Origin of the sequence: Mesorhizobium sp. BR1-1-3, from assembly GCF_020165455.1 — a bacterium.
Classification (GTDB): domain Bacteria; phylum Pseudomonadota; class Alphaproteobacteria; order Rhizobiales; family Rhizobiaceae; genus Mesorhizobium; species Mesorhizobium ciceri.
Genome location: NZ_JAIUIC010000007.1, coordinates 283,059 through 328,253, shown reverse-complemented (window position 1 = coordinate 328,253; position 45,195 = coordinate 283,059). Strand labels below are relative to the sequence as shown.

Here is a 45,195-nt window from a genome sequence, read left to right as displayed (position 1 = left end):
GGGGAGTAGGGGAGTAGGGGAGTAGGGGCAAGCTCGGGCGCGGCCTTAGTTTTTCCTATTCCCCTATTCCCCTATTCCCCTACGGCCAGGTCTCTGCCAGCCGATGTCGAGCAGGCCCAGCCGGCCAAGCTCCTTGTCCATTGCGCGAGCGACATCACGGCGCGCGCCGCCGATATCGCGCAGTTGGCGGTCGGAGAGATCCTCGACGTTCTGGTAGGCAGTATCGCGGCGGGGGAGGCGTATCGCGACCCGGGCGTGACGCAACCAGTCGAGGGTTTCGGCCAGCCAGTTCGGACGATGTGCGGACGAATTCAAAACGATGATGGACATGGTGTGCTCCGTTCTCCCCGAATATCAAATCCGGCTTGATGATGTTTCGATGGACAGATCATGCCAGATTGAAATCTCTGTAGGAAACGAGTAGTTTTCTCTCGATCATCAAGTTTTCTTTGAGGATAGGATGGCTCGTCTTCTGCCTGGGACTCGTGCCTTGAGGACGCTGGAGGCGGCGGCCCGGCACCTCAATTTCACCCGTGCCGCCGACGAGCTTGGGCTGACACCGGCCGCCGTCAGCCATCAGATCAAGGAAATCGAGGATCAGCTCGGGCTGGTGCTGTTCACGCGCACCAGCCGCACCATCCGGCTCACCGAGGCGGGAACGGTGCTGTTCGACGCCTCGGCGGACGCGCTCGACCTGCTTGGCCGGGCTGTTTCGCGGGCGCAAAAGCTGACGCGCGGCACCGCTCTCTTGAAGGTAACGCTCGACGCGCAGTTCGCGTCAAAATGGCTGATGCGACGCGTCGACGATTTTCGCAAGCGTCACCCCGATATCGAATTGCGATTCGACATCGCCTATGAAGTGCGGGATTTCGAACTTGACGACATCGATGTCGGCATCCGTTTTGGCGCCGGCAAATATCCGGGCCTTCGCACCCACCGGCTGTTCGACAACATCCTCATTCCGGTGTGCAGCCCGAGCCTTTTGACGTCCGGTCCGCCGCTGCGCGAGCCGCGCGATCTTTTCAACCATACGCTTGCGCATATCGAATGGTCGCGGCAAGGCGTGACGTGGCCGAACTGGCGGATGTGGATGGCGGCGGCCGGCATCAATGATTTCGACGACAGCCGGACAGTCGTGTTCGGAAATTCCACGGATGCCGTCCAGGCAGCGCTCGACGGCAATGCCGTTGCGCTCGCCGATTTCGCCATGGTGGCGAACGACCTTTCCCAGGGCAGGCTGGTGCAGCCTTTCGAACTCGGCCTGCGCGTGGCGCCCGAGTTCGCCTATTTCCTGGTCTATCCCGAAAATACCGCCGACGATCCACGCATCGTCGCCTTTCGCGAATGGATGCTAGAGGAAGTCGCCAAGACGCGGACCACGGATAAAGGGCAGTAGGGCAGTAGGGCAGTAGGGCAGTAGGGCAGTAGGGCAGTAGGGCAGTAGGGCAGTAGGGCAGTAGGGCAGTAGGGATAGGCGTCGGTGCCGTCTGCCCCCTATTCCCCTACTGCCGTACTGCCCTACTCCCTTCTTGACTCAGCTTGCCACCGCGCCGAACCAGCCGATCACGGCGCCGATGATCAGCAGCACGCCGAGCCAGTGGCCGCCGTCGATGAGGGTCAGGTCCCAGCCGAAATTCTCGTAGCGATGGTTGACCGAGAGCGTCGTGGCGACGAAACCCAGCCAGAGCACGAAGCCGAAGACAAGTCCGGCGAGCCATGTCGGCTCGCCGCCGGTTATCGCGCCGACGACCAGCGCCATTATGGCGGCCATGACCAGTTCGGCGATGAAGCTGACGACGAAGGGCAGCGGCGACTTCTTCATCGTCGCCGGATCGAGCTTGGCGGCCTTCAGCCACGCCTTGCTCAGGCTCATGTACCAGGCGGCGCCGAACAGCCACGCCACGATTGCGGCAGCGACCACCGCCAGCCAGTTCACTGCTGAAAAATCCATGAGCTCGCCCCTCTGATCTGGATGTTATGGAACGCCTGTTCGGCGATCGCGTCAAGCGAACCGCCAGACGGTCGTGCGCTTGACCAGCGCATCCTCCAGCGCCCGCGTGACGGCCACTTCATAGACCGCAAGCGGCTCCAGCCCTGTCTTCGGCAGATACGACCGGCCGGGATCGCCGACAAGGATTTCGGCGCCGCGCGCCTTCAGCGTTGCGAACCATGGCACCAGCCGGTCAGCGAAAGATTTGTCATAGAAAACATCACCGGCCAGGACCACGTCCCAACCTGCATCGGTGCCGATGCAATCCGTGCCGAGGAATTCGGTCCCGATACCGTTGATCTCGCTGTTGAGCCGGATCGCGGTGGCGCAGAACGGGTCGATGTCGGAGGCGATCACCTTGGCGGCACCGGCCTTGGCAGCGGCGATGGCGACAAGGCCGGAGCCGGAAGCGAAGTCGAGCACGTGCTTGCCACGCACCGTGCCGGAATTGTCCAGGACATAGCGGGCAAGGCCCTGGCCGCCGGCCCAGGCGAAAGCCCAGAAGGGCGGCGGCAGGCCGATTTCGACCAGCTCTTCCTCGGTCCGCTGCCACAGGTCATGCGCTTCGTCGGCAAGATGAAGCAGGATCTCCGGCACGTGCGGCGGCGCCATCAGCGCCGTATTGTCGAGAATGAACTGTTTGGCGCTGTTGGGCGTGAGCGCCGTCACGGAGCCGGCGTCAAGCCGCCCATGCGGCAGACTTCCTTCCATTCGGCCGGCGTCACCGGCTGCACGGAAAGCCGTCCGAGCCGCACCAGCGCCATGTCGGCAAGCCTGGGATTGGCCTTCACCTGTTCCAGCGTCGGCGAGTTCGGTACATCCCTTACGGCGCGGATGTCGACGCATTCCCAGCGCGGATCGTCCGACGTGGTGTCGGGATGGGCAAGCGCGCAGACTTCAGCGATGCCGACGATGTTCAGCCCCTCGTTGGAATGGTAGAAGAAGCCGAGATCGCCGATCTGCATCGCCTTCATGTTGTTGCGCGCCGCGTAGTTGCGCACGCCGTCCCATTGCGTGCCGGCCTTGCCCTTGGCCTTCAGCATCTCGAAGGAGAACTTGAATGGCTCGGATTTGAACAGCCAGTAGTTCATGTCTTTCTCCTCCTTGGAGTCGCGCTGGCGACCGGGATTTAACTAGCCGCCGGCTTGTTGAACGTCCAGTTCCACGGGCGGATTTCGACGCTTTCGAACAGCCCGGCCTTGGCGTAGGGGTCGGCGGCCGACAGAGCCTGGGCGCCAGCCAGGTCGGGCGCCTCGACGACCACGAGGCTGCCATTGGACTTGCCTTCAGTGTCAAGGAACGGACCGGCGAATGCCAGCTTCTTGTCGCCGTTCAACCCCTCGAGAAAGGCAACATGCTCGGGCCGCGTGTCGAGGCGCACCTGCAGGCTTCCGGGCTTGTCCTTGCAAATCACAGCAAACAGCATTTTTTCTCCTGATCGTTCAAAGTCGTGGGGATCAATCGTTGGTTTCGGTCTTCAGCGGCCGGGTCATCAACGCCGTCACGGCCTGCCGGACGGTGATGGTGCCATCCAGTATGGCGGCGACGGCGGCAATGATCGGCGCGTCGATGTTGCGCTCGGTGGCAATGCGGGCGGCGATCGCCGCCGTCGGCACGCCTTCTGCCAGCGGCAATCCGGCAAGTGGCTTGCCTTGCCCGAGCGCCAACCCATAGGCGAAATTGCGCGACTGGGTGGACGAGCAGGTCAGCAGCAGGTCGCCAAGGCCGGAAAGCCCCATCAGCGTTTCGGGCCTGGCGCCGAAGGCAGCGCCGATGCGGCGCAATTCGACAAAGCCGCGCGTCACCATGGCGGCCTGGGCGCTGGCGCCGAGACCCGCCCCAGTGACGGCACCTGCGGCAATGGCAAAGACGTTCTTCAAGGCGCCGCCGATCTCGACGCCGATCAGGTCGTCGTTCGAATAGCAGCGCAGATTTTCGGCGGAAAAGCGGGCGGCGAGATCGGCGGCCAATGCCTCGTCGCGGGCGGCGACCACAACGGCCGTCGGCAGGCCGCGGGCGACGTCGGTGGCGAAGCTCGGGCCCGACAAAACGGCAACCGGATTGAGCGGCAGGATTTCTTCGACAATCGCCGATAGCAACGCGCCAGTCTCGCTTTCGATGCCCTTGGCACACAGAACCAGCGGGATACCGGCCGGCATATGGTCCTTCGCGGCCGCCAACGTCGCCCGCAGCGCCTGCGCCGGCGTCACCGCCAGTACGCAATCGGCACCGTCGAGCGTGGCCTGGATGTTGCTCGTCGCCACGATGCCGGGCTGGAGCGTAATGCCCGGCAGGTAGCGTGGATTTTCGCCGCGGTCGATCGCGGCTACGGTCTCCGGATCGCGCGCGTAAAGGCGGACGAAATGGCCGGCGCGCAGCATGGCCAAGGCCAAGGCAGTGCCCCAGGCGCCGCCGCCGAGCACGGCAACGCGCCAGCCGCTTGGCGCGGTGTCTTTGCCGCTCATTGCCACCTCGTTCATGCCTTGGCTCCGCGCCGGCCGGAGCCGACCATCGGCGCCGAGATGCTGTCCAGCGGCCAGCGCGAGCGCGGCACGAAATCGAAGCCGTTCTCTTGCGCCATGCCCTCGCGCAGCCGCTCGATGCCGGCCCAGGCGATCATCGCCGCATTGTCGGTGCAAAGTTTCAGTGGCGGCGCAATGAAGGTGAAGCCGGTCTCGGCGCAGAGCCGCTCCAGCATGGTCTTGATCGTGCGGTTGGCGGCGACACCACCGGCAACGACGAGGGCTGGGTTCCTAGTGCCGGGAAATGTCTCGCGAAAGCGCGTCAGCGCGCGAGAAACGCGGTCGGCCAGAGCATCGGCTACGGCTGCCTGGAACGAGGCGCAGATGTCGGCGACGTCCTGGTCGCTCAGCGGCGCAATGGCGCTCGCCGCCTGGCGCACGGCGGTCTTGAGGCCGGAGAAGGAGAAGTCGGGCTGGGCCGAGCCCTTCATCGGACGCGGAAAGGCAAAGCGCGAGGCGTTGCCGGCCTGTGCCGCCTTTTCGACATTCGGTCCGCCGGGATAGGGCAGGCCGAGCATCTTGGCCGTCTTGTCGAAGGCTTCGCCGAGCGCGTCGTCGATAGTCGTTGCCCAGCGCTGGTAGTCGCCGACACCCCGCACGGCGACGATTTGCGTATGGCCGCCGGAGACCAGCAGCAAGAGATAGGGAAAGTCGAGCCCGTCGGTCAACCTTGCGGTCAGCGCATGGCCTTCGAGGTGGTTGATGGCGATCAGCGGCTTGTTCGCCGCCGCGGCGATTGCCTTGGCGGTCATCAGCCCGACGATCAGCCCGCCGACCAGGCCGGGGCCGGCGGTGGCGGCAATCGCGTCGATATCGGCTAGCGCTGTGCCCGAATCGGCAAGCGCCGCCTCGATGATGCCGTCCAGCGCCTCGACATGGGCGCGCGCGGCGATTTCCGGCACGACGCCGCCGAAAGCGGCATGCTCCTCGATCTGGCTGAGCACGATATTGGACAGGATTTTTGGCGCGGCGTCGCCGTCGATGGCCACCACGCTGGCGGCGGTCTCGTCACAACTCGTCTCTATGCCCAGCACACGGATCAATTCGTCGCTGTCCTTAAAGATTGTATCATGGGGCTTTCCCCGTTAGGAGAACCCCGGAAAAGCCTCGCTTGCCGGGGGGTTATCACGGACTGCGCGCCATGCAAACAATCTTGAGAATCGGAACACGCGGCAGCCCGCTGGCGCTGGCGCAGGCGCATGAAACGCAGGCGCGGCTGATGGCCGCGCATGGCATGCCGGCGGAGGCGTTCGAGGTGGTCGTCATCTCGACTAGCGGCGACCGCATTCAGGACCGGCCGCTGTCGGAAGCCGGCGGCAAGGGCCTGTTCACCAAGGAGATCGAGGAGGCGCTGCTGGCCGGCCGGATCGACATCGCCGTGCATTCGTCGAAAGACATGCCGACGCAACTGCCCGACGGCCTCGAACTGTCGGCCTTCCTGCCGCGCGAGGACGCACGCGACGCCTTTGTCGGCAAAGCGGCGAAGACGATCGCCGAACTGCCGCGCGGGGCGAAAGTCGGCTCGTCGTCGCTACGGCGGCAAGCGCTGATCCGCCGGATGCGGCCGGATCTCGACGTGGTGATGTTCCGCGGCAATGTGCAGACGCGGCTGCGCAAGCTCGAGGAAGGCGTCGCCGCCGGCACGATCCTGGCCTATGCCGGGCTGAAGCGGCTTGGGCTCGAGCATGTCGTCACCGACCTGATACCGCTCGATGTCTTCCCGCCGGCGCCGGGGCAAGGCGCGATCGGCATCGAAACCCGTTTCGGCGACCGCGATGTCGAAAAGATGCTGGCAGCCGTCCATGATGTGCCGACCGGCCAGGCGCTGGCCTGCGAGCGTGCCTTCCTGGCGGCGCTCGATGGCTCCTGCCGCACGCCGATCGCCGGCTATGCCGCGATCGAGGCCGGAAAACTGTCTTTTGCCGGGCTGATCATCTCGCCCGACGGCACACAGTCGCACACGGTCGAACTGCAGGGATCGGCGCAAGACGCCGCCCGCATCGGCGGCGAAGCGGCCCGGAGCGTGCGCGCCAGGGCCGGCGAAAAGTTCTTCGACGGCTGGCTCTGAAATGCTTCGCGTCCTGGTGACCAGGCCGGAACCGGGTGCTTCGCGCACAGCGCATCGGCTGGAGGAGGCAGGTTTCCAGCCGGTTCTTTTGCCCCTGACCGAAACAAAGGCGTTGCCCGCCGCTGCCGGACTGATCCCGGACGATGCCGTCGCGGTGGCCGTCACAAGCGCCAATGCCATGCGCCATGCGCCGGAAGAAATCATCGGGACGCTCGCCGCCTTGCCTTGTCATGCCGTCGGTAGGCGGACTGCGGAAGCTGCCCGCAAAGCGGGGTTTTTGTCGGTCAGTGAAGGCCCGGGCGATGCCGAGGCGGTGGCCGACGTTCTCGCTGCCGATTTTTCTGGAAAGACGATTGTCTACCTCTGCGGGCGCGTGCGTTTTCCGGCGTTCGAACAGAGGCTCGGGACGGCGGGCGTTCGGGTCCACGCCGTCGAGACCTATGACACGCTGACAGTGGGTTATCCGGACGAAGTCACCCTCGAACGCCTGTCGGGGCAACCTGCCGACGCGGTATTGCTCTATTCAGCCAAGGCGGCGGCGGCGATGCAGATGTTGGCAAGACGGCCCGCTCTGCGCGATCTCTTCGAAAAAACATGGGTTTTTGCGCTTTCCACGCGGATCGCCGCAGCCTTCGACGATGCCGCCAGCGAAAGGATCCGCATTGCCGCGCAACCTGACGAGGAGGCATTGCTGGCACTTTTGCAGGCGCCGCGCTGAGCCGCGTCATCACACCGCCCCTTTTCACCGCTTGGTGATGTGCTAGACCCTTTCTGAACCATCATGCGCCGCCAGGCGTTGAGACGAAGCGAATGTGCGGAGCCCAGGCATGGTCAAGACGCCGAAGATGCGACACTCGAAAAGCCGCCGCGAGCCGGTGACCATCGATCTCGAGCCGGGCGCCGTCTCACGCATCGCCGACGAGGACGCCGCCACGCAGGAGGCGCAGACAGACGAGGCGAAGGCCGAGGAAGCAGCGAACGCTTCGCAGCCCGAGGTTCCCGAAGAGCCGGTTCATGCCGACCAGACCGATCTCGAGCCGTGGGAGCATGCCGATGGCGCCGCAGGTGCGGAAGGGCAAGCGCCGGCGGATGGCGGAGCCAAAGCCGCCGAGCCAGAGCTGCCTTATCCCGGTTCGGATGCGCCGCCCAACCGCGCCAAAACCTTCGACTACGGTTTCGACGACGCGTCGGCGGCGCAGACCGACGGCAACAAGGCAAAAGCCGAGACACGGGACGAGAAAATGGCGCCAGCCCCTGAAAAGCGTGGCGGCCTCAACGGCATCGCCGCCGGCATCATCGGCGGCGTCATCGCGCTGGTCGGCGCCGGCGGGCTGCAATTTGCCGGCCTGCTCGGCGCGCCGGGTTCCGGTGCCGGCGTCTCGCTCGATGGCGTCAATGGCGACATCGCCTCGCTGAAGACCGAAATCGCCGGCTTGAAGGACGCCGGCGGCAATGGCGATGCAGCGGCGAAGATGGTCGGGCTGTCCTCGGGCCTGGAGCAGGTCAAGGCCGATGTCGCGGCGCTGAAATCGGCTGTCGAGAAAGGTGGAGCAGGCGACGCGGCCGGCGTCACCGCACTGGGCGACAAGGTCGCGCAGATCGAGACGGCGGTCGCCGCCCTCGGCAAGGCGGGCAGCGCGGCGCCGGTCGATCTTGGTCCGCTCACCGAAAAACTGGCAGGCCTCGACGCGCAGGTGAAGTCGGCCGGCGAGGCGGCTACCGCGCAGGATGGCCGGCTGAAAGCGCTGGAGCAGTCTGTGTCGCAGCTGTCCGGCAAGGTCGAGGCGGCGGCGGGACAGCCGAAGATCGCGCTTGCCATCGCGGCGTCGGCCTTGAAGGCGGCGCTTGAGCGTGGCGGGCCGTTTTCGGCCGAACTCGAAACCCTCGCCGCGATTTCGCCTGATGCGCCGCAGCTTGCGGCACTGCGCCCCTATGCCGAAAAGGGCGTTCCAACCCGCGCCGAGATCGCATCGCAGGCTGATGCCGCCGCCAATGCCATGGTCACTTCGGCAACGCCTGTCGATGAGAATGCCGGCTTCGTTCAGAGCCTTCTGTCGAGCGCGCAATCGCTGGTCAAGGTCAGGCCGATCGGCGCCGTCGAAGGCGCCGGCGCACCGGAAACCGTCGCGCGCATGGAGGCGGCGGTCAACCAGGGCGACTACGCCAAGGCACTCAGCGAGTATGAAACGCTGCCCGAGGCCGCCAAGGCCGCGGGCGCCGACTTTGCCGGTAAGCTGAAGGCGCGCATCGAGGTCGAAACCCAGGTCGATGCGCTGATCTCGGGCGCGATGAAGGCATGAGGGCAACACAATGATCCGCCTGCTCGCCTTCCTCATCGTCGTTTTCGCGCTCGGGCTGGGCTTTGCCTGGCTGGCCGACCGGCCGGGCGACATGGTCGTCACTTTCAACGGCTATCAATACCAGGTCAGCCTGATGGTGGCGGCGGTGGCTGTCGTTGCCGTGGTCGCTGCGGTGATGATCCTGTGGTGGCTGCTCAAGTCGCTGTGGAACAGCCCCTACACCATCTCGCGCTATTTCCGTGTCCGCCGCCGCGATCGTGGCTATCAGGCGCTGTCGACCGGAATGATTGCCGCCGGCGCCGGTGATGGTGCGCTGGCCCGCAAGAAGACCAAGGAAGCCGCCAAGCTGATCCGTTCCGACCAGGAGCCGCTGATCCATCTGCTCGAAGCGCAGGCGTCGCTGCTCGAAGGCGATCATGAAGGCGCGCGGCAGAAATTCGAGAGCATGCTCGACGATCCCGAAATGCGGCTGCTGGGTTTGCGCGGGCTCTATCTGGAAGCCGAACGGCTCGGCGACCGCAACGCCGCCAGGCATTATGCCGGCCGCGCCGCCGCTGTGGCGCCGCAACTGGCCTGGGCGGCGGAATCGACGCTGGAAGAGCTGACCGCGCGCGGCGACTGGGACGGCGCCCTGAAACTCGTCGACGCGCAGAAAGCGACACGGCAGATCGAACGCGATGCCGCCAACCGCCGCCGCGCCGTGCTGCTGACCGCCAAGGCGCAGGCGCTTGCCGACAGCGATCCCGCCGCCGCCAGGACGGCCGCGATCGAGGCGAACAAGCTTAGGCCCGACTTTGCGCCCGCCGCCGTGGCCGCTGCGGCCGCGCTGTTCAAGCAGAACGATGTGCGCAAGGGCTCGAAGATCCTCGAGGCGGCTTGGAAGGCCGAGCCGCATCCGGAGATCGCCGAGCTCTATACCCATGCAAGGCCGGGCGACGCGGTGCTCGACCGCCTCAACCGGGCGAAGAAGCTGCAGGAGATGAAGAAGAACCACGCCGAATCGTCGATGACGGTGGCGCGCGCCGCGCTCGACGCGCAGGATTTCGCGACCGCCCGCCGCGAGGCCGAGGCGGCGATCCGGATGGACCGTCGCGAGGGCGCCTATCTGCTGCTCGCCGACATCGAGGAGGCCGAGACCGGCGATCAGGGCAAAGTTCGGCAGCTGCTGTCCAGGGCGCTGCGGGCGCCGCGCGATCCGGCCTGGGTCGCAGACGGCGTGGTATCGGAACGCTGGGCTCCGGTATCGCCGATCACCGGCCGGCTCGACGCCTTCGAGTGGCGCGCGCCGATGGAGCGTCTTGGCCAGTTGATCGACAGCCATGATGACGCGCCAGCGGGTGCGGCACCGGTTATTGAAGCATTGGCAAAGCCGACGAGCGAAAAAAGGCCGATCGAAGTGATCGACGACGCCGGTGGCGATACGTCGGCGGGCAAGCAAGCTGAAAGTCGCGAAGAAGATCATGTCAGGCCGATCACGGCAGCGGCCTTCGCCGCGGTGCCGAGCGATGCCGAAGGCGTCGAGCCGGCCGAGGAGCTTGCGCGGCTGCCGGACGATCCCGGCGTCGATCCGGACGAGGAAGCGGAGAAATCGCCGCGCCGGTTTCGGTTGTTTTGAGTTGGGCAGGCCGTCAGGCCGTTGGGGTATGGATCTATGTTTGAGCGCGTTCTGTCGTTTCTCAGGGATTTGCCGGCCGGTGCCGGCACGCATGCCAGCACGGACGATCCGCGTGTCGCCGCCTCGGCGCTGCTCTACCATGTGATGAACGCCGATGGCGTGCGCCAGGATGTCGAGTGGGAGCGGTTCAAGGCGGTGCTGGCCGAGAGCTATTCGATCAGTGGCGCGGAACTCGAAGCGTTGGCCGCTGCCGGCGAGCGGGCCGACAATGAGGCGATCGATCTCTACGCCTTCACCAGCGTCCTGAAGCGCCATCTCGATGCCGATGCGCGCAAGGCTTTCATCGGCCTGATGTGGGAAATCGTCTATGCCGACGGCGAGTTGCACGAGCTCGAGGACAACACCGTCTGGCGCGTCGCCGAGCTGATCGGCGTCGAACGCCACGACCGCGTCGAGGCGCGCCGCAAGGCGGCGGCGCACGCGCCCGGCGCCACCGGAACATCGAGCGACGAATAGGATCTTCGCCTTCCCATGCCACGCCAGACGAGTTCGAAGCCAAAGATCCTGATCGTGCTGCATCAGGAGAGTTCGAGCCCGGGACGTGTCGGCCATATGTTGCTGGAAGAAGGTTTCGATCTCGACATCCGCCGGCCGCCGCTTGGCGACGCCTTGCCCGAAACACTGGACGATCACGCCGGCACGGTGGTGTTCGGCGGCCCGATGAGCGCCAATGACGACGACGAGTTCGTCCGCCGCGAGACCAACTGGCTGGAAATACCGCTGAGGGAGAACCGGCCATGTCTCGGCATCTGTCTCGGCGCGCAGATGCTGGTCAACTGTCTCGGCGGCAAGGTCGAGGGTCATGGTGAAGGGCTGGTCGAGGTTGGCTGGTATCCCCTGAAGGCGACCGAAGCCGGCAAGCAACTGATGCACTGGCCGGAGATGGTCTACCAGTTCCACCGCGAGGGTTTTTCGCTGCCCAGGGACGCGACGCTGCTGGCGACGGCCGAGACCTATCCCAACCAGGCCTTCCGCTACGGCGACAATGCCTGGGGCATCCAGTTCCATGGCGAACTGACCAGGGTGATGATGCAGCGCTGGGTGGTGCGCGGCGCGCATCGCTTCGAATTGCCCGGTGCCCAGCCCGGCCGTGATCATCTCGGCGGCCGGCTGATCTGGGACATGCATCTCAAGCGCTGGCTGGACGAGTTTTTGCGGATGATCTTCGGCAAGCCGAGCAGATAGCTAAACCGTCGTCTGAACGGATTTCAGGCGACCCGCTTTAGGTCTTTGTCTTCATGCATGTCGTTCTCCCAAAACCGGGGCCGCTTTTGGGCGACATGCATTAAGGTTCGAGCACCGGCCGCAGGAAGCTGCGCTCGTAGCTGAGAATGCTGCGAGTGCGTTTTTCCATTTCGAACACGTCCTGGCATTCCGGGTCGGCAGCCATCCGTTTGCGATAGTCCTCGTAGTCGGCAAGGCTCGGAAAGCTGAACATGGCATAGGCGATGTTGCTCGCCCCTTCGCTTGGAAGGAAATAGCCGTGATGGTTTCCGCCGAGGCGGTTGACCAGAGCTATCCAGCGACGACCATAATCTTCGAACTCGGCAAGCTTGTAGGGGTCGATGACGTATTTCAGGTAGCAAGTGATCATGAGAGCTCCTGTGGCATGGGCGAGGCATGTCGGCTGTCAACCGTGGGAAGATCAGTTGCGCCCGTTGAGGTGGCGCACCTTGCGCAGTTGGGGGAACAGCACCATCCACAGGCCAGCGACGGCGATGGCGCCGATGCCGCCGATCACCACGGCCGGCACCGTGCCGATCAGCGCGGCCATCGTGCCGGCCCGGAATTCGCCGACCTCGTTGGAGGCGCCGACAAAGACCTGGTTGACGGCGTTGACGCGGCCGCGCACCTCGTCGGGCGTCCACAGCTGGATCAGCGTCTCCCTGATGTAGACGCTGAACATATCGGTGGCGCCAAGGAAGACCAATGCCACGATCGACAGCCAGGTGATGGTCGACAGGCCGAAAACCACGGTGAAGGCGCCGAACGAGGCTGCAGCGGCCAGCATGATCATGCCCGCGTGGTTGCGAAGTGGATGCCCGGCCAGCCAGATGGCGACGCAAATGGCGCCGATGCTGGGCGCCGAGCGCAGCAGGCCGAGGCCCCACGGGCCGAGCTGGAGGATGTCGCGCGCATAGACCGGCAGCAGCGCCGAGGCGCCGGACAGGAGCACGGCGAACAGATCGAGCGAGATGGCGCCGAGCACGATCTTCTCGCTCCAGATATAGCTGAACCCGCCGAGCAGGTGCTGCATCGTCGGCTTGTCCGACTCGGTGCGCTGCGACGGCTTCGGGATGGTGAAGATCAGCAGCCCGGACACAAGCATCAGGACAGCGGCGGTTCCGTAGGCCGCTTCCGGCGACACGCCGTAGAGCAGGCCGCCGGCGACGGGTCCGACGATGGTCGCCGTCTGCCAGGCCGATGAATTCCAGGCGATGGCGTTGGCGAAATCCTGAGGCGGCACCAGATTGGCGAACAGCGAGGCCGAGGCCGGACCGAAGAAGGCGCGGGCGACGCCGAACATGGCAAGCACGCAGAAGATCGGCAGCGGCCCGCTGATGCCGCGCAGCGCCAGGAACAGCAGCGCCAGCGCGCACATCGCCTCCACCACGACCGCCAGCGCCATGATCAGGCGGCGGCCGAAGCGGTCGGCGACGACACCGGTGACCAGCACCAGAAGCAGCGACGGCAGGAACTGGACGATGCCGACCAGGCCGAGATCGAGCGGGTCGCGGGTCAAATCGTACATCTGCCAGCCGACCGCGACGGACACGATCATGGTGGCGAATGTGGTGAGGAAACGCGCCGCCCAATAACTCAGGAAGGAGCGGTGGCGGAACGCGGCATAGCGCTGGTCCGGTGATATCTGTTCGGCGGTCATGATTTAAGAGGCCCCATTGCAGTGGCGTCAGCTGGCGGGGCACTTCCACGATGGGCGCTGGTCCGGCTGGCGGAACTTTAGCTCAGTTCGCCGCGGATATGCGTCAGAATCAGTGCGGATCAAGGAATTTTCAGCCTGCTCCATCGCCGGCACGCGGAAGTTACTGCCGCAGTGCGACGGAGATGGCGTCGAGGCCGCCGCGCAATTCGGCTTCCGTCGGCCAGCCGAAGCCGACGCGGAAGAAGCGTTTTTCCATCTCGAACCAGTGGCCGGGTCCGACATAGGTTCCATGGTTCTCCAGCAGGTTCGCATAGAACCGGTCGAGGTCGAAGCCGGGTTCGACATTGAGGCGCGGGAAGCCGACGACACCGCCTTCGGGCCTGATCCAGTCGACCAGCGGTTCGCGGTCGATCCAGGCCTGGACGATGTCGCGGCGCTTGGCCATTTCGGGCAGCAGTGTCGCCAGGAAGGCGTCCCGGCGCTCGAGCATGCCGCGGGCAATGCCTTCGTCGATGACGCTGCCGCAGATGCCAATCTGCTCCTTTGCGGCGAGGAATTTTTCCTGAAGCACCGCATCCCTGGTGATCAGCCAGCCGATGCGGATGCCGGGAATGCCGAAGGCCTTGGACAATGACGAGACGCTGATCGCCTTCGGGCTGAGCGAGGCAGCCGTCGGCAGCCGCCTGCCGTAGGAGAGGTCGCGATAGGTCTCGTCGACCAGCAGACGGCAGTCGCTGCTTTCGGCAAGGGCCACCAGCGCATCGAGCTCGGCTCGGCTCATTATCGTGCCGGTCGGGTTGTGCGGGCAGGTGACGCTGATCAGCTTCGTGTCCGGCCGAATCGCGGCCTTGACGCGTTCGACGTCGATGGCGAAGCCTTCCTCGAAGGCCAGGTCGACAAAGCTGATGGCGCAGCCGATCGCCCTTGGGGTTTCGATGTTGGTGGCGTAGTTGGGCCGGATGACGACGAGATGGTCGTTGGCCGACAAAAGCGAGGTCGAGATGATGAACAGCGCGCCGGCGGCACCGGCGGTGACCAGGACATCATCCGGCGAAATGCCGGCATCCTGCGCCGATATCAGTGCACGCAACTGCTTGTCGCCGCGATGCTCGCCATAGAAAAGCGTGAGATCGGGCAGCGACAGGCCGATGTCGGAGAGCTTCTGGTCGGCGATCGAGCTTTCGGAAAGATTGAAGCGGATACGATCGTAGCCGTATTCTTCCGGTGCCTCTTTCTCGATCACCATCCTGGTGTAGTTCATGGCTCACTCCCCGAGAGCAGTTCACCGTTTCACGGAAACGGCGACCCGCTCTAACTCCTTGTTTTTACGCAATTCCGGACGGAAAACCGTTTCACACTTTTCCTGGAATTGCTCTAGGAACCCGTCCGGTCCATCCAAGCCATAAGAACATGAAGCCTGCCAAGGCGAATTCGCCGGCAGGCTTCTGTTCCAGTCGTCCTAACTGTTGGCTCAGGACTGAATGTTCAGGCCGAGGCCTTGGCCTTCCTGCCCTTGGCGGGCGCCTTGACGGGGGCGGCCTTGCGGCCGAGGCCGATCGACTTCGCCAGCAGCGAACGCGAGGCCGCGTAGTTGGGGGCGACCATCGGATAGTCCGACGGCAAGCCCCATTTGGCGCGATAGGCGTCCGGCGTCAGGCCGAAATGCACACCGATGTGACGCTTCAGCGATTTGAACTTCTTGCCGTCTTCGAGGCAGATGATGAAATCGGGCGTCACCGACTTCTTGGGATTGACCGCCGGGACCAGCGGGGCAGCCACCGGGACCGCAGGCTTGCCGAGCCCGCTTATCGACGCGCTGACGCTGGCGATGAGGTCGGCCAGGCCGGAGGCAGGCAAGCGGTTCTTCTCGACGTAAGCGGACACGATGTGGGCGGTCAGCTCGAGCAGATCGATGTCTTTACGGGCACTGTTGCTATCGTCGGTCACTCTATTTCTCCGTCTACAGCGAATGACCTGAAAATCGGATTCGACTTCCGGAAAGGATCATGCGCGAAATCAAAATGCTATGGCGTCCTTCGTGCGTCCACGGGACGAATTGGCGTTGTTGTAGCGCGGAATTCCTAGTCGGCAAATCTGCGTATTGCAACGACTTGATGGCAGGTCACACGTTATTTTGAACAACTATATTAAACAATAACAGTATCAGACTATCAGCGCCTTGTCGCGCCACAAACGAAACCCGCCTTCGAAGGCGCGTGTGTTGTCGCCGCGCCTGGAGTCGGCGGGCAATTCATCGAGCTTGTCGACGTTGCCGCCGCCAATGACGACATAGTCAGGCTGCATGGCGGCACGGAGCCGGTCGACGACGTCGAAGACGTATTTGCGCCATTTCTTCTTGCCGCGCTTTTCCAGGCCGCGTTCGCCGACATAATCCTCGAAGCTCTTGCCCTTCTTGTAGGGCAGATGCGCGAGTTCCATCGGTTGGGCGACGTTGTCGGCAATCATCGCCGCACCGAGCCCGGTGCCGAGCCCGAGGAACAGCATGCGCCCGCCCTCGTAGCTGCCGATGGCCTGCATCAGCGCGTCATTGACCACTTTCACCGGTTTGCCGAACGCGCCCGCAAAGTCGAATCCAGCCCAGCCCTTGCCGAGATTGGCGGGGTCGGCGAGCGGCCTGTTGTGGTTGACCGGACCGGGATAGCCCATCGAGACGACGTCGTAGGACAGGCCTTCGGCGAGCTTCTTCACGGTATCGATCATCTGTTGCGGCGTCAGCCCCGGCCCCGAATCGGCGCGGCGCTCCGCGCCGCCGGCGCTGGTGAGGATCTTGACGTGCGAGCCGCCGATGTCGATCGTGAGCACGATCTTTTCAGCATCTGGCGTCTCGGTGCCCGATGCTGGTTGCTTCACTGCCTTGGCCATCGCGTGGTTCCTCTCACTTCACCGGATCGATCCAGCCATTGGGTGGCCCGAACCCGGCCATGACGTCCGCCGGTCCCCATGTGAGCGGCTCGTAGAGGTGCGGCGGCGTGGTGTCGCCAAGCACCGGGCCGACGATGCGCCAGGCCAGTTCGCTGGCGTCCTGGCGGGTGAACAGCTGGCCGTTGCCGTTCATGGCGTCGCCTATCAAGCGCTCATAGGGCGGCATGTCGCCCTTTGAGTCGTCGAGCGCCGTCAGTTCGACCTGCTCGCCGATCATGTCGTCGCCCGGCGCCTTGCGCTGTGCTCCGATGGCGATCACCACCTGTGGGTCGATGCGGAAGCGGACGTAGTTCTGGTCGGCGGGCTTGATCGGATCGAAGACATCGAGCGGTGGCCGCTTCAGCCGCACCACCACTTCGGTGACATGCACCGGCATGTTCTTGCCGGCGCGGATGAAAAACGGCACGTCCTGCCAGCGCCAGGTGTCGACGAAGAAACGCACCGCCGCGAAGGTCTCGACGGGCGAGTTCGGCGCCACGCCGGGTTCAGTGAGATAGCCGGTGAACTGGCCGCGCACGACATCGTCTTTGGTCAGCGTCCTGATCGCGCGCAGCACCTGCACCTTCTCGTCGATCAGATCGTCGGCGGAGCGGCCGACAGGCGGCTCCATGGCAAGCAGCAACAGGATGTTGAGCAGATGGTTCTCGATGACGTCCCTGATGCAGCCGACATCGTCATAGAAGCGGCCACGTCCCTCGACGCCGAAATCCTCGGCCATGGTGATCTGCACGCTCTCGACGTAGTTGCGGTTCCAGATCGGCTCGAGGAAGGAATTGGCGAAGCGGAAATAGAGCAGGTTCTGGATCGCTTCCTTGCCCAGGTAGTGGTCGATGCGGAAGATCGACTGCTCGTCGAACACCAGATGCAGGACCCGGTTCAGCCAGCGCGCCGATTGCAGATCGTGACCGAAGGGCTTTTCCACCATCAGCCGCGCGCCATGCGCCGTGCCCGACTGCTCCAGCCCCTGGACGACGGTCTCGAACATGGTCGGCGGCACCGCCATGTAATGCAGCGGTCGCTGTGCGGTGCCCAGCGCGCTCTTCAGTTTCTCGAACGTCGCTCCGTCACGGTAGTCGCCGCTGACGTAGCGCAGCAGCGAGGCAAATTTGGCGAAGGCTTTTTCGTCGATCTTGCCGAGCGCATTGACGATGCCGTCACGCGCGCGCGCCTGCAATTGCTTGAGGTCCCAGGCATCGAAGGCGACGCCGATCACCGGTTCGGTAAGCGTGCCCTTGGCGACCATCTGGTAAAGGGCTGGAAATATCTTCTTGTGGGCGAGGTCGCCGGTGGCCCCGAAGAGCACCAGCGTGTCGGACCGTTCCTGGCTCATGCGCGTGTCTCCCCCGCTGTCCTCACTTGCCGGCCTTCGGCTTCTCGACATGGCCGCCAAAGGCATAGCGCATGGCGGAGAGCAGCTTGTCGGCGAATTCGGATTCGCCCTGCGAGGAGAAGCGGTCGAACAGCGCCGAGGACAGCACCGGAGCCGGCACGCCGGTGTCGATGGCCGCCTTCAGCGTCCAGCGGCCTTCGCCGGAATCCGAAACGCGGCCGCCGAAATTCACCAGGCCCGGATCGCTTTTCAAGGCGCCGGCCGTCAGGTCGAGCAGCCAGGAGCCGATAACGCTGCCATGCCGCCAGACCTCGGCCACCTGGGGAAGGTCGATGTCGAACTGATAGTATTGCGGGTTTTCCAGCGGGCTGGTCTCGGCGTCCGCCGTCCGTTGCCGCTTGCCTGCATTGGCCGATTTCAGGATGTTCATGCCTTCGGCATAGGCGGCCATGACGCCATACTCGATGCCGTTGTGCACCATCTTGACGAAGTGGCCGGCGCCGCTCGGTCCGCAATGCAGATAGCCGAAGGGCGCGGTCCCGGCATCCCTGGACGGATTGGAGCCGGCATCGGCGCCCGGCGCCAGCGTGGCGAAGATCGAATCGAGGTGCTGCACCGCCACGTCGGGACCGCCGATCATCAGGCAGTAGCCACGCTCCAGGCCCCAGACGCCGCCGCTGGTGCCGACATCGACAAGATGGATGCCCTTGCCGGCCAGTTTCGCGGCCTGGTCGACGGCGTCGTGATAATAGGAATTGCCGCCGTCGATGACGATGTCGCCGGGCTCCATCAGGGCCGCCACCTGGTCGATGATCCTGCCGGTGATCGCCGCCGGCAGCATCAGCCACACACAGCGCGGCTTGGCCAGCTTGCCGATGAATTCTTCCATCGAGGCCGCCCCTGACGCGCCGTCGGTCACCAGGGCCGCGACGCTGGCCGGGTTGATGTCGTAGACGACGCATTCGTGGCCGTCGCGCATCAGGCGCCGGACCATGTTGGCGCCCATCCGGCCCAGTCCCATCATTCCGATCTGCATGGTTTCGTTCCCTGTTTTCTAGGAGATTTGCGGGGTTATCGAGGGAAGGTCTGCTGGCTGTCCTGGTCGCCTGAGATGACGGAGAAGTCGACATTCTCCCAATCGCCGGCCCCGGGCCAGAAAAAAGTGAAGGTCAGCGTGCTTCCCTTGGGAAGGCCAGAGACGGGCAGATCGGCAAGATGGATGCCGAAATCGTTCTCCACCGTCTGGCTGTCGTGGGCGGTCGCCCAGTTGTCGGTGCTCCAATGGACTGTAGCCGGAGCCAACAGTTCGACGCGCAACGTCTTGCCGGCCGGGACCGTGCGGATCTTGTTGTTGAACCGCCATGTCCGGAACGGCGACACTGTCTTGGCCTCGATATACCGCTTGACGCCTTGCGGCGGCATGTCGAAGACCGCGCCGTCGCGCAGCGAGCGCAACAGCTTGATATGCTCCGAATGCGCCCAGACCAGCGGCATGGCGCTGCCCGAGGGGCGGCCGTGCAGCAGTTCGCGCTCCGGCCTGTCGGCGCCGTCCCAGACCTGCTCCGGCAACAGGCCGCCCGGTCCGGCCGAGCCTTCCAGTGCCGCCAGCAGGCTGGCTGCCTTTTCCCTGCGCCCGGCCGCCAGCTCGTAGTGGGCGCGTTCGCCGGCCAGCAGCGGCCAGGGGCGACCCTGGCCGGTGCCATCGAAAGGGGCGCCATCTTCATGCTCGCCATAGCCGTCGCCGTTGTAGCGGTACCAGAGCGGCCCTTGCGGCAGATCGCAGCGCAATTGCGCGTCGATGACCCTGACCGTGTTTGTCATGCGCGGGTCGTCGGCCGCCCGCAGACCGAAGCGGACAAGTGCAAGCGCATCCGGACTGACGATTTGCTCGGCCGGCCGGTCGGTGTCGCCGGGCGGCCGGTTCTTGATCGGGACATAGCCGTCCTTCGGCGAACCGGCCGAGGCGCTGTCGGGTGGTGCTATGCGGACATAGTAGCCTTCGACGCCGACTTGACCGCAGATCGCCGTGCCGGTGACGTAGGTCCAGCGCTCGACCTGGTCGTTCCAGACGTCTGATGTCTCGCGCAGATAGGTCGCCGCGTCCGGCTTGCCACAGGCGTCGAGCAGGTCGGCTGCGGCAAGCAGTGCGGCGATTTCGACGGCGAGCGTGAACGGGCTGTAGCCGGCATCCTCTTCCCAGCGGTCCTCGCCGGTGACCGGCCCGTTGCGCACGACGAACCCGGCAGCGCGCTCGATCATCGGCAGAAGGACTGCGAGCCTGGCGTGCGGCAAATGGCCGGCGCGGTGCAAAGCTTCGGCCAGCAGCAGCGGAAAGGCGCATTCGTCCATCTGGATGCCGGGCCAATAGGCCGATCCGTCGAGCCAGGCGTTCTGCGGCCAGTGGCCGTCCGGCTGCTGGATGGAGCCGAGATAGTCGAGGATTTGCAACGCCGAGGCGGCGTCGCCGGCAGCAAGAAAGCCGCCGGCCGTCTCGACCAGATCGCGCGGCCAGACCAGATGGTAGCCGCCGAGGTCGTCGTCGCCCTTGTCGAAGCCCCACGGGATCGACAGGCTGGCGACCGCGGCGCCCGGTGTGGCGATCGACCGGTGCGTCGCCAGTACCGCCGTCGAGACGCGATAGAAGTTGGTCCCGGGCACCGCGTGCCGGTCGAGCGGCAGCAGGCCCTTTTGCCAGTTGCGCCAGTTCTGGAGGTAGGATTTCGCCGCGGGTTCAAAACCCTGCTTCAGGCTGGCGAAAGCATGTTCCGCGGCCTCCTCGGGCGTCGCGCCAAATCCCAGCGCCAGCAAAGCCTTGGTCCTGGCCGCGGAAAAGCCGATCTCGCCGGTCAGCGCGACATTGCCGTCCTCGGCCCGCTGGTACGCAGCATCGAGCTCACCTGTGTTGTGCAGTTGCTGCCAACCGTCGGAAAAACCGACATAGCCGGCCGAACCGGTCCGCCAGGGCAGCGACGAGACCAGCGCCAGGCAGGAGCCGCGCCCCGAGGCGAACAGCACGGGCTTTCCCTCGTGCTCGCCGACCCAGGCGGTGTTGCCCATGCCGGCATTGACCAGATGCGGCGCCAGAAGCGCGTAGACGCGATAATCGTCAGCGATGCCCCTCAGCGCCGTGAAGGTGATTTCCTGCAGCAGCGCCGGGCGCGCCGGATCGGCGAGGATGCGCTTTTCGATCCGCCAGGCGCCGTCGTTCGCCGTGTTGACCAGCCGGTAGGCGGGTACGCCGTCCTCGAACGGTTCGATGCTGTGCGTGGCATCGCGCTTCTCTTCCGAGAAATAGCCGGCGGCGCCGGTGACGATCAGGCCGAGGTCGCGGGTGCAGGCACTGTCGACGCGCGAATAGTAGATTTCGTTGAGGATGCCGTGGCTGATCGTGAACCAGATGCGGCCGGCCGGCGAAAGCGACGTTCCGACGCCGCTCTTGGCGCTTGACGTCCAGCGCGCCGGAATTCCCGGGGCGCCCGGAGCAACGTTTTGCGTCACTGGCATTCTGTTTCAGTCTCCTGGCCTCCTCCCTAGACCAGGACGCGAACCCTTTACAATCATTGCACCGCAAGTTGATCGGCGCCGACGGCAGGGCAACGAACTAGGGCTAACGGGTTTCTTCGGAGCTTTCGTCTGCGCTGACGGAGCAGCAAATGAAAAACCCGCCAGTGCGGCGGGTCACCGGCGCAAATCAGCACCATGGACGAAAATGTACCATAGCTGAGCTCACCGAGTCAAGAAAAAATTCCTATGACCAAAGGCGCCGTCGTTGACAGCGGCGGCGGCATGCGTCCACTATTTCCCGGCACGGGAGGATCGTGGAAGCAATGGCGGAAGTGTCCCTGGTCCTGATCGACCGGCTGCTGGCGATATCGCGGGCGCTTGCCGGCCATATCGATCCCGGCACGGCGTTCCGCGCGACAGCCATCGAGATCGGCTCGCTCATCCCGCACGACCACATGGATCTGGCGGTGCTGTCGCATGATGGGCGCCGGCACGCCTGTTACGAAGCCGGCTTCCACACCAGCTGGAGCGAGCTTGCCCAGCATCCGCTGCCGACCGAAGTCAGCCCGATCCGCTCGGTGCTGTGGGGCGAAGTCCCCTATCTGCTCGCCGACGACGCGCTGAGCGACGAGCGGTTCCATTTCGCCACCGCTATCGATGGTCCGATCTTCGCCGCCAGGCTGCGCAGCCGCATCGTCGTGCCGCTCAGGGCGCGCGGCGGCATCATCGGCGCGCTCAACATCAGCCGGCACGAGGTCGACTGCTACACGCTTGCCGACGTCGCGGTCGCGCAGCAATGCGCCGACCTGATCGCGCCCTACATCTTCGCGCTGATCCAGACCGAGGAGGCGCGCCGCGCTATGCTGGCCGAGAGCGAGGCGCGAAATCGCGTCGAGCTGCTGCGCGTCGGCGCCTCGCAATTGACCGAAGGCATGGAGCGCGAACGCCGGCGCATGGCCATGGACCTGCACGACCAGACGCTTGCCGATCTCGCCCGGATCGCGCGCCAGCTCTCGGCACTTCGCGGCCAGGGCGTGGCGCGGGCAGCACAGCTTGCCGATCTCGAGAAGGAGGTCGCCGGCTGCCTGACGGAACTGCGCCACATCGTCGACGACATGCGGCCGAGCGTGCTCGAACTGTTCGGCCTGCGCGATGCGGTCGAGGCGCATCTCAACCGCAGCGTCGCCAGGGCCAAGCCGCCGATCGCCGTGCGCATCGCCGACACCAGCGACGGCGGCGCCGACAGCCTGTCGGAGCCAGTGCGGACGGCGCTCTACCGGATCGTGCAGGAAGCGATCAACAATGCCGTTCGCCATGCCGCGCCGCACCGCATCGACGTGCTGCTGGCGTCGACCGCGAGCGTGCTGCGGGTGATCGTGACGGATGACGGCCAGGGCTGCGGCGCCGTTGACCCGGCCGCGTATGGCGGCATCGGCCATATGCACACGCGGGCAGCCCTTATCGGGGCGCGGCTGCGCATCGGCCAGGCCGGCCGCAAGAACGGCGGCACCCGCGTCGTCGTCGAGATCGACCGCCAGCCATCACGGGAACTGGCGGCGGCTGCAACAATGCCTGGCGAACTCGCCGTATCGGAGGCCATGTGATGCTTGTGATGATCGCCGAGAATGACGGGCTGCACCGTAGCTTCGCGCGGCGGACGGTGGAGCAATTGTGGCCCGGTGACGTCGAGGTGATCGAAGCGAGCGACGGCGAGGACGCCATCAACCTGGCGACTGAGCGCGAGCCACTGCATGTCGTGCTCGATTTGCAGATGCCGAAGGCGACGGGAATCGAAGTTGCCAGGGCGATCTGGAACCGCCGCGCCGGCACGCACATCCTGTTCTGGTCGAATTTCGCCGACGAAGCCTATGTGCGCGGCGTGGCGCGCATCGTCCCGCCCGGCTCTGTCTACGGCTATGTGCTGAAATCGGCGACGGAGGAAGGCATGCGGTCCGCCCTGCGCGGGGTTTTCCGCGAAGGCCACTGCATCATCGACCGCGAGATCCGCGGCATCCAGCATCGCGTTCAGGACAAGTTTGAGGGCATTACCGACGGCGAATATGAAAGCCTGATCGACATCGCGCTCGGCCTGACCGACCGGGCGATCGCGGCACGGCGCGGCCTGTCGATCCGTGGTGCGCAGAGCCGCATCAAGCACTGCTACGACAAGCTCGGCATCGTGCCGGCGGAGGACGGCACCGGCGATGCTTCCGTGTTCAACTCGCGGACGCGGGCGATCTATCTCGCCATGGCGCGTGGCCTGATCAACATCGACGCACTGCGCCGCGAACAGGACCGGCTCGACGCCTGGCTGGCGGAGCACTGAAACAGCGGCGGCCACAAGCCGGAACATCGGAAGGTCCGGCGCATTGCTAGTGAACGCCAACTCAACGCCTGCGGATCCGAAGTGCGACCCTCATTTGCAGATTCATGGCACCTGGTGCGCGAAAGCGTCGTCGGTTTCATCGACGACAATGCGCTCAGCCATGGTGCGGCGATGGCCTTTTATGCCGCCACCTCGCTGGCGCCGATCTTGCTGATCGTGGTTGCGATTGCTGGTCTCGTCTTCGGCCACGATGCCGCACAATTGGCCTTGTCCGCGCAGATATCAGGGCTGATGGGACCGGAAAGCGCCGATCTCCTCAAGACTGCGCTGGAAAGTGCATCCGGCAGGCTGTACGGCACCTGGGCCGCGATCATAGGGCTTGTCACTTTGCTGGTGGCCGCGTCTGGCGTCTTCGGCGAAATGCAGCAGTCGTTGAACACAATCTGGAAGATCGAACCGCAAGGCAATTCCCTGTCGCGTCTGGTGCGGGCACGGGCCGCCAGTCTGGGGTTGGTGGCCGCACTCGGGTTCCTGTTGCTGGTCTCTCTCATCGCAAGCGCCGCGATTTCGGCACTGGGCGCTTTCATCAACGCCCATCTGCCGTTCGGAACGATCATACTCAGCGGGATCAACGGCGTCGTTTCGTTTGTGCTTATCGCCGTGATGTTTGCCGCCATTTACAAGGTTTTGCCCGATCGAACCCTGGAATGGCGCGATGTGGCAATCGGCGCTGTCGGAACCGCGGCCCTGTTCACATTGGGAAAATCGCTTATAGGCTGGTATATCGGCACCAGCGCGATTGCGTCTTCGTATGGCGCCGCCGGCGGACTGCTCGTGATATTGCTCTGGGTTTACTACTCGTCGGAGATTTTCCTCCTCGGTGCCGAGTTCACGCGCGCCTATTCCGTTCGCCACGGCAGCCGGTCCGATCTGAAGAGGTTGGTTCACGGCCCTTCATCCGTGCAGCACGGCTCAGCTCGAACACAACAGGAGTCCAATGCTGCCGGCGTGGTCGTGCTTGTGGCGGTGGCTTGCGCGAGCGCAACCCTGACGGCGCTTTTGCGGAGCGTCCGCCGGCCCTGATCTGACGTCGCCGGTATTCTACGCTCGATAGGCACGGGCGACTGTGCAAATGCACAGTCGCCCGTGCGCTTTGACCCGTATCGGCTCGTCGGGACCGCGCCTACGCTCTGCCCCAACAAGAAGACTGTATCGGGAAGCGCTCATGCCATTCGTCACCATGCGGAGTAGCACGGCTGTTCGCGCCGGGAGCCGATGATGTCGGTGCCGGCGCGTGCGCGCCAGTCCGGCTTCGACGACGTCGTCGGCGATGCGACCATTGAGACGGTGGCGAGCGGCTTCGGCTTCCTCGAAGGGCCGGTCTGGCATCCCTATGAGAAATGGCTGGTCTTCTCCGACATTCCGGAAAGCCGGATGTATCGCCGCAGTGCCGAGGGCGAGATCGAGCTGTTCCGCGAGCCGAGCCACAAGGCCAATGGCAACACGCTGGACCGCCAGGGGCGGCTGGTCACCTGCGAGCACGCAACGAGCCGCGTGACCCGCGCCGAGCCCAACGGCAGCGTGACCGTGCTGGCCACGCATCATCAGGGCAAGCAGCTCAACAGCCCGAACGATATCGTCGTTGCCACCGGCGGATCGATCTACTTCACCGATCCGGGCTATGGCCGGAGGGAGTTCTATGGCGTGCCACGCCCGCAGGAGCTGTCGTTCCAGGGCGTCTACCGCATCGATGGCGACGGCGCCCGGCTGACATTGCTGGCCGACGATTTCGGGCAGCCGAACGGGCTGTGCTTTTCGCTGGACGAGTCGCGGCTGTTCATCAACGACACCGAACGCGGGCACATCAGGGTGTTCGGCGTCGAAGCCAATGGCGACCTCAATGGCGGCGCGGTGTGGGCAGCAACCGAGGGCGAGGGGCCGGGAGCGCCCGACGGCATGAAGATCGACAGCCGCGGCAATCTTTACTGCACCGGACCCGGCGGCATCCACATTTTCGACGCGTCGGGCACCATTCTTGGCGTCATCCGGACGCCTGAAGATTGCGCGAATTTCACCTTCGGCGACGACGATTTGCAAAGCCTCTACATTGCCGCGTCGACGTCGCTGTACCGGCTCAGGGTGCGCGTGCCGGGATTGAGACTGTTTTGAGCTCGCGACAATCCGTGCTCAAATCAGAGTTGGGAGTGAGGCCGGGGTCAAAGCCGGTGGGAATGCAGCAGTCAACACATCTGGGAGGATAACGACATGAAGAAACTGTTCGTTCTGGGCGCTCTGGCGGCAATGCTCGCTTCGGGCACGGCGCTGGCCGACACCAGTGGCAAAAAGATTGCTTTTTCCAACAATTATGCCGGCAATTCCTGGCGACAGGCGATGCTCGACAGCTATGGCATCGTCACCAAGAAGGCGGTCGCCGACAAGGTGGTCGGCGCGGCCGACATCTTCACCACCGCCGACAAGGAGGTGCCGACGCAAGCGGCGCAGGTGCAGAACCTGATCCTGCAGGGCTATGACGCGATCGTCATCAACGCTGCCTCGCCGGATGCGCTCAACGGCGCCATCAAGCAGGCCTGCGATGCCGGCATCACCGTCGTCTCCTTCGACGGCACCGTGACCGAGCCTTGCGCCTACCGTGTCGTCGTCGACTTCAAGGACATGGGCAAGCAGGAAGTCGAGCAGATGGCCAAGTTCCAGCCCAAGGGCGGCAATCTGCTTGAAATCCGCGGCCTTGCCGGCACCTCGATCGACGATGCCATCCATGCCGGCATCCTCGAAGGCGTCGCCGCCCATCCCGAGTTCAAGATCGTCGGTTCGGTGACCGGCGACTGGGACCAGACGACGGCGCAAAAGGCGGTGGCGACCATCCTGCCGTCGCTGCCCGACATCGTCGGCGTCGTCGATCAGGGCGGCGACGGTTACGGCGCCGCACAGGCCTTCGCCGCCGCCGGCAAGCCGCGCCCAACCATCATCATGGGCAACCGCCAGGACGAGTTGCAGTGGTGGAAGGAGCAGAAGGACAAGGACGGCTACCAGACCTGGTCGGCATCGATCGCGCCCGGCGTGTCGTCGCTCGCCTTCTGGGTGGCGCAGCAGGTGCTCGACGGCCGCACCGACATCCCGCATGACCTGCTGGTGCCGTATCTGGCCTTCACCCAGGACGATTTCGAGGCCGAGCTGCCAAAAATCCCCAAGGGCGGCGTCGCCAGCCACGAATACACGCAGGAAGACGCGATCGCGGCCATCAAAGCCAACATCAAGTGAATGTCGGCCAAGCGTTGCCGTCCGTATCGCCAAGCGAGTATCGTTGAGCATGCCCAGGGGTAACGCTGACATCATCAGACTGAACGGCGCCGAAAAGCATTTCGGCGCCGTTCGCGCGCTGGGTGGCGTGGATTTTCACGTCGGACCCGGCGAATGCGTCGGGCTCGTCGGCCACAATGGCGCCGGCAAATCGACGCTGATGCACATGGTGGCGGGCACGCTGGTGCCCGACAGCGGGCAGATCGGCGTGCATGGCGACATCGAGGACAACTACTCGGTGTCGCGCGCGCAGCAGCTTGGCATACGCTGCGTCTTCCAGGAGCTGTCGCTGTGCCCCAATCTCAGCGTCGCCGAGAACACACGCATCAACCACGCTTCGCTGCGTGGCTTCGGCTGGCGGCGCGAGGCGGCCGAGCTGATCGCCGCCAAGCTCGACGAGATCTTTCCGGGTCATAGCATCTCGGCGTCGGACATTGTCGGCGACCTGTCGATCGGCCGTCGCCAGATGGTCGAAGTGGCGCGCGCCTTCACCGTCACGCAGGATCGTCTCGACCTCGTCATCCTCGACGAGCCGACATCGTCGCTCGACGCGCATACGGCGGGCCAGTTGCTGGCCTTCGTGCGCCGCTTCGTCGCCGGCGGCAAAAGCTGCATCCTGATCTCGCATGTGCTGGGCGAGGTGCTGCGCAACGCCGACCGCATCGTGGTGATGCGCGACGGCAAGGTGGTTGTCGCCGACGCCGCCACCGCCTTCGACCGTAACCGGCTGGTGACGGCGATGGGCGGCGCGGAAGCGCGCCAGAAGATCGCGGCGCAAATCGCTGCCGCCAAGCCCGCCGCCAGTCCGCTGAGGGTCCGGGCGCGGCCCGCCGCGCAGAAGGACGGCACTGACCTCGTCGCCTGCGCCGGTGAGATTATCGGCCTTGCCGGGCTTGCGGGACATGGCCAGACCGACCTGCTGCTGGCGATCTTTAGCGGGGCATCGCGCGCCCGGGCCAGCATCGAGGTGACCGCACCGGTGGCGCTGGTCGCCGGCGACCGCCAGTCGGATGGCATCTTTCCGCAATGGTCGATTGCTGAGAACATCGGCATCCGCTCGCTGGCGCGGCTGCGCAGCGGGCTGCTGATCTCGCCGCAGCGTGAGGCCGAGCTTGCTGCATTTTGGCAGAAGAAGATCGGCATCCGTACGCCTGATATGAACAACAACATTTTCTCGCTATCGGGCGGCAACCAGCAGAAGGCGCTGTTTGCGCGTGCGCTCGGCTCGGATGCACAGATCGTGCTGATGGACGACCCGATGCGCGGCGTCGACATCGGCACCAAGCTGGAGGTCTACGACCTCGTGCGCGAGGAGGCTGCCCGAGGCCGTACCTTCCTCTGGTACACCACGGAAACCGAAGAGCTCGACAATTGCGACCACATCTATGTCTTCAAGAACGGCCGCATCGTCGCCAATCTGCGTCGCGACGAGTTGACCGAAGAGAAGATCATCCAGTCCTCCTTCGGCGATGCGGCCTGAGATGACGGCCGCCAGCCTCGACACCGCTGCCAGGACTTCCGCCGAGCGTGGCGCGCTGGCCCGCGCCCGCCTGCTGCGAGGACTGCTGCCGGCGCTGTCGCTGGCGCTGGTGCTGCTCGCCATCGCCTGGCTCAACCCGCGCGCCATCAGCTATTTCGGCTTCAGCCTGATGCTCAACCTGGCGATCCCGATCGCGCTGGCGACGATCGCGCAGATGTTCGTCATCGCGGGCAACGAACTCGACCTGTCGATCGGCACCTTCGTCGGTTTCGTCGGCTGTGTCACCGCGACCTGGCTGAAGGACGCTCCGCTGATCGGCGCCGCCATACTGCTCGGCTCGATCGGCATCTATGCGCTGCTCGGGGCGCTGATCCATCTGCGCAATTTGCCGTCGATCGTGGTGACGCTCGGCATGAGCTTCGTCTGGCAGGGGCTGGCCATTCTCGTGCTGCCCAAGCCGGGCGGCAAGGCGCCGGACTGGCTGCTCGGGCTGATGGCGTTCAAGCCGCCTTTTGTGCCGTTCCCGATCATTGCGGCGCTGCTGATCGGCCTCATCGTCCATTTCGGCCTGATGCGCACCTCCTACGGCGTGATCTTGCGCGGCTCGGGCGGCAATCCGGCGGCGCTCGGTCGCGCCGGCTGGTCGCTGCTCCGAACCAAGATTGTGCTGTTTGCGCTCGCCGGCCTGTTCGGCGTGCTGTCCGGCATGGCGCTGATCGGCATCACCACCTCGGCTGATGCCAATATCGGCAATGGCTACACGCTGCTGGCGATCGCCGGCGTAATCCTCGGCGGCGGCGAATTCGTCGGCGGCCGGGTGTCGCCGATCGGTGCGGTGATCGGCGCGCTGACGCTGGCGCTCGCCGCCTCGCCGCTGCTCACCTTCATGCACATTCCGCCCGACTGGCAGGTTGCCGCCAACGGCGCCATCCTCATCATAGTGCTGGCGGCGCGGGTGCTGATCAGCCGCCGGGAGAGGTGAGCGATGATTTTCGTGAAATCGCTGGCCGGCAAACCCTGGATCTGGTCGTTCGTCGGCGCGCTTCTGGTGTGGCTGGCAACGATCGCCTTCACCGGCGGCTACGGCGGCGGCGGCATGGTCACGGCGGCGCTGTCGCTCGCCGTGTTCACCGTCATTGTCGGCGTCGGCCAGATGTTCGTCATCACGCTGGGACCAGGCAATGTCGACCTGTCGCTGCCGGCCAATATCGGCCTTGCCAGCGCCGTCGCGATGAAGGTGATGGACGGCAACGATTCCATGATCGCGGTCGGGCTTTTGGCGGCACTTGCCTGCGGGGCGGCGATCGGCGCCGCCAACTACCTGCTGATCTGGGCGCTGCGCATCCCGCCGATCATCGCCACGCTATCGGCCAGCTTCATCATCCAGTCGATCGACATCAGCTATGGCCGCGGGCTGCAGATCAAGCCGCCGCCGGGCTTCGCCGATGTCGCCAACTGGCAGGTGCTGGGCATTCCGGTGCTGGCGATCCTCACGGTATTGTTCACCGTCGGCGCGGCCATCGCGCTGCAGCGTATGATCTATGGCCGCTCGGTGCTGGCGATCGGCCAGAACATTCGCGCGGCGTGGCTGGCCGGTGTCAATGTCGGCCGCATCCGCTTCCTCACCTACACGCTGTCGGGCGCGCTCGGCGGCATCGACGGCGCGCTGCTCGCCGGCTATTTCCGCGGCGCCAATGTCGACATCGGCAACGAATACCTGCTGGCCTCGATCGCCGTCGTCGTCATCGGCGGCACGTCGGTCGCCGGCGGCAAGGCCAATGTCCCCGGCGTCTGGGGCGCGGCTTTGTTCCTGGTGCTGCTTTTGACCATGCTCAACACGTTTGGGGTGAGCGCCGGGGTGCGGTTGCTGCTGACGGGGCTGATCATTGTCGGGGTGATCACGGCGGCGGGCGGGCAGAAGGCGCTGCGGTAGCCTCCGCCTTCGTCGTCCCAGACACCTTCAAGGCCTGTAATCATTGTGCCAGGCCGACATCCGGTTCCCTTCGACGTTATGGCGCTGTAAATCCCGTTCGCGTGGCCACGGCCGCTGAATAATGCTGGGAGGTTTGCGTGTCCGATTTTGTGAAGGTCAGCCGCGACGGCGACGTCGCCGTCGTCACCATCGACAATCCGCCGGTCAACGCGCTGAGCTTCCATGTCCGCGAACCGCTGATGCAGGCGCTGGTCGAATTGCGCGACGATGCGTCGGTTGCCGCCATCGTCATTGCATGCGCCGGCCGAACCTTTGTCGCCGGCGCCGACATCACCGAGTTCGGCAAGCCGATGCAGCAGCCCGAACTGCGCGCCATCGTGGCGACGCTGGAAACCATCGCCAAGCCGACGGTCGCAGCCATCCACGGCACCGCGCTCGGCGGCGGGCTGGAGCTGGCGCTGGGCTGCCATTTCCGTGTTGCCGATGCCGGCGCCAAGCTCGGCCTGCCGGAAGTCAAACTCGGCCTGCTGCCGGGTGGCGGTGGCACGGTACGGCTGCCGCGCCTTGTCGGCGCGGTGAAGGCGTTGAAGATGATCGTCTCAGGTGCGCCGATCGGCGCGACCGAGGCGCACGCCGCCGGTCTCGTCGATGCCGTCTTCGAAGGCGTTCTGACCACGCATGCCGTGAACTTCGCTGGGGAAATCGCCCGCAAGGGTGGTCCCTTCACGCCGGTGCGTGATCGCAATGAAGGACTCAAGCAGGCCGACCTCGCGGCGTTCGACGCCGAGGCTGCGGATCTTGCCAGGAAAGCGCGCGGGCTCGAGGCACCGATCGCTTGCGCGCAGTCGGTGCGCAATGCCGTCACGCTGCCGTTCGATGCGGCGCTGGCGGCAGAGCGTGCGCTGTTCGTCAAACTGGTCGCCAGCGACCAGTCGCGGGCGCAGCGGCATCTGTTCTTCGCCGAACGTGAGGCGGCAAAGCTTCCGAGCAAGGACATCGTCAAGCGCAGGATCGCCCGCGTCGGCGTCATCGGCGCCGGTACGATGGGGGGCGGCATTGCCATGGCCTTCGCCAATGGCGGCTATTCCGTGATTTTGCTGGAAACCAGCCACGAGGCCCTGCAACGCGGCTTGGCGACCATCGACAGGAACTACTCGGTGTCCGTCACGCGCGGTTCGCTCAGCGAAGACGCCAAGCGGCAACGGCTCGCCCAGTTCAAGGGCTCCACCGACTATGCCGATCTCGCCGACTGCGACCTGATCGTCGAGGCGGTGTTCGAGGATATGGCGGTCAAGAAGGAGGTTTTCGGCAAGCTCGAAGCCGTGGCCAAGCCGGGCGCGATCCTGGCCACCAACACCTCCTATCTCGACATCAACGAAATCGCTGCCTCGACCTCGCGGCCGCAGGATGTGCTCGGCCTGCATTTCTTTTCGCCGGCCAATGTCATGAAGCTCTTGGAGATCGTGCGCGCCGAGAAGACCGCGCCCGATGCGCTGGCGACATCAGTCGACCTGGCGAGGCGGATCGGCAAGGTGGCCGTCGTGGTCGGCGTCTGCCACGGCTTCGTCGGCAACCGCATGCTTGCCGCGCGGGGCTCGGAATCGGAAGCGCTTCTTCTGGAAGGCGCAACGCCCAGCCAGATCGACCAGGTGTTCACCGATTTCGGCTGGCCGATGGGGCCATTCCAGATGGGCGATCTCGCCGGCCTCGACATTGGCTGGCGCAACCGCAAGGCACGCGGCCAGAAAGCCGTGATCGCCGACACGCTGTGCGAACAAGGACGCTTCGGCCAGAAGACCGGCCGGGGTTTTTATCTCTACGAGGCTGGCGCGCGCACGCCAGTGCCGGATCCCGAGGTTGAAGCGCTGATCCGCGACAAGGCCGCCGAGAAGGGTATCGCACCGCGTGCGATCAGTGCGGAGGAAATCGTAGAGCGCACGCTTTACCCCCTGATCAACGAGGGCGCCAAGATCCTGGAGGAAGGCATAGCGGCCCGTGCGTCCGACATTGATGTCGTCTGGGTCAATGGCTACGGCTTTCCCATCGGCAAGGGCGGACCGATGTTCTGGGTTGGCCTTGAAGGTCCGGCCAGGATCATCGAGCGGCTCGAATACTGGCATCAACGGACGGGCAAGGATGTGTTCAAGTCGGCGCCGTTGCTGAAGCGGATGGCCGAGACCGGGTCGTGGGAAGCCGGCGGTTAGAGAGCCTACCGGATCCGTGCATCGATGATCTCGACGAAGCGCGCGAACAGGCCGGCCTGCGACTTGATCTTGAGCTTGCGGTAGATGTTGCGGCGATGGACCTTCACGGTTCCCGGCACGATGCGCATGGCGCGGGCGATCGACTCCGTCGAATGCCCCTGCAACACCAGGTCGACGACATGCTTTTCGCGCGGCGTCAGCGACAGGCTCTGCCAGATATGGGCGCGGTCGAACTCGTTGACCATAGCGGCCGTCTCGTCCTGCTTCGCTTCCGCCGTTTCGTCGGCCGGAAGAGCAGGCCAGCGCAACCTGATGAAGCTGATCACCGCGGGAGCCATGTCGCGCAGCAATCTGGCATCGGCTGTGCCGAAAGGGCCTGAAGCGCGCAGCCGCATCAGCGACAGCACCAGCGCATCCTTGCCCGGCAGCGGCACGAAGAAGCCGACCTCCTCGGCCAGCCTGGTCTGGCTGTAATAGGAGCGGAAATACTCGCTGGCATAGAAACGGTCCGGCGCCAGCTCGCGCATGCGCCAGAACCCTTCCTTGCGCTCGACCGCAGCGTGATGGAACGGATCGAGCAGATACGGCCCTTCCTGATAGAGCGCGACGAACACATGGCTCTCGGTGGGCGAGAAGGTCTCGAACAGCAGCGGCGGGCGCGAGGCGCCGCGATAGCCGAAGATCACGCAGTGGTCGAATCTAACGTGCTGCCGCAGCCACTCGACCAGCGCCTGGCCAAAGAGATCGCCGCTGGTCTCCCGCGTCGTCGCGACGAGCGTGGCGAGCCGGCTGTATTCGTCGCTGCGGGACAATGCATACCCCCTTAAACGAGAAAATAGACCAGATATACCACCTGAGAGGTATATACTAGCGGCCATTGGCTCTGGTAGCGTTCCGATATTGCCCTGTTGCTGGAGCCATCAGCCTTGACCGCAGTGCCCGACATCGAGTTTCGCGGCGTCACCAAGCGCTATGGCGCGGTGACCGCGGTCAGCGGCATCGATCTCGCTGTCCCGCCCTCCGCCTTTGTCGCGCTGCTCGGTCCCTCCGGCTGCGGCAAGACCACCTGCCTGCGCATGATCGGCGGCTTCGAACAGCCGAGCGAAGGCCAGGTGTTCATTCGCGGCCAGGACATGGCCGGCACGCCGCCCTACCGGCGGCCGGTCAACATGGTGTTCCAGCAATACGCGCTGTTTCCGCATCTCGATGTCGAGGACAATGTCGCCTATGGGCTGCGCCAGGCGCGGCCAAGGCTGTCTTCGCGCGAGATCGCCTCGAGGGCGGGCGAGGCGCTCGAAATGGTGCGGCTCGCCGGCTATGGCCGCCGCAAGATCCACGAACTGTCGGGCGGCCAGCAGCAGCGTGTGGCGCTTGCCCGCGCCCTGGTCAACAAGCCGGCGGTGCTCTTGCTCGATGAGCCGCTGGCGGCGCTCGACAAGAAGCTGCGCACCGACATGCAGATCGAGCTGCAGAACCTGCAGCGCGAGATCGGCATCACCTTCGTGCTGGTCACGCACGACCAGGAGGAAGCGCTGTCGATGAGCGATTTCGTCTGCGTCATGAATGGCGGTCGCATCGTACAGCTCGGGCAGCCGAGCGAGATCTATGACGAACCGGCCGACCTGTTTGTTGCCGATTTCGTCGGCAAGACCAATCTCTTGAGCGGTACTGTCGCCGGGCATTCGGGCGATCTGGTGGAGGTGGCGCTTGCCGACGGCACCGTCATTGCGGCGCGCAAACGGACCGCCCTGCAGCAGGGCGAGGTCGTTTCGGTCAGCCTGCGTCCTGAATCGCTCAGTCTCGGCGCCCAGGCAAGCGGCCCATTCAAGGGCATCGTCCGCAACCGGATATTCCTGGGCGCGACGGCGGAATACGCGATCGAGGTCAAGGGCATCGGAACGCTGCTGGCCAAAGCCGATCACCTGATCGGTCACGGCAATCTCTTCAAGCCGGGTGAACCCGTCGCCATCGGCTTTGCCTCCGGAACGCCGCTGGCGTTTGCGGAGACCAAGAACAACGGGGCCAACCAGAGGGTAGATAAACATGTCGAAATCATATCGTGACGGACTGCCGATAAGCCCCGAGAATTTCGTCGACCAGCTGATGCGTTTGAAGCGCGGCTCGATCGGCCGCCGCGACTTTCTCGGTCTCACCGGCCTTGGCATTGCCACTGCGGTGATGGCGCGCGAGATCGGCATCATGCCGACACCGGCCTTTGCCGCGGAAAGCCTTGGCGATCGCATGTCGATCGCCACCTGGCCGAACTATCATGACCCGGCGACCTTCGAGAACTTCAAGAAGGACACCGGCGTCGCCGTCGAGGTCAACGTGTTCGGCTCCAATGAGGAGATGCTGGCCAAGCTGCAGGCCGGGGCCTCGGGCTGGAGCCTGTTCGTGCCGACCAATTACACGATCTCGACCTACAAGAAGCTCGGCATCATCGAGCCGCTGGAGATGGCGAAGCTGCCGAATTTCGACGGCTCGCAAGAGGATCCGCGCTTCACCTCGGAGGGCACGATCGATGGGACGATCTACGCCGTGCCGAAGAACTGGGGCACCACCGGCTTTGCCGTCAACACCAAGAAGCTGACCAAGCCGATGACGAGCTGGAAGGAGTTCTGGGACACCGCCATGGCGGAAGGCGACAGCCGCACCATGGTGCATGACTACCAGCTGACCACGATCGGCAATGCGCTGAAATATTACGGCTACTCGTTCAATTCGCTCAAGCAGGACGAACTGGCCAAGGCGGAGGAGCTGCTGCTGAAGGTCAAGCCGCATCTGTTCGCGGTCTCCTCCGACTACCAGCCGGGGATGCGCGCCGGCGACGCGTGGATGACCATGTGCTGGACGAATGACGGCGCGCAGCTGCATCGCGACATTCCCGAGATCGCCTATGTGCTGGGCAAGGAAGGCGGCGAGATCTGGACCGATTTCTATGCCATTCCGAAAGACGCGCCGAACAAGCCCGCCGGTTACGCGCTGCTCAACTACCTGATGAATCCGCAGGTGGCGGTGAAGGAGCATTTGGCCAATGGTGCGCCGTCGACCGATGCGCGCGTCAACAAGCTGCTGCCCAAGGAGGTGCTCGACAACCCGATCCTCTATCCGGCAGCCGACCTGTTGACGCCGCTGGAATTCGGCGCGGCGGCAACGTTGACCGACCCCGGCCGTGCCGAACTGATGGCGCGCTTCAAGTCGGCCTGAGCCAGGCGGCCTCAAATTCGACTCAGATAATTTGACCGGCGGGTTTATGCCCGCCGGCACCGGGGCAATCTTTCCATGCACGGCAGCCGTCTTCGTAGGAATTTTCTGACCGCCATGCTGCTCGGTCCGGCGACCGCGTGGCTGGTGGTGTTCCTGGTGCTGCCGTTCATCGCCATCGCCGTGTTCAGCGTCGGCGAACGCGCACCGGAAGGCGGCTATCAGGCCGCCTTTACGCTGGCGCAATATGCCAATCTTCCGGCGCGGGCGACCGCCTTCTGGAACACCATGGTGCTGGCGCCGGTGGGAGCGCTCGCCTGCCTGCTCGTCGCTTATCCCGTTGCCTACTATCTCGCCTTGCGCGCGCCGCAGCGCCGGCGGCTGATCCTGCTGGCGCTGGTCGTCATTCCGTTCTGGACCAGCCTGCTGATGCGGACCTATGCCTGGATGTACATTCTGGGCGGGCGCGGCATTCCGGCGCTGCTCGCCTTTGTCGGCATCGAGGATGTCAGGCTGATCAACACGCCGGGCGCGGTGCTGCTCGGCATCGTCTATGGCTACCTGCCGCTGATGATCCTGCCGGTCTATGTCAGCCTCGAACGGCTTGACCGCAGGCTGCTGGAGGCCTCCGCCGATCTCGGCGCCACGCCATTATCGACTTTCCTGGGCGTGACCCTGAAACTGTCGTTGCCGGGCGTCATGACCGGCTTCTCGCTGGTCATGATCCTGCTGCTCGGCGAATATCTGATCCCGACGCTGCTTGGCGGCGGCAAGGTGTTCTTCATCGGTAATGCGCTGGTCGATCTGTTCCTGCAATCGCGCAACTGGCCGTTCGGATCGGCCATCGCCATCACGCTGGTGCTGGTCTCGGTGGTGGTGCTGATTGCCGCCAACCGCATTTCGACCCGGGTTTCGGGCGCGCGCCGGGTGGATCTGATCTGATGCGGGCTTTCGTCATTGCGGTGTTCGCTTTCCTCTATCTGCCGATCGCGCTGGTGGTGCTGTTTTCTTTCAACGCCGGCCACCATGCCAGCGAGTTCACCGGCTTTTCGGTGCAATGGTACGGCAAGGCACTGGCGAACCCGTTCCTGGTCGAAGCGCTGAACAACAGCCTGTTCATCGCCACCACCAGCGCTTTGCTGGCGGCGCTGTGCGGCACCGCGGCGGCACTCGGCCTGGCGCGCGTCGGCGTGCGGACCCGCGCGGTCTTCGACGCACTTCTGGGCGCCGCGATCGTCGTTCCGGGCGTCGTGATCGGCATTTCGACTCTGGTCGCGCTCGTCCAATTGTTCACCGTCGTCAATCCGTTCCTCGCCTCGATCTGGCCGGACGATCAGCCGCCGCGGCTGGCGCTCGGCTACGGTTCGATCATCGCGGCACACGGGCTGTTCTCGATGGCGCTGGTGACGATGATCGTCGGCACGCGGCTCGGCAGCCTCGACCGCAATCTGGTCGAGGCGTCGAGCGATCTCTACGCGACGCCGTTGACGACGTTCCGCTCGATCGTGCTGCCGCAGATCATGCCGGCGGTCGTTGCCGGCTTCCTGCTCGCCTTCACCTTCTCCTTCGACGATTTCATCATCGCCTTCTTCGTCGCCGGCGCGCAGACGACGCTGCCGATCTATGTCTTCGCGTCGATCCGGCGCGGCGTGACGCCGGAGATCAACGCCATCGCGACGATCGTGCTCGTCGCTTCCGTGCTGCTTGTGGTGCTTGCCCAATGGCAGTTGCGCCAGCGCAAGCCGTCGAACTGAAAGCCGCATCATGATCCTCAAAGACCGCATCGCCGTGGTGACAGGCGCCGGCTCCGGCATCGGGCGCGCCGGCGCCATGATCATGGGCAGGGAAGGCGCGGTGGTCGTCATCGCCGACAGGGATCAGGCCGCCGGCGAAGCAACGGCTTCGGACATCCGCGCGATCGGTGGCCAAGCCGAGGCGATCAAGACCGATGTCGCTGATGATGCGGCGGTCGAACAGCTCATTGCCGGCACGCTCGACAGGCATGGGCGCATCGACATCCTGCACAATCACGCCGGCATCCAGGTCGGCGGCACGCTGACCGAAGTGGAGGTCGGCGGCATGGATGCCTCGTGGCGGGTCAATGTGCGGGCGCAGTTCCTGGCGGCCAGGATCGTCATGCCATCGATGATCGCACGAGGCGGCGGCGTCATCCTCAACACCGCCTCCAATTCGGGCGTGTTCTACGACCGCGAGATGATCGCCTACGCAACCTCCAAACATGCGGTGGTGGCGATGACACGGCAGATGTCGCTCGACTATGCCCGTCACAATGTCCGCATCAACGCGCTCTGTCCGGGCTGGGTCGACACGCCGTTCAACGAACCGTTCATTGCCCAGATGGGCGGACGCGGGGCGATCGAAACCTATGTCCGCACCAAGATCCCGATGGGCCGCTGGGCCAGCGCCGATGAGATCGCCGAAGCGATCCTGTTCCTTGTCTCCGACCGTTCATCCTACATGACCGGCCAGGCGCTGGTAATCGACGGCGGTGAAAGTATCGGCTGAGCCTTTTGCTTTCGCTATCAACTCCCCTGTTTTCAAAGCTTGTCCGATATACCACGCAAAGACTTTCACCCATGCCGCTGCTTGCCGGCAGGACTATAGTCCTGCCGGCATGGGACTTCAGTGCCATGGCCGTCCAAGAGCGTGAATTTGTTTTTGATATCAGTCGGTTAAGTTTCTGGCCGGGTGCCAGATCGCGTATTGAGACAGCATTTGTCTAAAGTTTACTCTGCACTATTAGCAATTCCTCATAGGACAGTCGCTTAGCGGTCGGGCCAGGGCGACGATTCCCGAGGAGATTACCATGACAAACCGGAAAACTCTGCTGTCGGCGCTTGCCGCATTGGCGCTCCTGGCATCTCCGGCGCTCGCCGGCAATGGGCACGGCGGTGGCGGTGGCAATGCCGGAGGCAACGGGCACGGCAACGGCGGTAGCAATGCTGGCGGCAATGGCAATGGGGGCGGCAACGGCCACAACGGCAGCAATGGCAAGAGCGGCGCTTCGCACGGCAAATCTTCGTCGGCCCCGGGCCGGGCCAAGGCCAAAGCGGACGACACCACGGTCGACACAACCACAAAGGTTTCGTCGGTTCCCAAGGAGAAGAACATCCACGCCAAGCTTGGCCGGCTGAACTCACTGCAGCGCAACATCAACGCCTATATGAATTCGAAGAGCAAGAAGTTCGCCGGCATCCAGGCGTTCGTGACGCAGTCGGCCAAAGCCAAGGTCGCTCAGGCAGCCGCTGAAGCGGCCCAGGAGAAGCTGGATGCGCTGAATTCGCAGTTGAGCGCGCTGACATCGCTGACGCCCGAGCAGGTTGCGGCCATGACTCCCGAAGATCAGGCAGCCTTGCCTGGAAAGATAACGGATCTGCAGGCCGAAATCGCTGCTCAGCAGACTGAGGTCACCGCCGCCAATGAGGCGGCTGCCGCGGCAGACGTCGGCACCGATGATGCTTCGCTCGACGCGGCATTGACGGATATGGCCAACAAGCCCGTCGACGCCGCGGTCACGTCCTGGGCTCAGGGCGTCCTTGCCGACAAGATCGACCAGACGGCTGCCGCAATGCAGACGGAAACGACGCCGTAACGAACCGCTGCCGAAACGGTAGTGGTCAGTCAAAGAAGATGCCGCCGGGTTGCACTCGGCGGCATTGCCTTTTCCCGCTCATGGTCGGGCTGGCTATCCAGGGATAGCCACCGAGCTGGCGTCCAGGGATAGCCAGGCTCGAAACACTCAGACATGCTTGCGGCCGCCGGTCTCGCGAAACCAGCTGTCGGGGTAGGGGTACCACCATTCCTGGATCGCAGGCTTGTGGTCGATGATCACCATTTTGGAGCGGCGGAAGGCATCGAGCCCCTGGCGTCCGAGTTCGCGGCCGAGGCCCGAGGCCTTCCAGCCGCCGAACGGCAGGGCATCATTGTCGATCAGCGGGTTGTTGACCCAGACCATGCCGGCTTCGAGCCGTTCCGCCGCCTCGTGGGCTTCGGCCAGATCCGATGTGAACACCGAAGCGCCGAGCCCGAACGGGCTGTCATTGGCAAGCCGGATCGCCTCGTCGAAATCCTTGACCCGGCAGATGGCGGCGACGGGTCCAAAACACTCTTCGCGCACGATCGCCATATCAGGGGTGACGCCGGTCAGGATGGTCGGTTCGTAGAACCAGCCGACATTGTACGCAGGCGGGATACGCCCGCCGGTGACTGCGACGGCGCCATGAGCGATCGCATCGTCGACAAGGCGCATCACTTTGGTCCGCGCGCTTTCGCTGACCAGCGGGCCGATCTCGGTCTTGTCCATGCCGTTGCCGATGCGCAGCGCCCGCGTCCTTTCGGCGAACAGCGCGACGAAGCGGTCATGCACGGAATCGACGACGAAGAAGCGCTCGGCCGAAGTGCAGACCTGGCCGGTGAGGTGGAAGGCGGCGGTGACGCTGCCGGCCGCCGCGATCTCGAGCGGGGCATGCTCGCTTATGATCAGCGGGTCGCTGCCGCCGGCCTCGATGACGCACGGCTTCATGCGTTCGGCGCAGGCCACCGCCACCGCCTTGCCTGCGGCGACCGAGCCGGTGAAGGCAACGGCATGGGTGCGGTCGGAGGCGATCAGCGCCTGCGCTGTGGCCGCTCCGCCGGGCAGGCAGGAGACCAGCCCCTCTGGCAGCGAGCGGAACACGGTCATGTAGTCCAGCGTCGAGAGCGTCGTCGCCTCGGCCGGCTTGATGATGCAGGCATTGCCGGCGGCGAGCGATGCGGCGACCGTCCAGCACATCAGCAGGATCGGGAAATTGTAGGGCATGATGTGTACGGAGACGCCATAAGGTTCGTAGCGCGCATACTGGAACGAACCGGCCTGCGTCGTGCCGGCGATCTTGCCGGCATCGTCGCGCGCCATCTCGGCATAGTAGCGGAAGATCGGCGCGCAATTGGCGATCTCGCCGATCGCTTCGGGGTAGGGTTTGCCCATCTCGCGCACCATCAGCTCGGCGCAACGCGTGAAGTCCGCCGCCTCGATGGCGTTGGCGACGGCATGCAGTTGCTTGGCCCGGCTCTTGGCGTCGAGCTTCTTCCAGGCGGCCTGCGCCCTGGTTGCCGCCGTGAGCACAGCGTCGATCTCGCCGTCGCTGGCGGCGGCAATGGCGCCGACGGTTTCCAGCGTCGCCGGATCGATCACCGGTTTTGCCGCGCCGGCCATCGACCGGTAGTCCGGATTGACGAAGAAGGTTGGCCGGTCAGGAGAGAAATCCATTTTGTCCTTCTCCATTTATGGAGCCTTTTTGAGAATTCGTCCTGCCGAGGCAGATGGCGTGGCTTTCGAGAACCGGAGCGCAGCGGACATTTAGTCCGTGAGCACCGGAAGCGCAGAAAGCCGCGTCAGGTGTCCGGCAGGGCAGAATTATCGAGAAGGCTCAACGGATCATGTAGACCTTCTTGATTGTCTCATGGACGGTGCAGACGCCCTTCCAGTCCTGCGGGAAGAACGCTGCCGTATCCGGCTCGATCTCGATGACCTCGCCGGATTCATGCACATAGGTGCAGCGCCCTTCGAGGAAATGGCAGAACTCGTCGCGGGTGACATGGCAGTGCCATTTGCCCGGAGTGCAGACCCAAAGCCCGCATTCGGAGCGGCCTTCCGGCCCCTTGTACAGCAGCTTGCCCGAGGTATGGGATTGGCCCTCGATCATGGTCGGGATGACGCCCCAGTCGACGAGGTCGGTAATGGTAAGCGGGGATTTCATGATGGGGGTTGTCATATCGATTCCTTGGAAATGGGTGCTCAGCGGCACATGAAGGCCTTGGTCAGCGTTTGCTTGATGATGGAGATGCCGGTCCAGCCGGCGGGGAAGAATACCAGCGTGCCGGCCTCGACCGCGATCTCCTCGCCGTCGTCATGGACATAGCTGCCGCGTCCCGACAGGAAGTGGCAGAATTCGTCGGCGCCAAAGGTGACCTTGCGCGTGCCCGGCGTGCACGCCCACAGGCCGCATTCGCTCGATCCGTCCGGGTTCTGCGCCAGGATCTTGCCCGAAGCGCGCGGCGAACCGGCGAGCGTGTTGCTGCCCGCGCCCCAGTCTTCCAATTCCACGGCCGGAGCCTTCGGCCAGTGCGGTGTCGACATGTCATTAAGCTCCGTGGTCACGCCAGCATGTAGACGTTGCGCATCGTCTCATGCACGGTGCATTCGCCTCTCCAGCCGGCAGGGAACATGACCACGGTGCCGGTGGAGACTTCTATCACCTCACCGACATCCGACCGGTAGGTCGCGCGGCCGGCGACGAAATGGCACAATTCGTCGCGCGGGATCGAGAGCCGCCAGCGGCCTGGCGTGCACACCCAGATGCCGGATTCCGGCTGGTTGTTCGGGCCTTTGTGCACGAGCCTGCCGGTCGAGTGCGAAGTGCCGCCGAGCGCATCCGGCTGGACGCCCCAGTCGACGAGATCGGTGCGGGTGGAGGCCTGGTGGAGGTGTGGGGCGGAGGAGGTCACAGCAACCCCTCCAGCAATCCTGCCGCCTTCTCCGGCCCATTCTGCGCGTGCATCTGCGCCGATGTCTTCGCCAGCTTGGCTTTCATCGCCGGGTCGGTCAGGCAGGTCTCGATCCTGGCAACCAGCTCGGCATCGGTCCAGTCGTAGCGCGGCATGCCGAAGCCGTGGCCGGTTTCCTCGACGCGGGTGGCGTTGTCGTGGCCGTCCCAGACATAGGGCATGATGATGGCCGGTTTGCCGAAATAGAGGCACTCGGTGAACGAGTTGTTGCCGCCATGGTGGATGACGGCATCGACCTGCGGGATCACCGAGGGCTGCGGAAACCAGCTGTCGACAATGACGTTGCCGGGCACGTCCGTGTACTGGTCCTTGTAGCCGCCGACATTGACCAGAGCCCTGTAGCGCGTCTTGCCCAATGTCGCGATGATGCGCTTCAGCAGATCGACATCGCCGGCGCCCAGGCTGCCGAAGGAGACGTAGAGCAGCGGCCCGTCATTGTTCCTGGAGAAGGTCGGCACCGTGTACGGCTTTTCGTGCCGCACGCAGCCTTCGAGATACTGGAATTTTGCCGGGTCGAGCGGATGGCGGCGCTTGAATTTTGCCGCCTCGGGGTAGAGCAGCAGGTTCAAATAGGGCGAGGCTTCGAAGAACTGGCCGACCGGATAGGGCGCCTCGTGGTTGGCGGTGAGGAAGGCGTTGAAGTCGTCATGGATCGGCTTGATCACCGCATTGAAGTGGTCGCGGTAGCGCTGGTGGCCGGCATGGTCGTTCTCGCCGCAGCCGGAGAGATGGGGCGGGATGTCCTCGTCCTCGATCTCGTTTTCCGAACACGAGATGACGCGCACCCACGGCTTGCCGTACTGCTTGATGGCCGGGAACAGGATGACGTTGTCGACGCAGATCACATCCGGCTTGATGGCTGAGAGAACGCGCGGCAGATCTTTCTGCGCCCATTTGGCGCTGTCGACGATCGCCGTCCAGCAATCCTTGACGTAGTTGTCGACCTGGTCGTAGGGCGATTTGCGGAAGTTCGGGATATGGCCGTTGATGAAATCCTCCCAGAATTTCGCCATCTGCTCGGGCGGCATCGGCTCCGACAGGTTCACCGGATGCGCCTCGAAGCCGTAGCCCTTGTAGACATCGACGAAGCCTGGGTCGGACAGGAACACCGCCTTGTGGCTGCGCGCTTCGACTGCCTGGGCGATGCCGACGGAATTGAGCGCCGGGCCGTAGGCGGCTTCTGGAAAAAACGCGATCGTCTTCTGCGCCATCAGGCTTCTCCTGTCATTCTGCGAAAATTCTGACATCGGCGGCATCCCAGCCGAGTTCGACCTGGTCGCCCGACGAGACCGGCCGGCGGTCGGCGGCATCTGCGGTGACGCGCACCAGGAACGGCTTTGGCGACAGGGGCGTGCGGACATGCAGCTGCAGGTCAAGCCCCTGATAGGCCAGCGCCTCGACCGTGCCGGTGATGCGGTTGGCGGTTTCCGCCGATGGGAATAGCCGGATGCGCTCAGGGCGCACCGAAGCGACAGCGGATGTGCCGGGCGAGAGCGTCGCCGGAACCTTGCCTGATATGCGTGCGCCATTTGTGGCCACAACGCCATCGGCGGCGGCTTGGCCCGGCACGAAATTCATCACGCCGATGAAGTCGGCGACGAAGCGATCGGCGGGGTGTTCGTAGATCGCGTGCGGCGTGTCGCATTGCAGCAATCTGCCGTCTTTCAGCACCGCCATGCGGTCGGCCATGACGAGCGATTCCTCCTGGTCATGGGTGACGATGACGAAGGTGATGCCGACCTCGTGCTGCAGGCGCTTCAATTCCAGCTGCATGGCGCCGCGCAGTTTCTTGTCGAGCGCGCCGAGCGGCTCGTCGAGCAGCAGCAGGCGAGGCCGCTTGACCAGCGCGCGGGCAAGCGCGACGCGCTGCTTCTGGCCGCCCGACAATTGCTCCGGCTTGCGGTCGGCGAAGGGGACGAGCTCGGTCGTCGCCAGGATGGCATCGACGCGGGAGCGGATTTCAGCTGTTGGCAAACGTTCCATCTCCAGGCCGTAGGAGACATTGGCGCGAACGCTCATATGCGGAAACAGCGCATAGGATTGGAACATCAGATTGACCGGCCGCTTGTTGGGCGGGGTTTTGGCGATGTCGCGTCCGTCGAGCAGGATGCGCCCGTCGTTGGGCGTCTCGAAACCGGCCAGCATGCGCAAGAGCGTGGTCTTGCCGCAGCCGGACGGGCCCAGCAAAGCGAAGAACTCGTTCTCGCGGATGTCGAGCGAGATGCCGTCGACAGCCGTCACCCTGCCGAAATTCTTCGACACATGATCGATGGCCAGCAGAGTGCGGGGTTCGCTCATTGGCCGATGATCCCACGGTTGAGCCGCTGCGACAGGGTCAGCGCGGTGATCGAGACCGCCATGACGATGGTCGCCAGCGCGTTGATCTCCGGCGTGATGCCGAAGCGGATCATGGCGTAGATCTGCATCGGCAGCGTCGTCGAGGCGCGGCCGGCGCCAGCGGTGAAGAAGGCGATGATGAACTCGTCGACCGAGAGCGTGAAGGCGAGCAGCGCCCCTGCAATCACCGCCGGCGCGATGACCGGCAATGTCACCCGCCGGAAGGTGGTGAGCGCGGAGGCGCCGAGATCGGCGGAGGCCTCGACGATCGACCAGTCGAAACTCTTCAGCCGCGCGCGCACCACCGAGCAGACGAAGGCGAGGTTGAAGACGACATGGGCGAGGATGATGGTGTGCAGGCCCATCGTCAGGTTGAGCATGGAGAAGAACGAGAGCAGCGCGATCGCCAGCACCATGTCGGGAATGATCATCGGTGCGAAAATCAGCGCTTCGAGGGCCTTGCCGTATTGCCGGCGCATCTCGATGCCGATCGCCAGCAGCGTGCCGAGCAGAGTGGCGATCGCGGTCGAGACCAGCGCCACGATCAGCGTGTTGAGGGCCGCGGAGAGGATGGCGCTGTTCGAGGCCAGCGAGACATACCATTTCAGGG

Annotated in this window: 45 protein-coding genes (1 of these 45 cut by a window edge); 22 read left to right on the top strand and 23 right to left on the bottom strand. The window is 64.6% G+C overall.

Features of this window, described 5'->3' with window-relative positions:
- Window positions 1–63: 63 nt before the first annotated feature.
- The gene (locus LB559_RS18600) at window positions 64–330 is read right to left on the bottom strand and encodes a hypothetical protein (RefSeq protein WP_013528900.1); all 267 of its coding nucleotides are present in this window, start codon (window positions 328–330) and stop codon (window positions 64–66) included.
- 130 nt (window positions 331–460) lie between these two features.
- Between LB559_RS18600 and gcvA the strand changes: the two genes are divergently transcribed.
- A complete protein-coding gene (gene gcvA / locus LB559_RS18595; protein WP_013528901.1) occupies window positions 461–1,396 on the top strand; it encodes a transcriptional regulator GcvA in 936 nt (311 codons plus the stop codon).
- Between the two features lie 138 nt (window positions 1,397–1,534).
- On the opposite strand, the gene LB559_RS18590 is transcribed toward gcvA, so the two are convergent.
- Genes LB559_RS18590 through tsaD form a run of 6 tightly spaced genes read right to left on the bottom strand, consistent with a single transcriptional unit; the run spans window position 1,535 to window position 5,552 of the window.
- Window positions 1,535–1,951 carry a DUF1761 domain-containing protein gene (locus LB559_RS18590; protein WP_224674691.1) on the bottom strand — a complete coding sequence of 139 codons (417 nt, stop codon included), beginning with the start codon at window positions 1,949–1,951 and terminating at the stop codon, window positions 1,535–1,537.
- A gap of 51 nt (window positions 1,952–2,002) precedes the next feature.
- Window positions 2,003–2,701: a class I SAM-dependent methyltransferase gene (locus LB559_RS18585; protein WP_174299057.1), complete on the bottom strand. Its 699-nt coding sequence runs from the start codon at window positions 2,699–2,701 to the stop codon at window positions 2,003–2,005.
- Window positions 2,656–3,081 carry an EVE domain-containing protein gene (locus LB559_RS18580; protein WP_224674690.1) on the bottom strand — a complete coding sequence of 142 codons (426 nt, stop codon included), beginning with the start codon at window positions 3,079–3,081 and terminating at the stop codon, window positions 2,656–2,658. Before LB559_RS18580 ends, LB559_RS18585 begins: the two co-directional genes overlap by 46 nt.
- 38 nt (window positions 3,082–3,119) lie before the next feature.
- Window positions 3,120–3,416, bottom strand: coding sequence for a YciI-like protein (locus LB559_RS18575; protein WP_013528905.1), 297 nt, complete (start codon window positions 3,414–3,416; stop codon window positions 3,120–3,122).
- 31 nt (window positions 3,417–3,447) lie between these two features.
- On the bottom strand, window positions 3,448–4,470 hold the full coding sequence (locus LB559_RS18570) for an NAD(P)H-dependent glycerol-3-phosphate dehydrogenase (RefSeq protein ID WP_224674689.1): 1,023 nt from the start codon (window positions 4,468–4,470) through the stop codon (window positions 3,448–3,450).
- Entirely contained in the window at window positions 4,467–5,552 is a 1,086-nt protein-coding gene (gene tsaD / locus LB559_RS18565; protein ID WP_198032127.1) for a tRNA (adenosine(37)-N6)-threonylcarbamoyltransferase complex transferase subunit TsaD, read from the bottom strand. The genes LB559_RS18570 and tsaD overlap by 4 nt, the downstream gene beginning before the upstream one ends.
- Before the next feature lie 101 nt (window positions 5,553–5,653).
- Here tsaD and hemC point away from each other — a divergent pair, with 101 nt between their 5' ends.
- From hemC to LB559_RS18535, 6 genes are all read left to right on the top strand, one after another.
- On the top strand, window positions 5,654–6,580 hold the full coding sequence (gene hemC / locus LB559_RS18560) for a hydroxymethylbilane synthase (RefSeq protein ID WP_127365959.1): 927 nt from the start codon (window positions 5,654–5,656) through the stop codon (window positions 6,578–6,580).
- A 1-nt stretch (window position 6,581) separates the two neighbouring features.
- Entirely contained in the window at window positions 6,582–7,298 is a 717-nt protein-coding gene (locus tag LB559_RS18555; protein WP_224674688.1) for a uroporphyrinogen-III synthase, read from the top strand.
- Window positions 7,299–7,407: 109 nt separating this feature from the next.
- On the top strand, window positions 7,408–8,880 hold the full coding sequence (locus LB559_RS18550) for a COG4223 family protein (protein ID WP_224674687.1): 1,473 nt from the start codon (window positions 7,408–7,410) through the stop codon (window positions 8,878–8,880).
- 10 nt (window positions 8,881–8,890) lie between these two features.
- A complete protein-coding gene (locus tag LB559_RS18545) occupies window positions 8,891–10,495 on the top strand; it encodes a heme biosynthesis protein HemY (protein WP_224674686.1) in 1,605 nt (534 codons plus the stop codon).
- A 36-nt stretch (window positions 10,496–10,531) separates the two neighbouring features.
- Entirely contained in the window at window positions 10,532–11,011 is a 480-nt protein-coding gene (locus tag LB559_RS18540) for a TerB family tellurite resistance protein (RefSeq protein WP_013528912.1), read from the top strand.
- A 15-nt stretch (window positions 11,012–11,026) separates the two neighbouring features.
- Window positions 11,027–11,740 carry a glutamine amidotransferase gene (locus tag LB559_RS18535; RefSeq protein ID WP_013528913.1) on the top strand — a complete coding sequence of 238 codons (714 nt, stop codon included), beginning with the start codon at window positions 11,027–11,029 and terminating at the stop codon, window positions 11,738–11,740.
- Between the two features lie 100 nt (window positions 11,741–11,840).
- Here the strand turns inward: LB559_RS18535 and LB559_RS18530 are convergent, their stop codons facing one another.
- From LB559_RS18530 to LB559_RS18495, 8 genes are all read right to left on the bottom strand, one after another.
- Window positions 11,841–12,149 (bottom strand): NIPSNAP family protein, encoded by a 309-nt coding sequence (locus LB559_RS18530; RefSeq protein WP_224674685.1) that lies wholly within the window; start codon window positions 12,147–12,149, stop codon window positions 11,841–11,843.
- A 51-nt stretch (window positions 12,150–12,200) separates the two neighbouring features.
- The gene (locus tag LB559_RS18525; RefSeq protein WP_024503036.1) at window positions 12,201–13,439 is read right to left on the bottom strand and encodes an MFS transporter; all 1,239 of its coding nucleotides are present in this window, start codon (window positions 13,437–13,439) and stop codon (window positions 12,201–12,203) included.
- Between the two features lie 160 nt (window positions 13,440–13,599).
- Window positions 13,600–14,700, bottom strand: coding sequence for a pyridoxal phosphate-dependent aminotransferase (locus LB559_RS18520; protein WP_224674684.1), 1,101 nt, complete (start codon window positions 14,698–14,700; stop codon window positions 13,600–13,602).
- A gap of 224 nt (window positions 14,701–14,924) precedes the next feature.
- Window positions 14,925–15,386, bottom strand: a complete 462-nt coding sequence (locus tag LB559_RS18515) for a MucR family transcriptional regulator (RefSeq protein ID WP_013528917.1) — start codon at window positions 15,384–15,386, stop codon at window positions 14,925–14,927.
- 216 nt (window positions 15,387–15,602) lie between these two features.
- A complete protein-coding gene (locus tag LB559_RS18510) occupies window positions 15,603–16,322 on the bottom strand; it encodes an ROK family protein (protein ID WP_013528918.1) in 720 nt (239 codons plus the stop codon).
- Window positions 16,323–16,335: 13 nt separating this feature from the next.
- Window positions 16,336–17,712 carry a glucose-6-phosphate dehydrogenase gene (zwf, locus tag LB559_RS18505; RefSeq protein ID WP_024504766.1) on the bottom strand — a complete coding sequence of 459 codons (1,377 nt, stop codon included), beginning with the start codon at window positions 17,710–17,712 and terminating at the stop codon, window positions 16,336–16,338.
- A gap of 22 nt (window positions 17,713–17,734) precedes the next feature.
- Entirely contained in the window at window positions 17,735–18,748 is a 1,014-nt protein-coding gene (gnd, locus tag LB559_RS18500) for a phosphogluconate dehydrogenase (NAD(+)-dependent, decarboxylating) (protein ID WP_063169509.1), read from the bottom strand.
- 35 nt (window positions 18,749–18,783) lie between these two features.
- A complete protein-coding gene (locus LB559_RS18495) occupies window positions 18,784–21,216 on the bottom strand; it encodes a glucan 1,4-alpha-glucosidase (RefSeq protein ID WP_224674683.1) in 2,433 nt (810 codons plus the stop codon).
- A 323-nt stretch (window positions 21,217–21,539) separates the two neighbouring features.
- Here LB559_RS18495 and LB559_RS18490 point away from each other — a divergent pair, with 323 nt between their 5' ends.
- From LB559_RS18490 to LB559_RS18450, 9 genes are all read left to right on the top strand, one after another.
- Window positions 21,540–22,820 carry a sensor histidine kinase gene (locus LB559_RS18490; protein WP_013528922.1) on the top strand — a complete coding sequence of 427 codons (1,281 nt, stop codon included), beginning with the start codon at window positions 21,540–21,542 and terminating at the stop codon, window positions 22,818–22,820.
- Window positions 22,820–23,542, top strand: a complete 723-nt coding sequence (locus tag LB559_RS18485; RefSeq protein ID WP_027163049.1) for a response regulator transcription factor — start codon at window positions 22,820–22,822, stop codon at window positions 23,540–23,542. The genes LB559_RS18490 and LB559_RS18485 overlap by 1 nt, the downstream gene beginning before the upstream one ends.
- 171 nt (window positions 23,543–23,713) lie before the next feature.
- Window positions 23,714–24,625, top strand: a complete 912-nt coding sequence (locus LB559_RS18480; protein ID WP_263499089.1) for a YihY/virulence factor BrkB family protein — start codon at window positions 23,714–23,716, stop codon at window positions 24,623–24,625.
- Between the two features lie 195 nt (window positions 24,626–24,820).
- Complete coding sequence (locus tag LB559_RS18475; RefSeq protein ID WP_224674681.1) at window positions 24,821–25,711, top strand: SMP-30/gluconolactonase/LRE family protein; 891 nt, start codon at window positions 24,821–24,823, stop codon at window positions 25,709–25,711.
- Window positions 25,712–25,807: 96 nt separating this feature from the next.
- Window positions 25,808–26,821 (top strand): ABC transporter substrate-binding protein, encoded by a 1,014-nt coding sequence (locus tag LB559_RS18470; protein ID WP_013528926.1) that lies wholly within the window; start codon window positions 25,808–25,810, stop codon window positions 26,819–26,821.
- Window positions 26,822–26,870: 49 nt separating this feature from the next.
- Entirely contained in the window at window positions 26,871–28,340 is a 1,470-nt protein-coding gene (locus LB559_RS18465) for a sugar ABC transporter ATP-binding protein (protein WP_224674680.1), read from the top strand.
- A 1-nt stretch (window position 28,341) separates the two neighbouring features.
- The gene (locus tag LB559_RS18460; protein ID WP_224674679.1) at window positions 28,342–29,322 is read left to right on the top strand and encodes an ABC transporter permease; all 981 of its coding nucleotides are present in this window, start codon (window positions 28,342–28,344) and stop codon (window positions 29,320–29,322) included.
- A gap of 3 nt (window positions 29,323–29,325) precedes the next feature.
- Window positions 29,326–30,273 carry an ABC transporter permease gene (locus LB559_RS18455; protein WP_224674678.1) on the top strand — a complete coding sequence of 316 codons (948 nt, stop codon included), beginning with the start codon at window positions 29,326–29,328 and terminating at the stop codon, window positions 30,271–30,273.
- 137 nt (window positions 30,274–30,410) lie between these two features.
- Window positions 30,411–32,477 (top strand): 3-hydroxyacyl-CoA dehydrogenase NAD-binding domain-containing protein, encoded by a 2,067-nt coding sequence (locus LB559_RS18450; RefSeq protein ID WP_224674677.1) that lies wholly within the window; start codon window positions 30,411–30,413, stop codon window positions 32,475–32,477.
- A gap of 5 nt (window positions 32,478–32,482) precedes the next feature.
- Here the strand turns inward: LB559_RS18450 and LB559_RS18445 are convergent, their stop codons facing one another.
- Window positions 32,483–33,289 (bottom strand): response regulator transcription factor, encoded by an 807-nt coding sequence (locus tag LB559_RS18445; RefSeq protein WP_024504754.1) that lies wholly within the window; start codon window positions 33,287–33,289, stop codon window positions 32,483–32,485.
- 114 nt (window positions 33,290–33,403) lie between these two features.
- Between LB559_RS18445 and LB559_RS18440 the strand changes: the two genes are divergently transcribed.
- The 6 genes from LB559_RS18440 (at window position 33,404) to LB559_RS18415 (ending at window position 39,294) form a co-directional block, all read left to right on the top strand.
- A complete protein-coding gene (locus LB559_RS18440) occupies window positions 33,404–34,540 on the top strand; it encodes an ABC transporter ATP-binding protein (RefSeq protein WP_224674676.1) in 1,137 nt (378 codons plus the stop codon).
- Complete coding sequence (locus tag LB559_RS18435; RefSeq protein ID WP_024504752.1) at window positions 34,521–35,684, top strand: PotD/PotF family extracellular solute-binding protein; 1,164 nt, start codon at window positions 34,521–34,523, stop codon at window positions 35,682–35,684. Before LB559_RS18440 ends, LB559_RS18435 begins: the two co-directional genes overlap by 20 nt.
- 75 nt (window positions 35,685–35,759) lie before the next feature.
- Window positions 35,760–36,623, top strand: coding sequence for an ABC transporter permease (locus tag LB559_RS18430; protein WP_224674675.1), 864 nt, complete (start codon window positions 35,760–35,762; stop codon window positions 36,621–36,623).
- A complete protein-coding gene (locus LB559_RS18425) occupies window positions 36,623–37,435 on the top strand; it encodes an ABC transporter permease (protein ID WP_224618907.1) in 813 nt (270 codons plus the stop codon). The genes LB559_RS18430 and LB559_RS18425 overlap by 1 nt, the downstream gene beginning before the upstream one ends.
- 10 nt (window positions 37,436–37,445) lie before the next feature.
- Window positions 37,446–38,207: an SDR family NAD(P)-dependent oxidoreductase gene (locus tag LB559_RS18420; RefSeq protein WP_224674674.1), complete on the top strand. Its 762-nt coding sequence runs from the start codon at window positions 37,446–37,448 to the stop codon at window positions 38,205–38,207.
- A 301-nt stretch (window positions 38,208–38,508) separates the two neighbouring features.
- Window positions 38,509–39,294, top strand: coding sequence for a hypothetical protein (locus LB559_RS18415; RefSeq protein WP_224674673.1), 786 nt, complete (start codon window positions 38,509–38,511; stop codon window positions 39,292–39,294).
- A 147-nt stretch (window positions 39,295–39,441) separates the two neighbouring features.
- On the opposite strand, the gene LB559_RS18410 is transcribed toward LB559_RS18415, so the two are convergent.
- The 7 genes from LB559_RS18410 to LB559_RS18380 form a co-directional block, all read right to left on the bottom strand.
- Window positions 39,442–40,950 carry an aldehyde dehydrogenase family protein gene (locus LB559_RS18410; RefSeq protein ID WP_224674672.1) on the bottom strand — a complete coding sequence of 503 codons (1,509 nt, stop codon included), beginning with the start codon at window positions 40,948–40,950 and terminating at the stop codon, window positions 39,442–39,444.
- Window positions 40,951–41,110: 160 nt separating this feature from the next.
- On the bottom strand, window positions 41,111–41,455 hold the full coding sequence (locus LB559_RS18405) for a cupin domain-containing protein (RefSeq protein WP_013528939.1): 345 nt from the start codon (window positions 41,453–41,455) through the stop codon (window positions 41,111–41,113).
- Between the two features lie 23 nt (window positions 41,456–41,478).
- Window positions 41,479–41,820 carry a cupin domain-containing protein gene (locus tag LB559_RS18400; RefSeq protein WP_224674671.1) on the bottom strand — a complete coding sequence of 114 codons (342 nt, stop codon included), beginning with the start codon at window positions 41,818–41,820 and terminating at the stop codon, window positions 41,479–41,481.
- A gap of 17 nt (window positions 41,821–41,837) precedes the next feature.
- The gene (locus tag LB559_RS18395) at window positions 41,838–42,188 is read right to left on the bottom strand and encodes a cupin domain-containing protein (RefSeq protein WP_024504745.1); all 351 of its coding nucleotides are present in this window, start codon (window positions 42,186–42,188) and stop codon (window positions 41,838–41,840) included.
- Entirely contained in the window at window positions 42,185–43,459 is a 1,275-nt protein-coding gene (locus LB559_RS18390) for a nucleotide disphospho-sugar-binding domain-containing protein (protein ID WP_224674670.1), read from the bottom strand. Before LB559_RS18390 ends, LB559_RS18395 begins: the two co-directional genes overlap by 4 nt.
- 13 nt (window positions 43,460–43,472) lie before the next feature.
- Window positions 43,473–44,546 carry an ABC transporter ATP-binding protein gene (locus LB559_RS18385; RefSeq protein WP_027163035.1) on the bottom strand — a complete coding sequence of 358 codons (1,074 nt, stop codon included), beginning with the start codon at window positions 44,544–44,546 and terminating at the stop codon, window positions 43,473–43,475.
- Window positions 44,543–45,195: the 3' portion of an ABC transporter permease gene (locus tag LB559_RS18380; RefSeq protein WP_224674669.1), read on the bottom strand. Its footprint extends 142 nt past the window's final position; the window shows 653 of its 795 coding nt (coding positions 143–795); the start codon falls outside the window, past its right edge; it ends in the stop codon at window positions 44,543–44,545. The genes LB559_RS18385 and LB559_RS18380 overlap by 4 nt, the downstream gene beginning before the upstream one ends.

Coding starts and splice junctions, on each gene's coding strand:
- LB559_RS18550 (WP_224674687.1), top strand. CDS start 7,408: ATGGTCAAGACGCCGAAGATGCGACACTCGAAAAGCCGCCGCGAGCCG.
- hemC (WP_127365959.1), top strand. CDS start 5,654: ATGCAAACAATCTTGAGAATCGGAACACGCGGCAGCCCGCTGGCGCTG.
- LB559_RS18485 (WP_027163049.1), top strand. CDS start 22,820: ATGCTTGTGATGATCGCCGAGAATGACGGGCTGCACCGTAGCTTCGCG.
- LB559_RS18575 (WP_013528905.1), bottom strand. CDS start 3,416: ATGCTGTTTGCTGTGATTTGCAAGGACAAGCCCGGAAGCCTGCAGGTG.
- LB559_RS18525 (WP_024503036.1), bottom strand. CDS start 13,439: ATGACCGCCGAACAGATATCACCGGACCAGCGCTATGCCGCGTTCCGC.
- LB559_RS18400 (WP_224674671.1), bottom strand. CDS start 41,820: ATGTCGACACCGCACTGGCCGAAGGCTCCGGCCGTGGAATTGGAAGAC.
- LB559_RS18435 (WP_024504752.1), top strand. CDS start 34,521: ATGTCGAAATCATATCGTGACGGACTGCCGATAAGCCCCGAGAATTTC.
- LB559_RS18460 (WP_224674679.1), top strand. CDS start 28,342: ATGACGGCCGCCAGCCTCGACACCGCTGCCAGGACTTCCGCCGAGCGT.
- LB559_RS18425 (WP_224618907.1), top strand. CDS start 36,623: ATGCGGGCTTTCGTCATTGCGGTGTTCGCTTTCCTCTATCTGCCGATC.
- LB559_RS18555 (WP_224674688.1), top strand. CDS start 6,582: ATGCTTCGCGTCCTGGTGACCAGGCCGGAACCGGGTGCTTCGCGCACA.
- LB559_RS18415 (WP_224674673.1), top strand. CDS start 38,509: ATGACAAACCGGAAAACTCTGCTGTCGGCGCTTGCCGCATTGGCGCTC.
- LB559_RS18490 (WP_013528922.1), top strand. CDS start 21,540: ATGGCGGAAGTGTCCCTGGTCCTGATCGACCGGCTGCTGGCGATATCG.
- gcvA (WP_013528901.1), top strand. CDS start 461: ATGGCTCGTCTTCTGCCTGGGACTCGTGCCTTGAGGACGCTGGAGGCG.
- gnd (WP_063169509.1), bottom strand. CDS start 18,748: ATGCAGATCGGAATGATGGGACTGGGCCGGATGGGCGCCAACATGGTC.
- LB559_RS18570 (WP_224674689.1), bottom strand. CDS start 4,470: ATGAACGAGGTGGCAATGAGCGGCAAAGACACCGCGCCAAGCGGCTGG.
- LB559_RS18385 (WP_027163035.1), bottom strand. CDS start 44,546: ATGAGCGAACCCCGCACTCTGCTGGCCATCGATCATGTGTCGAAGAAT.
- zwf (WP_024504766.1), bottom strand. CDS start 17,712: ATGAGCCAGGAACGGTCCGACACGCTGGTGCTCTTCGGGGCCACCGGC.
- LB559_RS18530 (WP_224674685.1), bottom strand. CDS start 12,149: ATGATCACTTGCTACCTGAAATACGTCATCGACCCCTACAAGCTTGCC.
- LB559_RS18520 (WP_224674684.1), bottom strand. CDS start 14,700: ATGAACTACACCAGGATGGTGATCGAGAAAGAGGCACCGGAAGAATAC.
- LB559_RS18545 (WP_224674686.1), top strand. CDS start 8,891: ATGATCCGCCTGCTCGCCTTCCTCATCGTCGTTTTCGCGCTCGGGCTG.
- LB559_RS18480 (WP_263499089.1), top strand. CDS start 23,714: ATGGCCTTTTATGCCGCCACCTCGCTGGCGCCGATCTTGCTGATCGTG.
- LB559_RS18455 (WP_224674678.1), top strand. CDS start 29,326: ATGATTTTCGTGAAATCGCTGGCCGGCAAACCCTGGATCTGGTCGTTC.
- LB559_RS18390 (WP_224674670.1), bottom strand. CDS start 43,459: ATGGCGCAGAAGACGATCGCGTTTTTTCCAGAAGCCGCCTACGGCCCG.
- LB559_RS18540 (WP_013528912.1), top strand. CDS start 10,532: ATGTTTGAGCGCGTTCTGTCGTTTCTCAGGGATTTGCCGGCCGGTGCC.
- LB559_RS18600 (WP_013528900.1), bottom strand. CDS start 330: ATGTCCATCATCGTTTTGAATTCGTCCGCACATCGTCCGAACTGGCTG.
- LB559_RS18510 (WP_013528918.1), bottom strand. CDS start 16,322: ATGGCCAAGGCAGTGAAGCAACCAGCATCGGGCACCGAGACGCCAGAT.
- LB559_RS18590 (WP_224674691.1), bottom strand. CDS start 1,951: ATGGATTTTTCAGCAGTGAACTGGCTGGCGGTGGTCGCTGCCGCAATC.
- LB559_RS18495 (WP_224674683.1), bottom strand. CDS start 21,216: ATGCCAGTGACGCAAAACGTTGCTCCGGGCGCCCCGGGAATTCCGGCG.
- LB559_RS18470 (WP_013528926.1), top strand. CDS start 25,808: ATGAAGAAACTGTTCGTTCTGGGCGCTCTGGCGGCAATGCTCGCTTCG.
- LB559_RS18580 (WP_224674690.1), bottom strand. CDS start 3,081: ATGAACTACTGGCTGTTCAAATCCGAGCCATTCAAGTTCTCCTTCGAG.
- LB559_RS18410 (WP_224674672.1), bottom strand. CDS start 40,950: ATGGATTTCTCTCCTGACCGGCCAACCTTCTTCGTCAATCCGGACTAC.
- LB559_RS18585 (WP_174299057.1), bottom strand. CDS start 2,701: ATGGAAGGAAGTCTGCCGCATGGGCGGCTTGACGCCGGCTCCGTGACG.
- LB559_RS18535 (WP_013528913.1), top strand. CDS start 11,027: ATGCCACGCCAGACGAGTTCGAAGCCAAAGATCCTGATCGTGCTGCAT.
- LB559_RS18430 (WP_224674675.1), top strand. CDS start 35,760: ATGCACGGCAGCCGTCTTCGTAGGAATTTTCTGACCGCCATGCTGCTC.
- LB559_RS18420 (WP_224674674.1), top strand. CDS start 37,446: ATGATCCTCAAAGACCGCATCGCCGTGGTGACAGGCGCCGGCTCCGGC.
- LB559_RS18475 (WP_224674681.1), top strand. CDS start 24,821: ATGTCGGTGCCGGCGCGTGCGCGCCAGTCCGGCTTCGACGACGTCGTC.
- LB559_RS18405 (WP_013528939.1), bottom strand. CDS start 41,455: ATGACAACCCCCATCATGAAATCCCCGCTTACCATTACCGACCTCGTC.
- LB559_RS18465 (WP_224674680.1), top strand. CDS start 26,871: ATGCCCAGGGGTAACGCTGACATCATCAGACTGAACGGCGCCGAAAAG.